Genomic DNA, 50,381 nt, shown 5'->3' on the forward strand with positions numbered 1-50,381 from the left:
AAAAATCACTACTCGCGTCAAGACGCTTAGTAGCTTCCTAAAGAAGCTAGAAGGGGATGGCTGGCCTCAATTTTATTATCCCACTGAGGTCATCAAAGACTTCATCGGTGCAAGAATGGTTTGTTGGTTTGTAGACGATGTGTATGGAATGCTAGCATCTATTAATTCATCTAGTCATTTTACAGTTGCAGATGAAACAAAATACCCCCTAAAGGACTTCATTAAAAATCCACAACCGGCTGGATACAGAGCTATTCATGTATTCGCAGACGTAGAATATGATAGCGTAAAAAAAGTGGACGACAAGGTAGTTGTCACTCCAAATAAAATTTTATGCGAAATACAAGTCAGATCAAAACTTCAAGATGCATGGGGAGATATTACTCATGAGTTTTTTTATAAGGCCAAAAATTACAATATAAAAAATGAGACACTTGAAAGCTTTCTTGCTGACATATCTGCACGACTTGCTATCGAGGATAAAACCTTAATGAAACTGAGGGATACTTACCAACAGCTTACAGACGAAAAACTTGCTGATGGCAATCGAGAAGGTCTACAGGATTAATAGCAAAGTTCAAATCTTCTATTCGCTCATTGGGGCCGGTTTAGCCAGCCCCTTTGCTTGATCATTAGGCCGCAGGATGGATCATGACCAACACTGAGAAAATGTTAGAAAAATTCATCCGCGGCTTAGGCGGGCATAGATACCGAGAAATGTTCGAAGTACTCGAATCCAGTGATCTTCGTCCCCTAGGAAAGTCAAACACCGAAACGCTGCTATTCCAGCTCCGAGCGACTAATAGTGAAACACTAGATATTTTTGCGTTTCGCTTGGGGCCGCCACCCGTAATTTCATTTCCGAAATCCTACTGGTTAGATAGGCCCAGTGAACTAAGCGGCCATCTATCTAACTTTACGTTTTCGGAAAAGCCGGCCATAACAACGCTGGTTTCTGACTCGCAATATTCAGCAGGCCAAGTAGAAATCACCCGCTCTACTCACAAGAGAATTATCGAGGTTTGCACCCGCGTCTGCGCCTCCCTGCGATAAGCACCTAGCAGTGGGGTAAATCCGTTCCCTTCGCTCTCTGGGACGTCCAAACTGGGCACTGGTATCTGAATGCTCAGAATGCTCGTCGCCGGATCGCGAAATTGGTCGCCAGAGGGATAGCTCTAGTGCATCAAACTCTGTACAGCAGCGAGAATGGCCGGCCAGCGCCTGCGACCGCGTGGCTCAATGGAAGCGCCCTAGAATGGCACAACGGAAAAGGGCTCTTTGTGGCACAGGCAGATGGAACAGAACAGGGAGCAAAGTTCATTGCCGGAAAGGAATGCCGCCAGCTTAGCCCAGTCTTCAGCACTACACACAGACAGGAGAAGTGCCTGATCTACACCATGTTGGATTGACCAACTATCCCGCATTGGATGGCATGGATTCTTTGATGGCGCTGGCAGCAGCTCGATTCGAACAAGGGATCTCAGACGTGCCGCTAGACGCGCAGACCTTGGCCATTTGTAAGGCCATTGGGGTATCCCCTCATGAGTATCTAGCTGCTCTGAGAACAGAGGTACCCCCCGAGACTTTTCCAGTTGATGGCGACACAATTGAAAGCCTAAGCACACAAACGCTGGCGATTTGCAAAGCTATGAACGTGTCACCAGCTGATTACCTAAGGACACTCCACGACTAGCTAATACCCTTGAACTGCTATAGTGGCGTAACGGGTGTGACACGGTGTAAATCTCCCGGCCGTACCACGCAGGCAACTGCGGAGGGCTATGTGGGGTTTCCGGCTTTAACCGGACTGGGAGGCCCCACCACCCGCCTATCCATATCAATCCGCGATCTATTGCCTGGTCCTTCCATAGGACTCAACGATACACGAAGGCCTCTTCGCAACTCCCACGACGCGGAAGCGGAAAGCCTGCACAGACTCCTTTACATACAGGCTTGTGCAAGAAGCCACTCAGGCACATACTGTATATATAGACAGTTAAGTGATTGTATTCCCTGCGAGCGTTTTGACCAGGACGCCAAAGAACGATAACGGCATGAGCAAAAAATCAGCGAACCTGAACGTGGCATTCCCCAAATGCAGGTACTGCAAACGCTACTGGCAGCCTGAAGAGGGGGTTATGGCGAGTAAATCGTATTGCTCGCTATGCTCAGAATCTCGACGGCTGCTTGCTGCGAGATATTTAGAGCTAAGACCCCTCAAGCACACAGATGGTAACCAGCGTTACATCCTTCCCCGCGCGCTTCGTTCCAATTAAGACTAGTCCCCGAAAAACCCTTCAAGCTCTCGTACGGCCTGGCCCTTACCGATAACACCGTCCGAAGATCCAAGGGTCATTTTTCTGCCCACATTACCAACCGGCTCACTCCAAGCTTTCCACTCGTGCTTCCGGGGGGAGTGTCTAGTCCATTCAACGACTTTTAATCGCCCTCCTGCCGGCAGCTCCCATCTCACCAGATCAGGCGTTACGACGACAGACCAGTTGGGAGTGGGGAGAGCCGAAAGCCCATTTAAAACCTGTCCAGCGGTCTGGTAACGCGCAGCAGGATCGTCATTCAGCATCTTTCGAATGGCTCTGCGCCAAGCTTTGGGGATGTGGGGAAGCCACCGAAGCGTGTCGGCGAACCCTCCCTCATGAACTATAGTTTGCGGTGAGGGCGACTCCTCATACCAACTCTTACCATGTAGTAGTCGATAGAGAGTCATTCCTAAAGCCCAGATATCTGTCTTGGCGCTAGTACCTTGCCCACACCAAACCTCATAGGCAATGTGGTCGCAATAACCTGCCTGGGAGCCATATCCCATGATCAAGTTATCAGTGACAAGCCCGAAGTCTCCCAATTGGGCAACTCCTGCCCCATCAAGCAAAATATTGCCTGGCTTAATATCTCGATGGAGCATGCCGCGAGCATGCAAAGCTTCCAGTCCGAGGCACACCTCGGTAGCCGCTTTACGAACATTTAACAGTTGCATCGGTGCCGTATCGAAAGCGCTTTGAAGCGAACCGCCTGGGCAGAGATCCATGCAAAAGCGGATGCTATTGCCATCGGGCAGCTCTTCGATGTGATAAACATGTACAACGTTTCGATGACGAGCTTTCGACAGATTTTGGGCCTCAGCCAAGAAGCCCGTCTTGAAAGCTAACCACTCAGCATCATCGTGCTCTGGCTTCCGGGCTAAAACCTTTACAGCTACCCTCCCGTGGACGCCATCTTCGCCGAGAAACACTTCTCCAAAATGGCCGTTTCCGAGCTTCGCACCAACACGCAGTTCAGGAACCACACCAGCCATCAACGATTCCTCGCCGCAATGATAAGCATGGCTGCCTCACGGCTGGTTTTTCTCAGCTTCCCACCCTCTACGTGCTCCCCCCAGAAGTCGTCATCCTTCAAGTACTCATCAACCTTGCGCTCGCCGTAGGTTCTGCTGATAACGGCTTTTGAAAGGATAGCGACACGAGATGCTGAAGCAGCCGCAGCGATGATTACACCCCGCACTTCGGCACTTTCTAGCAGAGCTAGTTTCGCGCTACCGGTGGGCAACGCACTGCTTTTCACCACAACCTGAGAAATCTCATTTTCTCGGAGATAATCGGCGCAACGCTGGTGGAGAACGGCAAGAGCTGGGCCTCGCTCCCCCTTCTGAAGACTCCAAGTCGAATCGGATAGAACCGTGACTGGCAAACTTTTGTCGTCCGGCACCTCGGTATCTACCACTGTGACCCCCTCCCCTACGACTACGATGCCAACGTAACGTCTTGTCATGCCAAAACTTCCTTGTGCGGTTGTAGGACAGTATTAAAACGCCAGTCTAGCAGTCCGAGAATGCGGATAGCACATTGCCAGGGTAAAGCTGTTTGGAGTGGGATATAAATCAGCCGTCGCCGGCACAGGTAGGGGACCAACCAAAGGAAAACCCAGCTATCCAGCTGAGTCGGGAGCTCAAGAAACGGGCGCATCTTTCGCGGACGCTTAGGATGCCAAATAACCTGCAAAAAGCAGGAAATCAGCTGTGCTAGCTCATGCCAGATAGGAAGCAAAACACTGCCAAATCGGGCGCGAACCTACAGAATCATGCAGTGCCAAATCCGGCGCGCTTACAACATAATTTCCGGTGGCACAAAAAGTGGCACAAAAACCGTCAACGGGAGAAAAATCTCTCCATAAAAAAATCCAGTCACCGCTAAGTGACTGGATTTCTTGGAGAATAATGGTCGGGACGGAGTGATTCGAACACTCGACCCCTAGCACCCCATGCTAGCCAGATAAGACATATAAGCCATTGATTTAAAATAGATATTGCCCTTCTATCACCGTGCAAACTACGCCGCGAATTGTGCTTTTGCAAACGAAAGTACGCGGCCTCCAGCGGTGGTTTTGCGCAAGTGCTTCCCATCCCGAAACATTGGCAAGACGATTTAGTTTTTGCCCTTTTTAGCGCTGCATAGGGTTGTGGCAAGACCGCGGTTTAAATCCCGACCTCCACTTTTTGCATAGCACTCCAAAGTGTTTCCAGCGTTCGTTGAGCCTGCGCAAAGTTCTACTGCAATGCCTCGCAAAATCTCTTCATCTATTTTTGAGGCGCCCTGATAGCAATTGACCGGTTCCGGCGACCATGAGCCAGAACAAAGCTCCGTCGCGAGCCCTATGGGCATTTCTGGATCGACGTTGGCGACATCGTCGAGACAGTCATAAGGATCGTAAGCGAGCGCTGAGTGGCCGAGACTCATCAACAAGGAGAAGAGGATGATCTGTATACGGATAGATTGCCTTGCTTGCTGCATGCGATTCCCCATCGAATTTGGGCCTGAACGCTCGTTTATATAGCACCTGCTAAGGAGATGCGCTTGAGCGCCATCCAGGGTTCCCCGCCCCGGGGCGCGACATTTCCTTATGATGCCCCTCGGGGGTCATAGGGGCCTGTAGGGCTCATTCCCCCGTTGGTACTCCCCCGCTTCACCCGCCAATTTCCCCTGCTTTCCCCATCCATTGGTACAGAAATTGGTACAAGACGCCCTCACCTCACCGTCCAAAGCTCATCCAGCCGAGTCGTAAAACTCGGGCTCTTGAGTTCCCTCCTCATGCCCCAGTCCGGCGTCGCCGGAACCCCACCAGGGCGAACCGTTCCCCTTCCCCACTTCGCGTTGATCATGTCCATTACGCTCATCACCCGCTCACTTGCCTCCGGCTGCACTAGGGCAAACATGTCGTCGGTAAACTCGCCGCGCTGACGGAGATCGATCAGCAGGATCTCCGCCTTGCTGTACTTGAAGCCCTCCCGAAACACTTCTTCCAGGCCGGCCATGGCCGCTTTGGTGATAATCCGGGTGTCATCTGTCGGGTACGGCAGCTCGCACACCACGCCCCGGGCGAACTTCGGTTCGTCGGGATTGAACATGCCCGTGCGGATGCTGACTCTCACCTTCTTGCATAGCGAACCCTGGCCACGAAGTTTCTCGCAGGCCCTGGCGGCGTAGGTGGCCACCGCTTCGCGGATAGGCTCAATGTTGGTCAGGCGCTTGCCGAACATCCGGCTGCAGCAAATTTCCTGCTTGGGTGGCGCCACCTCCTCCAGTTCCATGCAGGGCGTGCCGCGCAACTCCCTGGCTGTCTTCTCCACCACCACGCTGAACTGCTTACGCAAGGTCCAAGGATCGGCCTGGGCCAAGTCCCAGGCAGTTTTGATGCTCATGCTGGTCAGGTGCTCGGTCATCCGCCGGCCGATTCCCCACACGTCGCTGACTTCGCACGCCTTCAGCAGCTTGTCCCGACGCTCCGGGTTTGTGATGTCCACCACTCCGCCCGTTTGGCGCTGCCAGCGCTTCGCCGCGTGATTCGCCAACTTCGCCAGGGTCTTGGTGCCGGCGATGCCCACCCCAACGGGGATGCCCGTATAGCGCTGTACTTTCGAGCGGATTTGGCGGCCCAGGCTCTCCAGCGGCACGGTCATGCCGGTAAGGTCGCAAAAGGCTTCGTCGATGCTGTAGATCTCCACCGCCGGCACCAGGCTTTCGATGACGGTCATGACGCGCTGACTCAGATCGCCATACAGGGCGTAGTTGCTGGAGAAGGCGACAATGCCATTCGCCTCGAGCTTTTCCTTGATCTGGAAATACGGCTCGCCCATTTTCACGAACGGCTTGGCATCGGCGCTGCGGGCGATCACACAGCCATCGTTGTTGCTGAGCACCACGATCGGCACTCGGAGCAGGTCAGGTCGAAACACCCTTTCGCAGCTGGCGTAGAAGCTGTTGCAATCCACCAGGGCGAAGCACGGCCTATGCTCGGGCATGGGAATGGCTTCGGATGCTGTACAAGACCACTCCCCAGATCACCAGCTCGTCGGACTCGAACACGTATCGCGGTGCGAAAAGGGGATTCTCAGATTGCAGGATGAACTGATCGCCCTCTTTGCCCAGCGTCTTGATCAGCGGCTCGTTGTTGAGGGCAGCGATGACGATCAGGCCGGGCTTCGGCTCGACGGAGCGATCCACCACCACCAAGTCACCATCAAATATCCCGACACCGGTCATGCTGTCGCCGCCGACCCGGGCGAGAAAGGTTTGGGGCAGACGCAGACCCAGCAGCTCGTCGAGGGAAATTTCCCGCTCGATATGGTCCTGCGCCGGCGATGGGAACCCAGCCGGAACGGTGAATGAGTAGAGCGGCAGACGCCGCCCCTGAACATTTATGTGTCCAAGGTAGTCGATTGACATAGGAAGCAGCCGAAGATAACTGTGTATTTATACAGTAATGCGGCGAGATCAGTCCGACAAGGTGGACTGACGAACAGCAGGCGGGAGAAGACGATGTGCGGGCGCTATGCGAAAGAGCAGGATCTGGACCGCTGGCGGGACGTGCTGGCGATCATGCAGCCGATCGAGGACCGGACTGACCCGGCTGCCGGGCCGCGGTACAACATCGCCCCAACCCAGAAGGCGCCGATCATCTACGACACTGGGAATGGGCTGGCAGCCGAGGCCATACGCTGGGGATGGGCGCCGCATTGGGCGAAGGAAAGGAAGATGCCGCCGGCGATCAACGCCAGGGTGGAGACGGTGGCCACCGGTAATTTCTTCCGGGCTATCTGGAAGCACCGCGCGCTTGCGCTGGCCGATGGTTGGTTTGAATGGGTGAAGCACCCGGATGATCCTAAGATCAAACAGCCCTACTTCATCAAGGCCAAGGCCGGGGCGCCGCTGTTCTTCGCTTCCCTCTGCCAGGTCACCCAGGGCCTGGAACAAGCCGAAGACGACGGCTTCACCATCATCACCGCCGCAGCGGACTCGGGCCTGCTGGATATCCACGACCGGCGCCCGGTAGTGCTGCCGCCGGAACTGGCCGCCGAATGGATCGACCCCAGCACCGAGCCAGCCAGAGCGCTTGCGATCGCGACCGACCACGGCCTGGGTGCCGATGCCTTCACCTGGTACCCGGTGCCAAAAGCAGTAGGAAGCCCGCGCAACCAAGGGCCCGAGCTGATACAGCGGATCAACGACCCAGTGGTCAGCGTGCCCTCACAGCCTCAATAAGCCCTTTGTGGTTCCGCTGGCACTCGAGGTACTGGCCGGCCAGGGCCACATCCGCCAGCACCAACTCGCCCGGGTCGCCGGTGCCATCCTCTGCCGCCGGCACCGCCACCAGATCAGGGCACGGCTGCAGCAGGTTCTGATCGATCAGCACCGGCGCGGGCGGCGTTGATGTTGCGCATCCAGCCAGCAGGCAGACGGCAGCCAGGGTCCATAGGCTCTTTGATAATTTCATGGCGGGTCTTCTGGTAGATGGTGGTGTTGGTGATCTTGATGCTGGCCACGGCCTTGGCGGTGCTATCCGCTACGCTGGCGATTACCTGGCGCGCCAGATCCTGCTGGGCCTGCTGCACCTCCAGCCGCGAGGCTTCGTCACTGCCGGCTTTCCAGTCGCGGATCTGCCAGCCGATGCCAATGCCGACAACACCAACCACCAGGTAGGCCACAACCCTCAGTACCAGCTCGTTCATGCCAGCACCCGCTTCGCCGCTTCCCAAAGCGCCACCCGCTCGGCCTGGCCGTTCAACCCGCCGTTGATGCGCTTGGTGATCGCCTCGAAGTGGCCTGCGTCGGCCAGCTCGTTCAGGCCGTGCTCTTGCCAGAACCAAGCCGCCGATAGCGCGGCGTACACCGGCTGCTCCAGCAGTTGGGGCGTGGTTTCCAGGGCAGCCCCCAGAGCCATGCCCGCGGCGCGGTAGTTCGCTCGGCCGGTGGTCTGGATCAGGCCACGCCCACGGAAGCGCCAGCCATCGCCGGAATTTTCCGGACCATTCCCCAGCCGACCGCCGTACACCGAGTTGGCAATCGCCTGCGGGTTGCGCTGCAGCTGCAAGGCCTGCGCGTTGGGTTTGCCGTCGGCGCCTCGGAATCGGCCAGGCCAAGTGTTGGCCAGGCCCTGGGCGCTGTAGTTGAGGTTTTCCACCAGGTGAGCGAGCTGCCCGCTTTCGTGCCCGACCTGGGCCAGGAAGGCGGCGGCGCGCGCCGGCGTGTTGACTTCGAAGCGGGCCATGGCCGCGTTGAGCGCAGATGCAAAAACGCCCGCGACTGGGCGGGCGTTCGGCAGAATCTGCACCAGCTGCTGCTGGGTGAGTTGCATGGTTTTCTCCAGGCATGAAAAAGCCCGCGCTTGGCGGGCTTGTGGGTCTTATGCGGGGCGGACTGGCCTATCTCCGAAAGGAAAGGCGGTGTTGGTCTCTTTCCAGGCACTCACTTTGGTGCGATAGCTCAGCCACTTGTTTCGAGTGCCCGGCAGCAAATCGGCTGGTGGGTCCTCCCCTTCTTCAGCTGCCGCAGCGGCTTCCTCGATCGCCTCAAGCTGACGAGCGATCACCGTTAGCTCGCCGTCCCGCCACTCGGTTTCCAGGTTCACTGCAGCACTGCGACTCGGCCCATAGGGGCCATCAGGGAACTGCCAAACCTGGTCTGAGTTCTCAGGACCGTAAGGCACCTCGATCCATCCTTCAGGCGGTTCTTCGGTGGCGTCGGCAATCGAACCTAGGCAAACGCCATCGCCATTTACGTAAAACTTCTGCATCTGAGCCTCTCTTAGCTGTCGGCGATTGCCAGAACCCGAAGAACTAAACGCCAGCAAGCCGGGTTCATAACGAAACCAAGTCCTGTGGAGTTATTCATTCCGGCCAGCCCCGATGTGCCCGGACGGACGATCAAGCTCGTCGCGGTTTTTTTAATGCTCAAACCGTACGTCCCACTGGTGCTTGTGCTGGGGCTATCCGTCGCGGTTTGCATCACCACCACATCGTCGACTACGAACGCGCCATCAGCCGCAATACAGACGGCGTCCGCAGATACCGAAAACAAAGTGCCAGCCAACCCATGCACGACCGTAATAGGCGATCCGGCGGTGTATGCGAGTAGGCCGCTGGTGTACCTCTTGATCAGCTGCGGCGCCTGATACGAAGTGCAACGCCAGTTCCCAGAGCCCAGCGAAAGGAACGTTGCCGTGTCACCGGCCACCGTAGTGATGTTGGCGGCCCCCGGTAGGATGAGCGAAGTACCGCTATGGGTCAGCGTAAGAGCGGCGGCAAAGACCACGGTGCGCTCGGCGCCGGCGGCGATGCTGTCGAAAGCGGTGATGGTGGTGGTGCCGGTAATTGTGATGTTGTTGGACGCTGCGGCGCCGATATTCACGGTGCTGGCAGATGCAATGCTCACAGGGGCCGCGCCATTTACCGCACCCGCCAGGGTAAGCGCGTCGCCGTCGGCGAACTCGCGCAGTTCCCCCACCCCGCTTCCTGCATCGACCAGTTTCAACGCGCGACTAGCCATTGGTGGTCACCTGTACTTTCAATTCAGTACCCCCAGCCAGGTAGGCCGATACGGAAGAGCCGGCGTTCAACGCCAGCTTGAGGACGGTGCCGCCGGCTTTGTACACCGGCAGCGACTTCGGCACGTTCAACCGAGAAGCCACGATAGTCCCGGAGTGGTTGGTCACGTACTGGTCGTAGCCGTCGCCGGCCCGCACGAAGTAGATGGCATCCGCCTCCAGCGTGCCCGGCAGCGCCGCCACGTACTTGTGGAATTTGAGCTCTGCCATGGGGCTACCAGTTCGTGGAGTTCCATTCGGCCGGGATGGCGGCGCCGTTGAAGCGCGCCAGGCCGCCCGCCTCGCTGAACTTGTCCAGGGTCGCCTTGTTGGCGTGCGAGTGGCTGGCAGATACGGCCGCGTCGATCTGCGTCGGCGTCGATACCGGCTTGCCCGTGATCGCATCCCAGGTCAGTTCGATATCCATCGACTCGTATTCAGCCACCTTCAGCCAGCTGCTGGTGGCCGGGTTCCAGGCATAAAGCGCGGCGCCAGCCTCGACGGTTGGATCGCCGGTGGCGTCCTGCACCAAGACAAACACAGCCTGGGTCAGGTCATCCTCCAGCGCATCGCGGGCGGCGATATCGGCGGCGAACAGCACCGGGGCGCCAGAGCTTGGCAGGCTGCTCAGCGCGGCAGTGATCAGGGCGTTGATCATCGCGCTGTTGCCCAGAGACTTCGCCTCACCGGCCGCATTCGTCAGGTACGACTCTGCGTAGTCCCCGTTGAGCAGGTAGTAAAACGAATCCGGCTGCAGCGTGCTGGGCAGCGAAGTGACTTTGAAAAATTGAATCTGTGCCATTGGTTCACCTGCAAGGGTTGGGTTACCAGTCTTTTACTTGCCACTCGGCGGCGCCCTCTCCGGGCGGACCTGGTGGGCCTTGTTCTCCGGCCGTGATCACCAGCACGTCGACGCCGGCCTCAACGGTTACGGCGTATTCGATGGCGGCTTCGATCACCAGCGGCGGGCAGTCGCCCTCCACCGTCACCGCCCAGGGTTCACCGGTTTCAACCATCGCGTGTCACCTCCAGGCTCACCGTCACTGCCCCCTCGAAGTAGCGGTGCACTGTGCCGTCGGGATACTCGACCTCGAGGTCGTAGACACCCTTGGTCCAGGTGAACGCGGCGGTAGCGGCCGCGCTGACCTGGCGAACGATGGTGCCGGCACCGGTGATGGCCAGGCCGTCGTTTTCCGTGGTGAGCTCGAGCAGCACATTCCCACCAGGTGCATCGCGCACCTGCATGCGGGCCTTGGCGCCAGTCAGGGCCACCGGTGGCTGGTAGATCAACTGGCCGCCGGCAGGCACCCGGCCAACCGCCGAGATGGTGTTGATCGACAGGGTGTCGTCATCGATGACCTGAACCCGGTGCGGCACCGACGTGCGAGGCACCCGGTTCAGCTCGGACATTTGCTGCACGCCCTGAATCCACACCAGCCAGTCGCCTGGCAGGTCGTGGTCAACCGTCAACAGCACAGGGGCCGCCGGCGCGATCGAGGTGATCGGCCGGTACACGAAGAGCGGCTGCATGATTCGAAGCGTGTCGCGCAGGGTCGCGCCCTGAATGACGCGCAAGGGGACATTGGCCGGCTGCATGCGGCTACTCCATTGAGAAAGGTGGTGGGGTCAGACCCAGCTGAAAAGCTCGGTGTCCTGGTTGCGCAGAACCTGGCCGGTGATCGGGTTGTAGCTGCCAGCGCTGTTCCCGGCTTTTGTGGTTACGGCGGTGTGATAGGTGAACTGGCCAATATCTGCCCCGCCCGGGGTGAGGGCATCGGAATGCACCACTAGCCGGGTTGGGTTCACCAGGTCCGGGTTGTCCAGGTACTGCACGGGCATATCCACCACGTTGTTCGAAAGTCCCTGAAAAGACATCAGTGACTGGCGTCCGACGTAGACCTGCGCCGCAGGGGTGGTCGATGGGTAGAGCCAGCGCAAGGCCTGTTCAACGGGATCAATGTCAGTACGCAGCGCTTCCCAGTACCCAGTCATTCCAATGCTGCCGGACGAGTGCTGCGTAGAGGTCATGCTCAACACTTCCAAATCATCGACATGCATGCTGATGGTGCTTGTGATGTCGAGAGGCCCAGCCGATACAGCCGTCGCCGTAACCACCTCGCTTGACGTAACGTCGGTAGTTGCCGATCCAAGACTGGAGGTGAGCGTGCGCTTCTGGGACAACTGAAGATTCAAGCTGCCTGTCTGGCTCGCGGCATCCCCCGTCAGCGTGGTCACCTGCGTGGCGTAAACGTGGACTTGGTAGGAGATCAGGTCGGGCGTTCCGTCCGGTTTGTACCAAGCCCAAACCACCGCATCCATGTGCGAATCAGTAATCCACGTTCCAACTTTCGCTGAACTGGAGCCGATGGTGATGTTCCCGGTCGGCGGCGGCGGTGGCTCGGTGGTGACCGTCACGACACCGCGAGTAGTCGTCCCTCCAGCTAGCAGCACCAATGCCGCTTCATTCGCCGCGATTTCCCCCGAGACCTGCACCTCTATCAAAGCAAGCGTCTCCGCGCCGGAAATGCCGGAGGATCGGCTCCGGCTAACCCGGACAATGCATCGGGTGCCGTCCCTGCTACGGTCCAGAATTTGCGCCTGGGGGGGGAAACCACCGGGGACGGTTGCAGGGAACCCAGCTGCTTCCGCCGTCATGGATAACGCACTCTCGGACGCGAAAGGACCGTCTCCTAGATTGCCGGATGTGGAAACCAAGAAATTCATCACCCCAGAAACCCAGTCAAATCTTATTTCCAACCAACCAACGTGGTCGCCAAGCTTGATCGGCCCAGACCCATAGGGTCTCCCCCCATAGATGCGGCAGCTATCCATGTTCGCTGCGGCGCGGATAATCCCCTTGGTCAGCCATTGCTCGTCTGGGTCATCTGGCTCGAAATCCACCGGGGGCATATCGATGTCCCAAAGGTACGTCCAGTTGCCACCAAACACCGGGCAATCAATCACCCGGCCGCTGGGTAGCGGCAGCGTGCCGCCGGCACCGGTCTGCGTGATAAGCCCATGCCATGGCCAACCCCAGACGTGTGGGGCTGGGTCGAGAACGCTATTCGGGTAGCCCATGGATCAACCGTAGAAAGTGGTTTCAGGAATGCCGCTGACGCTCAGGACGCCTCCAACCCCTACGATCGTGTCGCCGTCTTTGACCAGCTCGATTGTGTCGAACGTGATCCGAACAGGCTGGGTAGCGACCACCGACAGAACACCCTCAGCGAAGGAGAAGGTGACACCCTCTTCCGGCTGCACAACGTTGAAGCCGACGGCCGTGGTACCAAAGACGGAAAAATCCAGGTCTACCGGAACCGACACTCCTACCCCTGCCCCATAGATCCAGACTTCCAAACCGTAGGGGTCGGCTTGCCATGCGGGAAAGACGAGGGTAGTGAGAGGGGCAGAAGGACCTTCAGTTTCATCGCCGCCAATCTCAACAAAGCGCACCATACGGCCGACGTTCAAGGTGTCGCCAAAGCTCACGCCATCAGGCTGCTTACCCCCTCGTAGCTGAACCCACTCTTCTGGCTCGTTTGCCCCTAGCGCAATAAACACCGCGCCAGAGCTAGCGGCATAGATGAAGGTTGCACCAGGTACTGGCGGGGCCGACGCGGGGTAATCATCTCCAACAATTGTTGGACTGCCGCCACGGCCGAACAGATCTGTGAGAACCCCGGCGGTGAGCGCGTTGTAGATGACGCTATCCACCGGCCAGTTCTGGGCGGTCGTTCCTTCCTGGCCCCGGGTGAGCGTGGCGGTGCCGGCTGTAACCTCAGCGTCGACGATTTCCCACCTGGTGGGAGTGATGACCGAATCCGCGATGGTCAGCCGGTAGTTGCCATCCGGCAATGCCAAGGCCAGCGAAGTGGCGGCCAGCGTCAGCGAGATCGACGCGCTGTAGTTGTTGATGAAGTTCATTGCTACTCCAGGGCGTTTTTGTATTCGAAGACCACTTCGGCGCCGTTGGCGTCAGTCATGTTCACCTTCTTCACGCTCTTGAACCTGGCCCAGGCCAAGCCATCGGTGGTGGGAATCATCGCCGACGGGAAGTACTCCCGCGTGGTGGCAGTGGGTTCAACCAGCGGACTGGCAATACCGCCGCCGGTGGCCGCGCTTTTCGGCGCAACGTAGGGCGCACTGCCCCGCTGCGCCGGCAGCGAACCGCGAGGCTCTACCGTGCGCAGCTGGGCGGCCTGTTTCTCCGGCCGGATAAGGCTGTTGAGGTCGTCCTGAATCGACGAGCCGCGGCGCTCGTTGGTGTTGTTGGTCTGAATCGCCCGGCGCTCGGCGGCGTTGTTCTTGCCAATGGCCTGGCGCTCAGCAGCATTTGTCCGGCCGCTGGCCCGGCGTTCATCTCCCAATGCCATGTCAAAGCTCCAGCCAGTCGTTCGGAATTGCCACGCGGTAGGTGACCGGCACCTCGGTTGCTTTCTCGTCGCGCAGCGCCTCGGCGATCTCCGGCGCTTCCAGATCAAGGCGGCGCGGGAACAGTTCGAGATCCGGGTTTATGTCCAGATCGTTCTCGGTGTAGTTGCCCGAAAACCCCAGCTTGTCCTCGTCGTACAGTGGGCTGGTGTTCCGGCCGCCCAGTTGCGTCGGCAGGATCTTGTCCTGGTCTTCGGGGTCGCCTGGCGAAGGCACGTAGCCGGCGAACGCCGGAGCGGTCAGCGGATCGGAAACCGCGCCGCCGCCGCGCATCACCGAGATACTCAGCGTGGTGATGGCAATGGCGCTGGCCATGTCGAAACTGTCGTTTACCCGGCTGCAGCGCGCCTGGGCGCCTACGTTCTGGTCGGCCAGGCGCAGGGTGTGCGTGAGATCCACGCCCATGACCATGCTGGTAGGAACATCCCAGCTCACTTCCGTCTGGGTGTGCGCGCCGATCACGGTGGTGGCGGCCTGGTGCAGGATGCACTCCAGCGCCGACACCCGGCGGGCTTCGTCGATCACATCGGTTTGGCCGGTGGTGCCACCGGTGAACTCGCCTGATTCCCAGGCCTCGCTGGTGTCGTTCTGCACCTCCAGCGCGACACGCTCCCGGCCGATCACCTCGCCGGCGGCGGCCACACTCGCCTCAGCCACCACGTTGATGCGGTACTGCATGGTCACCGGCTGATTCCATCGGCGCCCGCCCACCCAGCCAGCGGCCAGCAGCAGGTCGGTGAAGTTGTTGGTCCAGCCCTGGGGCGGATCGCAATAAACACCGGACGGCGGTAGCAGCTGGTAGCTGGCACCGGCGAGCAGGGTCTGGCCGCTCGACTCGGTGGCGGACTGCACCATATCGATGGTCGGCAGCTCGGTGTCATCTTGGCGCCAGTTGCAAAAACCAGCCTCGCCGGAACTACCACCCAACCCCGGGTGCACCCACCCATAGTGAATGTTCCACTGCCACAGCCGTGCGAAGCGATAGTCGGCCTCGATCTTCACCGTGTTGGTGAGGTTGGTCAGCTCGGCATAGGAAACCCGGATGGATTCGTAAACCGTGGTGTCCGGACCAAACACAAAGTCCGGCGTTGCCGCGGCGTACCAGCTGCTGACGCGCAGCGTGCCGTCGGCTGCGGAGTCCAGGCTGGCCGGTATGGTGCCCATGCGCTCAACCGCGTAATCCCACCGGCTGCGGCCGTCGACAGCCTCGAACACGTCGGGCGACCAGTAGCCGCCGGTGAGCGCATCAATGGCGGTGACCTCCAGGGCCTCCACCCGCTGCTGCAGCTGATCACTGCATTGGCAGCTGAGCGTGCGCGTCAGCGAATCCCAGTCAGTCTTCACGATGCGGCCGGTGAAGCGCAGGGACAGCGTGGTCTCGCCCAGGGCGGTGCTGACGTAGTGGATGGTCACAGTGCGGCCGATCCAGTCGGACGGCACCACGGCACCGGGCAGAAGCTGCAATACCAGGGTGGCCACGCCGGCGGCGCCGCGTTCACGGTCAACAGTGACGGTTCCGGTTAGGCGGCTGGACATGTCCATCCCACCGATCAACACCAGCAGCTTCCACCGGTAGGCGTACCCCTTCACGATCGGAACCGTCGCAGTGACGGCGGCGTCCAGGGCGTTCAGCGGCACCGCGTTTAATGGCGATCCGTTGATCTGCATCAGACTTCCTGCCAGTCGATTTGCCAGGTGAACACAGAGGTTGATGGATCCATCGACTTCTGCGGCTTGCTGGCGAACACGGTGTACATGGGCAACCACTGCACCATGTAAATGGTGGCGCCAGGCATCGCGACCACCGTCACCACGCCAGCGGCAACAGTGCACTCCGCGGTCTCCCACTCGCCATTGATCAGCGCCTGAGCCCAGGGCTCGACATCGTCGCGCGGGGTGCTGGTGAGCGGGTACACGAGTCCATCACCGACCACGCACTCCTGCGAGGTAAGACGGAGCTCAAGGGGCTGGCTGTAATCCAGCCCATCCAAACCAGGCGGCATCCACCCGGAACCACTGATACTCCCGCCGGCCTTGAAGAAGTGGGTCATCTTCACGCCGCCGCCCAGGCCCAACCGCACAAGCCCTTCGCCCAACACGGAGGCGTCAGACTGCGCCGGCGGGCCCGCGTGCAACACGATGGGCAGGCCGCCGAAAATGACATCGGGCATGCAAATACTCCGGGCAAGAAAAAGCCCACCGGAGTGGGCTTGTGTTTATCGTCTGGCCGGTCGGCCGAACTTCATGGCGAGTTTCGAAAAGTTGTCGTGGTCAGCGAACACTGAGTACGTATTTCCCCCAACGCCGATATCCAGCCTACCTAGATGCGGAAACTCCGGGGCCGGCAAAGCAGTCGCGGGCGGGCTAAATGCTGGCAGTTGCGGCCCCTGGCGTTGGCCAGCGAAACCGCCGGTTGCGAACTTCGGCAGACGCCGAGCGTTCAACTGCTCCAACACCTCAGGTCCGTAGTGGCGAGCTGCTGATGCAGTAACCACAAATTCGCCGTTCGACAACCTGGCCAGAATGCTGTCGCTCGTTCCAGAACCCGGGCCACTAATGTGGCCGCCTTCGGCAAAACCTGGGTAGTTGAGCTGTGTGTCCGGCTGGAGCGCAATCGCGTTCAGATCGGTCTGGGGGGCGAGCGTCGGTACAATGACTGCTGGTATCACCAGGGTCTTGCCCAAGTCGTTGGCCAATGACTGAATCCTGGTCTCCAGCTCGCTGACCGCCGCCTCGTCCATGGTTGGCGTAACCTTGATGTCCTTCAGCTCGTCAGCCTTGCTCTTGAGCACGGCGATGTTCGTGGCGATGGTCAGCAGCTTCTGGTCAGCTTCGGACTGCTCCAAATCGTTCGCAGCCAGTTCAATCTCTTGCAGGCCTTTAGCAAAGCCGCTGAGCCCGTAGGTGTTGCCCCCGGCAGACTGGATATCGAGCAGCATCTGGCGCGCCGCTTCGGCCTGCTTCTTGGCGCTCGCGATATCGCCCTGGCGCAGTGATTCTTGCGCGCTGAGCTTCAGGCTTTGAGCATTCGAATAGCTGGCAGTGGAGCCGCCGGCCCCGTTGTTGAGGGTCGCAATAGTCTCAGCATATTTTGCCTCGATCGCGACCCGCGCATCCTTCACCTTCTGGCTGTCAGCCAGAGCCTTTTTCTCGGCGGCGGCCTGGGCCTTTAACGCCTTCTCCGCATCCTTGAGTTGCTCAGCGCTCAGAGCCTTCAAGGCGCTCACCTGCTTACGCTTTGCAGCAGCTACAGCGTTGGCGTTGATCTCGGCAGCGGTCACCTCAACTCTGCCAATTGCCTTCAGCTGCTCGACCTGGCCCTCGAATGCCGCGATCTGCTGCTCAAAATCCGCAGCAGTCATATCGCCATAAATAAATCGGTTGGCGATGCCGAGTTTGCCATCCTCATCGAGCTCTTTTTTGGCTTCCTTCAGGTCATTCACGATGCCTTCGAGAAAAGCGATTTTCGCCTCACCGTTTAGGCCTTCAGCGTACTTCTCCAGGCCCTGAAGACCATCCTTGCTAAGCGCTTTCATCGATCCGTTCGCGACTTCAGCAGCCTTGGAGAGAATGTTCAGCCGGGTGATCAGCCCTTGGGTGAATCCTGTCGACTCATCGGCGGCAGATGCAAACAGCAGAACCGAGTTTTTCAGGCGAGTCAGTGCCCCGCCAACAGTGTCAGGCAACTGAGCTGCCTCGGCAGTCAATTGGGGCAACGCGTTCAAGGTAAGGTCGGCGATCACGTCCGCGGTGAGTTTGCCTTCGGCGGCCATGTCTCGAAGCGCACCCACCGGCACGCCAAGCCCTTCGGCAAATGCACGCAACAGTCGCGGCGCCGCTTCTGCGACGCTGTTGAACTCTTCACCCCGCAGAACACCAGAACCCAGCGCCTGGGAGAACTGGGTCAACGTTGAAGCCGTTTCCTCAGTAGTAGCCCCGCTGATCTTCAACGCCTTGGCCAACGCGTCAGTAACTCCAGTGACATCCCTTTGGCTGTAACCGATGTCGGTCAGAGCTGGGCTGAGCCGCGCGTATAGCCGAACCACGTCCTCGAGCGGTGCGCGGTTTTCCTGGGCAATTTTGTACGTATCGGTCTGAGCCTGGTTGAACTCTTCCTGGCTCTTGGTCGCCAGCTTTAGCTGAGCCTGCATGCTCTTCGCAGAGTCGGTGATATTTGCGATCGACCGGATAACTTCAATACCGGCATACGCTCCACCGACCTGACCAAGCAAACCGGCAATGCTACTGCCTGGACCTACTCGGTTCTGCTCGCCGGTGAGTTCGCGAAGCGCCTGTTGCGTCTCTCCGATTCGACGCGTTACTTCGCGCTGAGCGATTGCCAATTCTTTCGCGGTGAGTCCACCGGCGCGGCGCACAAGGCCGTACTGGGCTTGCAGACGCGTCAGCTCAGCATTCAGTTCGCGATACCGATTGACGCCAAGGGCGCTCCGGGACTCTTCGATATTGGCGAGCCGTTGTTCTCGGGTGACCTGTGCGAGCGCAGCGGCTTGAGCACGAATACCAACGACGGCTTGATCATTTCGGCCGCTAGAAACGCCCTTCGCCAACTCTGCCTGCAGTCGCTGCTGCTCTGTCGCCAAGTTGTGTACATCAACACCGGCGTTACGCAACTCTGATCGCTGAGAGCGCACGGCATCCTTTTGCCGCTCAAACTCCACCGTCGCTCTGGAAAGAGCCCGCTCTGCACTGCCAAGCTGCTGATTCAAGCCCTTGATAGGCGTGTCAGCACTGGCGGCAGCCTTTTTTAATTGGTCCACAGCACGCTGCGCGGAGTAAAACTCAGCAGCTGCCTTTTTTGCATTTTCCTGCGTCTGCTTCAGCGAATCGATCTGACCAAGCGGCTTGACGATAGCCTTTACGAGCTCGGCATATTCTTTCCGAAAGCCAGCAATTTGCTTCTGCGCCCCAGACGCATCGGCCGTCAGCCGGAGCTCGATGTCGGTCATGGAATTACCCTTTTAACGCGCGGAGAAAAAGTGACCACGGATACTGGAGCACCTGGTGATGCCCCAGCGCGGTCAACTGGCAGATGAGCCGATCGAGATGGCCTATACCCGAGCCGCCGGCTTGCTCAGCCGGTCCAGCATCGCGAAAAAATCCGGGTTCACTGCGCGGCAGCCCTCCACCACAAGGGCCAGCTCACTTGGGTACATGTCGCTGATATCGGCGGAGGTCAGATTGGTAAATAAAACCAGCTCATCAAGTCGAACATCCAGGAACAGGGCGTCCTTTACCAGGTCACCGGAGTTCTCGCTCTGGAGCAGGTTTCGAGCAGCTGCGACGGTAAGCTCGCGGCAGATAACTTCGCGAGCGCCAACCATCATCACTTTGCTTTTCCCCATGTCGCTCATGTTTTCTCCTGGCATAAAAAAACCCGCTTTCGCGGGTCCTTGTAAAATTGGTTGTTACTTGAAAAAGGCGCCGAATAAACCGCCACTAAATCCGATGACGGCAGCAAGAGCAGCAAGGATCAGGAACAAGATGATGAACGCCGGGATGGACGCCAGCACCCACTTCACCATGAACCAGACCATCGAGTTGAAGCTCATCTGCAGGTCAACAACTACTACCGCCTGAGCCCCCTCGTAACCTGCCAGGGCGTCTTTGACGGCAGGATTTACCTTGGTCCTGACAGGGCCGGCATGGATGGCGGCCGTGCGTTGCGCTGCAAGCCGCGCACAATTCGGACACTCAGAACTGCCCGACTGAATCTCCGCCATTGTGGGTTCATAACCGCATTTGCTGCACTTCATCGGATTCCCTCCCATGGTTAATGGTTGGGAATGTAGCCCATCCCTGGGCCACAGGTCACGCAGCAGCCAGTTCTTTGCGAACCTTGAAGTACTTCGAGGTCCCGGCGCCAACCTTGCTGTTATCACGCAGCACTTTGGCAGTGGCTTCGAAGCCACCGAAGTCTTCGGTGTTGATCCAGTCCATCTGGGTAGCGGGGTTCAAGCGGCACTGGAAGAAGCGCGCGTCCACACGCAACTGGGTGCCGGCGGCGTTTTCGCCCTCGAACAGGAGTTCGAAGGTCTTGCCGCTGTTGGTCAGAGCTTCGACCACGTCGAAGTTGGCCGAAGAGTAGTCGACCTCCACCAGGTACTCACCAGTGGCCGCCTTGATGGCGGTTTCCAGCGCACCGCCGGACACCACTTCAATACCGGCGCCGGTCATGACCCAGTCGTCGAACTCGTCGAATTCCGTGGTCACCGGGCTGCCGCCGGTGGTGGTGTGGCTCACGCCCGAAACGGTGAGCGGCATTTTGTCGAGCAGAATGGTGCCGTCCACAGCCGCCGGGTGGCTCTCGGCGGTGACAGTGGTCGCCGACACGCTGGAGAAGTCGCCCCACACCAGAGCAGCCAGCACCCAGGTGAAGATTTCGCGGAAGTTGATGGTCAGGGTCACGCTGTTGATGCGGTCCAGCGAATCGTACTCGCCACCCTGGGGGGTGGTGGTATCGGACAGGGTCAGCGAGTTGGTTTCGGTGGCGTGCTGAATGGTCGACACCAGACCGACCTTCTGGAACGGCACATTGGTACCGGCCAGACGAGCTTTCAGGTGGCCGCCAATGACGACCGTTTCTTTTTTGATAGCCATGGCTTATTTCGCCTCCTGTTTGGCCGGTGCAGCGACTTTCCCGTGTTCAACCAGGAAGGCCTTCTGTTTCGGGGTTACGTAGATTTTCTCGCCAACTTCGATGGCGATGCCCTTGTGGGTGTGGGAGCCGGTCAGCGTGACCTCCTCCTGGGCAGCAACATTCGCCGCTGCTTTCGCTTCGGTGCTCATCTGTTTTTTACCTCGATGACCGTTTTTACGTGGAGGGGGATCAGGACGCCGGCGTGGGACTGGCCTTTGCCTGGTGGAAACTGTTCAGGGGCACCGAGCTCGATTCCGGTCACGCCCTTAGGGAAGTTCTTAGGCAGAATGCCTGGGGACGGCATGAAGGCCTGGATCAGGTCCAGTTCCATGTCGTCCAACTGGTCTTCGTATTCGCTGAGGTTGGCCTTAGCGAGCCCCATCACGAAGAATCCAGCGGGGTTGATAACCCCCTCAGTTCCGCGCACTGGCACCTTCCCTGGAGCCTTCTGGAGTAATGCAAAGAGCGGCGGCACCTTGGTCTGATCCAGCACCTCATTAAGCCAGCCCGTTTTCACGTTCAGACCCAGGTCGGTGCGGTAGCCGTTGGCAATCGTGATGGTTTCCAAGCGGCGAATGACGGCCTTCCGCACTTCGGTGAGCACGTTGGTCATACGTCCTCCGTGCAGGCCGCTGTGAGCATGTGGCCGTCGTCCATCACGACCTCTTCGACAATCAGCCGCTGGCCGGCGCAATCCACACCGACCAGGAACACCCCACCCCGCTCTACTTCCGCCAAGTCCCTGCGCCAAAAGCTGACAGCGATCGGCACACCGATGACAGAGCCATTCGGCCCTGCCAGTTCGACGTCGCGCGCCACCTGCAGCGGGATGGTGTTAGAGGCTGCTCCCTGGAGCGGTTGATAGGAGCCGATCGAGTCCGCCAGCCGGCTCGAACCAACCCGGTGCAGACGCTCCAGGCTGCGCGCGAACCGGGCTTCCATCAGTTGGAAATCCGCACTTCTGCGAAGCCGCCAACTTCGTCGCTGAGCAGCTTGCCGAAAGGAAAGGACGAGGCAGTGCCGTCCGCAACCATAGCGCCGGTCTTGAGGCTGACCTTGGCGCCGGCCAGCAGGCCGGCAGTGGTTGGCAGACTGGCAACGCCGGTCAGACGAGCCACGAATGGTTGGCCGGCATCGGCGGTATCCAGGGCGACGAGCGCTACGGTACCGATGACATAGGCCGTGCCCGAAACCACGCCACCAGCCGGCGCGATCATGGTGTGAGAGTTGCCGTCCGCAACGTAATTTTTCATGTTTGGAATCTCCAAATCGCAGAAATGAAAAACCCCGCACTTGGCGGGGTTTGGTATGGCTGTGAGCTGTTAGGCGCCGTTCGCCTTGCCCAGGCCACGGAAGTCCAGCGGCGCAACGCCAGCGTCGATGCGAACCTTGGTGGCCACGCCGTCGACGGTGAAGCCTTGCTGCTGCTCCATGTACGGGGTCTCAACGCCATTGAGGTACGCCACCTCGATGGTGTCCTTGCCCTGCGCAGCAGCCAGATACCAGGCCGTGGACGACACGTCATCCAGGCGGGCATCGGAGATCACCTTGGCCATGCCCTGAATGGGGTTGGCTACTCCTTGGTTAACCTGAGCGGTCGGAACCGAGGTGGAGTTGATCAGTTGCAACGCCTTGGATTCCAGGGCAACTGGGGTCAGCACGAAGGCCGGGCGAATGTTGAGCGGACGCTCTTTGCCTGCATCCTTGCTGGTCTTCTGAGTGCGCATCATCGTCCGCCCCTTGTCGAGACTATCCACACTCAGCGCAGAACCGGCACCGGTTTGCAGGTTTTTGTGGTCAGCAGCCTGGAAAAGAGGTTTTCCATCAGACAGGTTCGGGTTACTGGTCAGGATGCCGTAAACCAAATCGCCGATGGTGCCCTTTGCCGCTTCGCCCATCTTTTTAGGGATGTCGGTCAGCAGGTTCATGTCGTCGTTGATGATGGCCTGGCGGGTGATGCTGAACAGCTCACCATAGGTAGCCAGGGCGATCTGTTGGCTGTTTTCGCCCACAGTCACGTACTTGTACTCGGCGCCTTCGCGCACCTGACGCAGCGACGGGAACTCGCCCAGGCCAATGCGGTGCGAGACCTTGAAGTCGCTCAACTGACCTTTCTTGGTCCACAGCTGGAAGGTCTCCTCCGCCAGGTCCCAGCCCGCCAGCATCGAACGGTTGGCTACATCCATCAGGATGATGCCGAAGTCGCTAGTAGTGTGAGTGAAGGCCAGGCCGACCATTCGCATCGGATCCAGGGTGGCGACCCCGATACCACGATCATGCAGCGAAGCACGGGCCAGCTCGCGCAGACTCATGTGGTTGTAGACGTTATCCGGCTGATTCTGCTCGTGACCCGCTCGGGCCATAAGCGACGCGCGCACAGAGTCGCCCACCAGGTTGCCGTTACCGGCGTAGATGTGAGCATTGGCGCCGCTACGCCCAGGAGCAGCCGCGGAGGGCTCGGTGCCGGTGGCCAGGGTGGCCAGCAGCTTGGCCTGTACCGCTTCCACGGTTTGGTTGCGATCCAGCAACGCTTCAGTCATCAGCGCGGCGTGGGATTCGCCGAACGGAGTGAAGATGGCGCGGATGCCGGCACGACGAGTGTCCTCAGCGGCGTTAGCCTGGGCTACCACTTCAGCAGCAGAGGGGACAACAGCGACTGGCGCGGGAGCGGCAGGTGCCGCCGGTTGAGCAACAGGCGGCACGTGAGTGGACGCGCGCGGCTGCAGCAGAGCTTTCAGTGCTTCGGGCATGTGGTTGAACTCCTGCATGCGTTTCGAGTTGAGGTGAGCTGCCGCGGCGAGCGGCTCAGTCAGTTGGTCGGCAAATCCGGCCTCAATGGCCTCCTTACCGGTCATCCAGGTCTCTTCCTTCAGAAGGGCCTTGATGTCTTCTGCGGACTTCCCGGTCTTGCTGGCGTAAGCCATGACCATGGTGTCCTCGATCTTGTCGAGCAGCTCGACGTAGCGGCGCATGTCGTCGGCATCACCGCCGGTGATACCCCATGGCTTGTGAACCATCATCAGCCCGTTCTCGGGGATGTAGACGACGTCGCAGGCCATGAGAATTACGGTGGCCATCGAAGCGGCCAGGCCATCGACGTAGCCATCGACGCGGGCCGGATGGTGCTTGAGCAGGTTGTAGATGGCCGTGCCTTCGAACACGTCGCCGCCCGGGGAGTGGACGCGCAGATCAATGCGGCTCAAATCGCCCAGTGCCTTAAGGTCCTTGGCAAACTGCCGGGCGGTGATGCCCCAGGCGCCGATCTCGTCATAGAGCAGAATTTCGGCTGTGCCGCGCGACAGGGACTTGATGCTGTACCAGCTGTTTTTAGGAGCGGTCTCTTCACTCAGCGCCGGCTGAGCGGCGGCGGCCATTGCCATCGGCGCCATCAGGTTTTTCAGTTTGAGATGGCTGCCCATTGGCGCCTCCATTTTTCCCGTAGAACTGGTGGTAGGCGTCCGAGCTGAAAACCAGCCCCTCTTCCCGGTTGTGCTTGATCTCGGAAGCCCGAGATTTCTTGAGCTCCTGCGGGTTACGACCCCTCGCCCGTGCAACCTCAGCCTCATCGGCGAAGCCGCCTTCAACCAAGGCTTCCCAGGCGTTCGCCTCATGAACCGGGTTAATCCACGGCATCACCGGCCCCTGGTACACGGCCGACAAAATGGTTTGCTGGTCCACGTCAGGCGGCACCCGAATGACCCCGGCGGCGATGGCGATTTGTACAAATGTCCGGTAGGTGGGCCGGCACCAGTAATCGATGAACTGGTGTTGAAGCAGGTCATAGCCGAGTTGCGCCTCGACCAGCTCCTGGCGCTGGGCCGAGTAGGTGCCGTCGTAGGAACGAGCGATGGTGGAGTAGGCACTTCGGCCGGCAGCGGCAACGCAGCGCAGCATTCCGTTGCGGAAGCTTTCTAGAAACGGGTTCGGCCGGTTGCTCTCGAACATGCCGATGTCTTCGCCTGGAGCCAGGTCATCGAAGACCATGCCCGGCGCGATCGGGAAAGTACCGCGGCGCTCGCCGGCGTTCTCGGCGTTGTAGTCCTGCGGTTCGCCCTTCTTGATGTAGAAGGCCATGGCAGCAGAAATACGGGCCGCGACGCGCTCGCTTTCCTCGTAATCTTTGATGTCTGCAAGGCGGATCAGCGCCGAGTGCAGCAACGGCACACCTCGGTTCTGACCAATCCGCTTGCGGTAGGCAATGTGGATGATTCGGTCTGCTTCCACCCGTTTGGTCTGCTGATAGAAGCCGTTCATGAGGTCGCCGGGGTGCGACTTCAGCAAGTGAAAGGCCTTCACCCGGCGCCAGGCGTCTCGCTCGATGCCCTGGGTGATGCCCTTGGACTGGTCGTTTGCTTCCATGGGCAAGTAGTCAGGCTCGAGCAATTCGAGAGCGAATGGGACCTGGGTTAGGTGCGTGTAATTGGCGACCGGCCCCATGATCTTTTGGGCCAGGCCTTCGCCGTCGCGCAACCAGGTGCGCACCATCAGCTGTTCCATCTGCGGCCGTGTCAGCTCACCTGCCGTTTCCGGGCGCAGGGACCATTCAGCCCAGGCCGCCTTGAGCTGTGCACAAAATGCCAGGTGCACGTCGCCCGCAAGGTCCAGCACCAGGGGTTCAACAGCGATACCCGCGCCGCCGACCACCCGCTCTTCCAGGCGGTCGAATATGCCGGTGACCACGTCGTGGTTGTTGTCGAGCCAGCGGCATTGATCACGCAGCGACTTCCCGGCCTGCTGCAGCGCCACGTCGGCGCTGCGGGGATCACCCTTGGCCTTGTGTGTGCGGGTGGGCCGGGCGGCCTCGTAAGCCTGGATGACGGCGCGGGCGCGCATGCGCTCTGCCACAAACCCAGGCGCCAGTGGGGCGAGCAGACGATCAATCACATTCATTGCTGAAGCTCGCTAGTTTGTAGGGCTTACGGCCACGCGCGGCGCCTTGCAGCGTTGCAACCTTGCGCTCCCACTCCAACCGGCCCTTTTGGATGTCTGCCAGGTCGACCATGGTCAGGGTGCGACCGCTGAAGGTGACGGACTTCCCGTCGAGAATTTCCAACTCGGCGTCGAGGTAGCGCTGCAGCATGCCGCGCGCTTGCACCAGGGTCAGAGCCATGGACCATTTCCTTCCGTTTGCAGCCAGTCACTGGTAACCGCAGCAGCAGCCTCTTCAGGCTTCACTGGCGGGGTTTTGGCTTGTGGTTGTTTATCAGTGGCCGCGAGGCGCTGACGCTCTAACGCGTCGAGGTCGAAGCCGAACCGGGTTTGGCTGATACGCAGGGCGGCCAGCGCGTACACGAGGCAGTCGAGTGCTTCGTTTCGACGGCCTGCGGCGTCCCAGCGCATTTCGCGCTTGCCCTTCACCATCACCGGTTTCTTTCGTTCGGCGGTGATCTGCTTCAGTTCGTCTTCATCACACCAGTCGATCAGCGGGAAGTGGATGCAGCCCGGCGTCGAAACCCAAGGCTGAGGCACGACGATGTTCAGGCGCCCGTAGATCAGCTCTTTAGCGTTATCGGTGCCCACCTCGGTCTTGTAGATCTTGTTCTTGCGGCGCCGTGGGAAGTTGGCTATCGGTTTACCGTAGGTGCTGGCACCGAACACCGGAACCACCCAGCGCACCCCGTGCTTGATGCTTTCCTCGGCCACCTCGTCTGAGTAGTGACCGCCAGCATCCCAGCAGGCGCGCACGACGCGCATTGGCGTACCGTCTGGCCGCTTGAACTCCCTGTTGAGCTCGAGCCCTACCTTGCGCCGCAGTTCGCCGCTGGCAGGGTCGCCAGTGAGGATCGATGTTCGCAGCAGCCACGCTTCCTCACCGACGCCGAAGCCCCAGTGACGGATTTCGTAGCGGTCGTCCTGAGTGTCGATGCCAACGAAAATGCCCAGCACGCACTCGGGAACATAGTCGGTGTGCGGGTATATCTCGCGGCGGCCATAGAGGGTTTCCCACTCCATCCGCTCTGACTGATCCTCGATCCATACTTCTCCGAGAATCGTGTTGGTGAAGGTTTTGAGTTTTTCGCGGTCGCCTTTGACTTTCAGCCACTCGTCCACCAGTTCGAGCCAGCCCGTCCAAGTGCTGTAAATCGCCCAGCAGTAAAAACTTACAGAGCGCGGCGTCTTTATTGGCTGGTCGTCTGGTCCGAACCAGGTCATTGCATCGCGAGTCCAGATGCCGGTCACTTCGCAAATCCAACGACCCTGCTGCGAAGCTTTGACCATTTCGTGGTGCTCAAAGGTGGCCCCGCAGTGCTCGCTCTCGCATGCGTACCAGGCGGCGGTGGCCTCGTTCAACTCGTTACTGAGCCACTTCAAACCGTGCGCGCAATCCTTCCCGCCCCACTTAAGCACCTGCTCGTGATGACAGTGCGGGCACGGGATGTGATACCGCATACGCCTCGGCGATTCATCCGCCGCCTTCGTGACCTGGCAACTACCTTCGGTTCCCGGGGTAGATCCCCTGGTTGACTTCGGATAAACCGCACCGCGTAGGCGCTGATCACCCAAGAAAGTCGGCGAGCCTTCGCCCTCAATGTCAGCGTCGAACTTCGACAGTTCGTCGTAGATCACCTCGTCGGCGGACTTCTCTCGGTAGTTGCGAGCGGCCTTGCCGCCGAGCGTCCAAAGGGTTCGGCGATTGGCGAACACCTTGGTATCCAGCGTGTTATGGCTGTGCTTGCGGCCATACCAAGGAGCCAGGGCGAATAGGCTCGGCACATCCCGAATCAAACCGTTTACATGGCTTTTGCTTATCGCCTCGGCGTCCGGATCAGTCGGGCTCCACATCAGCACGTTCCTACGCTTGTGCTGAATCTTGTAACCCACGTTCGCCATGAGCATCTTGGTGTAACCAATACGCGCCGACTTCACGAAGTTAACGACCCTAATCAGGTCATTGCCCATAGCGTTCAAGATCGCTATCTGAAATGGGGCTGTTTTCCACTTGCCTTCGTTGTATGAGGATTCGGCCGACATGTAGAAGCCATCTTCTTCATCCTCAGCCCACTCCACTGCTGTCATTGGCGGCGACTTGTACATGCCCTGCAACCCCAGAGCGACGGCCTTACTCAGCTCAGTCGTCCAGGGTTGCAGCGTACTCATCTAGGATTTCCGGTATGTCGTCGGCGAACTCCACGGCCATGTTTCTTGCCAGCGCTATTTCACGCTCGAACGCCTCCAGCACCAAGGGCGGGACGTCGGGTATTCGGCTTCGAACTGTTTTACAAACCGTCTCCAGCTTGGAGCCGATCTTGGCGGCGATTTTTGCGAGGGCGAAAGTAGCGAATGGAGCCGGTACTAACGTTCGGGCGGCTACCTGGTTCTTCTGCTCCTGAGCATCAGCCTGTGCTGAAGTCAGGCGGAGTTTTTCCTGGGCCAGTTTGTACTCAATGAGCGGATCGAGAACCTGCCCACCATCAGCATCAAGTTGTTGTTTCCGGCCGGCGTGTTCAACGCGGTTTTGCACCACATCTTGCACCCGATAAAACGCCTCTCGGCCAATACGCGAAACCGGCTCCACGCCCCATTTATCAAAGGCTTGCGGAGAAATCCCCAGGCTCGAAGCCATGTCGGATTTGTTCAACCATCCGCGCTGCTTGGTTGTTTCGTTTTTGGCCATGATTAAACAACAACCAACCTCTGAATTTAGGTCATACATAGTTGGCGCGCGGGGCTCGAATTACCCCCTAGGGGCCACCCCCTCGGGAGGACCCATGACGCACCACCCTGGTACAGGCTAGCGACGTGTGGCCATAGCCCTTGCCAGGGCCAGCTCGAACTGAATCGGCAGCTGGTCCTCGGCAACGCGGTCTGCGATGGCGAAGAAGTCGAACTCTTTGCGGTAGCCAGGCCGAGCAACGAAGGCCATGACCAGCTTGATCTTGTCCTTGCCCTTCCCTGTTCGCTCGCCTATGCCGATGGCGCGGCGGGCTGTGCCCTTGCCTGCGTACATCACGAAGTAGCGCTTGAGGTTGGCAATGCTGCGCTTGCTGTCGGTGCTGTTGGCGTACTTATCCTGCTGTGCACCAAGGCCTGAGATGATCCGTTGTATCTGGCCCTTGCCCAGGTTGCCAAAGGCATCCAGCTTGGCGTCCTTGCCTGGCACCATATAGCGACCCTCGGGGAGGATGCCCTTGGCACGCAGTAGGCGCTCGCTGCCCTTGTCCTGACGTGATCCGCCGTAGACCTGAGGCGTGAGCCATCTGGTAGCAGGTGCTGCCTTGTCGGCCTCGTTCTTCATCCAGACTCGGGCGACTGGCTTCTCCTTGGTGGCAGGGAACAGACGCAGGCTGTTGAGCGTCCATCGCGTGGGCCTATCGAAGACCGTGCGCATTTCCAGCTCCAGGCGCTCCTTCACCTGCTGCCCTGTCTGCGTCAGCGCCAGGGCCACCACATAGGGCAGCTGCCGCTGCTCAAGGTCAGTCAGCTCGTCGAGCCTATCTTGCAGGCCCTTGGCTTCGATCTTGATCACGGCGTGTCTGAAACGCGCCGATCAGTCCACTTAAGCAGGGCTTCGCGAATGGTGGTCACACCGAGAAAGCCAATGGCACCGCCACAGGCGACCGCCATGCTGGATGGCCAACCCAGCCACTCGATCAGTCCAGACGCTGCCAGCGAAAGGCAGCCACAGATCAATGCTTCCAGCACAATCCGGGTCCACCGTTTTTCCTTCCCGTCATACAGGATGCGGAGTACGGAGATAAACGTGGCCATTATTGCCCCCTTCCAGGTGGATGAGGTGGTGAGAGCGAGCCACAGCGATAGCCACAACGTCGGGTCTTTTTCCGGCATCGGTGTGTACTCGTTCTGGTGGGTTGTAAAAACGCCCAGTCAGTGGCTGGGCAAAGGCGCTGGGGAAGCGCGTGCGTGTGTTCAGACATAACAGAAACGAAAAAGCCCCGGCTCAATGGCCAGGGCTTTTCTGTCGTTCGCTGCGTTGCAATGGTTACATGAAAACAGGTGTTTATCCGCGCGGAAAGAACTTTTTACGCAGCCGCGCGAAATTCTTCGAGAGCACAATCGATCCATGCCACCCCTGTTTTGATTAGCTCTCGCGCCTTCGCCTCGCTCACGTCGAACTGACGGCCAACCCGCAGAGCTGGCCACTTCGCCCCGAAGTACAGCCAGATGAAATCGCCCATCTGCTGGTTCCGTCGAGTGAGGCGCGCCACCGCGCTGTCCACTACCAAGGCCAGGTCGTCGACGATGACATAGCTCTTTACCCCACCCACGCAGTTGGTGTTATCCCGCATCAACGCATGCAGCGGCGACACATAGCGTGGCACCCCCATACCATCCATGCGCCACCAGCCCCACTGCTCCAGCAAGTACTCGGTGTCACCCAGCGCTTTCCCCACATACGCACGCTTCTTCATGCTGCTGTCCTCAGTCCCCAGTCCAGTTACCACCGCCAGTGCCTCGGCGGTTTCGGTCTTGCGCGTAATCCTGTGCAGCACCATCGACCTTGGGCCGCTGGCTTTCGAGGTGTTGAATCTGCCGATTCGCGTGGTTCAGCCTCAGCCTCAACTGGGTGACCATCGCTTCAGCGGCCAGTGCCTCGCCGGTCTCTCTGTGCACCAGGCCCGACCCGTTGCACCCGGCACAGGCCATTTCGTGAAATATCCCCTTCAACACGCCGGCGCCCCGGCAGATCTCGCAACGCCCCAATGGGACGACCTCTATCGTTCTGGATGGCCCATGCCGCTTCGGTATCGCCATCAGAATTCCTCGAAATGCCAGCCTGACTTGCTCTTGGTCACACCCAGAAACCGGAACGGGTACTCTGCGGCGGCCACCTTGGTCTTCACGCGAGCATCGTCGGTCCAGAAGCCCTTAACCTCGTGGACCTCAAGCACGCCGCTGGCAGCCATGACGAAGAAGTCGGCGGTGTAGAACGTGTTCTTGGCCAGGCGCAACTTCACACCTTCGAAGCGGTACCAAAGAATCTCACCGGCCATCTGCCGCATCTTCAGCACCAGGTCATAAGCCTGCTCGGTTTTGTTCATCTCCCCGGCAGGCAACCGGCCGAGCGCCTGGAGGCGCCGCTTAGCCTGCACGGAAGGCCGCCCGAATATCACGATCAATCCAGAGTGCAGCGCCAGCAACTGAAGGGTACGTGCCCAGGGTGCCGCCGGCAGGTGTGGTCGTGCGGTACTTCCAGCAGGGGAAGCCATCAACCGAACCGAACTCCGCAGTGATGCTGTAGCCCGCCGGGTGCTCGAGCAGATGCAGCCCTTTCGGCACCCAGCCGGCAATGGTCATGCTCTCGAAGGTCATGTACAGATTCAGGCTCCAGCCGTCAGGGTGGTGGCGATGCTTTCGCAGGGTTGTTTTCACGCTTCTATCTCCGTTCCATCAAGCCAGGCCATAAAGCCGGCGGGGATATCTTGGCCGCCGCGCGCCAGCAATTCGCAGCAGCGCTGCAGCAGCTCCTCCTGGGTGCCGTAACGCTGTTCAAACCGGAATTTGTTGTGGTGGAAGGCGACGCCCTCCCCGCCGTGCTGGTGGTGCAACTCGCAGAGCGGCAGCACGTACCAGTGCGCGTGCGGCTTGGTGCGGCCGTCGCAGTGGTGGATGGAGCAGTGGTTGTTGACCCGCCCATGCCAGATGCAGGCAATGCAGCCCACTTCGTTGACCAGCATGTCGTGCCAGCGCTTCTGCTCCTTGGTGACCGATCGCCCCTTCATCATGCCGGCACCTTCGACGCCGCACGGTCAGCCAGGATCAGGCGAAATACCTCTTGCTCGTCGCCGGTATAGGCGAACGGCGCACGTCCACCGGGACGAGTCACTGTCCATCTGTCCCTGGGCAAGTGGCACAGGGCAACGGTGTATCGGTCCGTGGTCACCCAGCAGTCACGAATCGGCGTGCTGTCGGCATTCAACTTTGGGGTCAGCGCCAGGCTATTGGACATGGCGACCACCTACCTGGCAGCGCAGGGCATTGAGAGCAGCGCGGGCCACTTCTGGCGTTCGCCGAGCCGCAACCTCCGTTGGGAGACCTTTCGGCATGGCCTGGAGAGGCTGACCCGACACCAAGCGGCGGACGGCAATCGTGTAATTCCGTTCGAAGAGCTTCAGCCCCAAAGTACCGTCGAGCCTGTTGAGGTTGTCGAAACCTGATTCCTTGGCGGCGTGATAAATCGCGTTATGGCTCCAACGCCCACGCCCTGCCATCGACGGGTGCACCAGGCGGCAAGCCTCACGGTATGCAACCGAAACATCAGGCAGGCCCAGCATTTCGGCTGTGGGCTCGCACGACTTGATGAAGTCGCCAGGCGCTGGGATGAATGGCGACCCGCCCTGGCGGGAACGCATGAGGCCAAAGCGAAGCTGGTCAATGTCGCTGACCGAGGCCTCCATCAAAGCCTTCGTCCAAGTCCGCTTAGCGTCCTTGTACGACTCCATGTCCGGCCATGACGTTTTCCATGCGGAGTGGATCGAGCGCAGCTCGCGGAACAGCCGGTTAACCACCATGGCGGTTTCTTTGCTGAGCACTGCATCGGCCGCCAAAGCGTCTAGACTGGCCGGCGCCGGCATGGCTGGCACGGGGCCTTTCCACAGGTTTGCAGTGAGCTCGGTTGTGGTTTTCATACCTGCCCCTCGCCGTTAAGCCAGCTGGTGTCGTCGTCATCGGTCACCGGTTCTCCAGCGCCAGCAACGCGCTCACGTTTCGCCCAGGTCGCCAATCGGTTTGCCCATCCACCCTGGCTGTCGAACACGGCAGGCCGAGCGCAGTGGTAAGCCAGGAAGCTGCGGAACACGTCGTCCTGGATTTCGTAGCCGACAGGGAACGCCATCAGGGTCAGCTGGGCTTTCAGGTGGCGGGATGTTGGTGTCCACTCGGGGAACATGGCGAAACGCTGAGATTCGTCGATGACTTCCTCGGGCGTTTTGGCGGGCAGCGGCTGCTCTTCGGTTACTTGATGGTTAATTGACGTATTGGGTGCAGCGGCTGCACCCCGTTCTGTCGAAATCTGCACCCCGTCCTGTTGTAGGTTGCACCCCGTGCCGTCATTTGCACCCCGTTCTGATCGGGGTGCAGATTCTGCACCCCGCTTAAGTAGGAGGTCGTAAACCACCGGGCGACGGTCATGGCGGTCGATATGAACGGCCGCGATCGCCTGGTTACCGCGAACGATCAAGCCGGCCTTCTCCAGGTCGTCGAGCTTGTAACGGACGGTGCGTTCGGAAAGGCCTGTGTCAGCACTCAGCGTGGTCGCCGAGGGAAAGGCACCGCGGCCATCCGATCCGGCGTAGTTAGCGAGGCAGAGCAGAACGTGCCGCGCACTGGAGTCTTTTAGATCGCGCTGTGCGAGCGCCCAGGACATTGCTTGAACGCTCACTGCGCAGTTCCTGCCACACGGAGAGGAGTTTTCCCTCTGTTTGCCGCGAGCACGACCTGGGCACGCTGGCGAACCTCGCAAGCGCGGGCCTCCACCGAAAGCAGGTGCTCGATAAACACTGGCAGGTTTGGTACGTCGGATTCGTCGATAACGCCGTCGGCGAGCACATCGCTGCCCTTCGCCACCGCCTGGCCCATGTGGGCGACGAACAGGCCGAAGGCAGTCACAGGATGCTCGTCGACGCCGGAAGCTCGAGCGCCGATCAGGCCGTGGCGGCTGGCCAACTCGTTGATGCAGCGCTCCCGGTGCTCTTCGTCCAGCGCCAACACCCAGGCCTCTTCGATCCAGCTGGCCAACTCAACCTCTCCACTCAGCCAGCGATTAACGCGGCGCAGCCAGCTGCCCGACGCCTTCACGAAGGCCGAGGTGTCGTTGGTCCCGGCCAGGGCCTGGAAGTCGGGCACATCCTTGGCACGGGCCTTGTCAGGAATCGAAAGGTGAATCTGGCGGCTCAGCTCTTCGGCGAAGTCGTCCTGGCTGAGGCTGGTGCGCGCGATCATCTCGGCGGCGTGCGCCACCAGCACCTGGTCACGGCTGAGGGAGTGTCTGAGGTTGGACGTATTCATGGTTAGCACCTGCTTTTATCGTGGAGCCATGAACAACACGGCCCTACCAAATTTTCTAAACCACCGAGACGCCGGCGCCGCCGGAGCGGCTAAGCAGCGTTTTTTTGCGAAGGAAACGGGCGCAGCTCTTTCGCCTCAAAGCCACCAGCAGGTAGCTGAAGCACGCGGATATCGCGTTTCGCAGATAGCGCCTTGTGGATTGCGGGGGCGGTTACGCCAAGGAGCCTGGCTGCTTCCGACTGCCCTTTCTCAGCCACAAATGCAGCGAGGGAGGTTTCATTCATGGTCGTGCCTCGGGGGTGTTCTTTGGCACGATATTAACCATCTGTTAACTTTCAATCAATACCGATGGTTTCTTCTTATTTTTAACCATTGGTTTAAATTCGCGCGATGACAAAGAAACGCATCCTCCCCGCCGACCGCATCGCCGAGTGCACAGCTGCTCATGAGCTTTTTTTGGCCAAGAAAAATGAGCTGAAGCTCAGCCAAAAGAAAATCGCCGACGAAGCGAACATGACACCGGCTGCTGTGAACCTTTATTTCAAAGGCATCAACCCCTTGAACGCTCAGTTCGCGGCCGTGCTTTCTCGAGTGCTGCAAGTCCCTGTGGAAGCGTTCAGCCCTCGCCTGGCGGACGAAATTAAGGGATTGTCTCGAGTACAGGCCGTCGCCGCGCCTTCGAGTGCGGCGGACCAGGTGAAGAAGATGCTGGCGAAGCACGGGAAAGGGCTTCCAGAGGAAACTCGGCAGAAGATCGCCGACGCCGTTACCGAGTCGCTGGCCGAACAGGCGCTCGCGCCGGCAGACCAGAGCAACGTAATCGTTGCCGACTTCTCGCGGCGTGCGCCGGTGGGCGACGAGATCCGTATTGCCCACTACGACGTCCAGGGCGCCATGGGTAACGGCAAACAAGTGCACGACTTCCCGGAGCTCTTCAAAGACGTCACGGTGAGCCAGCAGCACCTGCGTGAGCTCGGCGTGAAGTACGAAGATCCGCGACACCTGAAAATGATCACCGGCGACGGTCAGTCGATGGCGCCGACGATCCAGGACAAAGACCCCATGATCGTGGATGCCAGCATCCGCGAGTTCACCGGTGACGGAATTTACGCCTTCACCTGGCAGGGCCTTTTCTACATCAAGCGCCTGCAGCTGAAGGGCGGCGAGCACTTCAAAATGATTTCGGATAACGCTCTCCACTCCCCAGAAGAGATTCGGGTGGATGAGACCTATATTCAAGCCAGGGTTTTACTGGTGTGGAACGCAAAGCGCGTGTAGTGCACGACTGACTATGATGTAACTGAGACGACCCGCCAAATCGCGGGGCAAGGAATGATCGATGCTGAATGGACTCCGCACATATGGCCAAGCCTGACTTTCCGGCTTTACTGCCACCTGGCATGCATCCGATGTCATTGCCAGAGCTTCATGCACTGGCAGTTGAACCGTATCCGGCCGATGCAAAACGAGCGGATCTTTTCGCTAAATTCACGATCTGGTCAAACGCCCTTCAGGCTGCTGGCGTATCGGGCCAGCTCTGGCTAGACGGATCTTTTTTGACGGAAAAGCCTGAACCCAGCGATATCGACTGCGTCTTTTGGTCACCAACGTGGGCCAATGGCGCCCAGGCACCCGCAGCAATTCAACATCAGGTCCAGCAGCTTTTAGATCGCGCCAACGCCGAGGCGCTGTATAACCTAGACTTTTACCTCGAAATCCCGGAGGCCCATCAGATATTCCATCGTGAGGCGTACTGGAGGGGTATTCTTGGGTTTTGCCACGACAGAGTTACGGCCAAAGGATTCGCGGAGATCACATTATGAGCAGCTCGTTTCTACGTGATCACGCCAATTCCCTGAAGGGTTTTGCCGAGGACACTCAACGCCGTGCTAAGGAAAATCCGAACGATTTCTTCCTGCAACTGGCAGCAAAAAACCAAGAAGCTGCGGCTCAGGCAGTGTCAAAGAAGGTGGCGTTGGTAGAGGCTGATGAGCTGGGTGAGCTGCTAGACGTAAGGCTTATAGGGCCTCAAGCAAATGGCAGCATCTCCCTAGACACCTTCATGGACACCATCGGCCCGCTATCTCGGTCGTGGAAATATGCGGCGCATCGATTGCGCTACGGGCGAGATGCTGTCCGGGGGGCCGCCGCTGACGTGGTGAGCGCACTTAATTTTAAGTTGGCAGGAATTGCACCTGGCTCAACACACGTGTTGATTACTGGAAATGCTATGCCTGACCTGACTGGTAACAGTCTGCTTCAAGCCACACTGGTCCAGACCTTTCGCCTTCTCAACTCGAACCAAGCTGACTTTTACGACGCAGTAGATGCCGTAGGCGGAAAGTCGGCTCATCAACTGGGCGAGTTCATGAGGGGGTTGGATAAGGCTGGATTAGCGGTGCAGTTCTCTTGGAACGCTACTGATGGACCACGGCGATGGGAAGGGCGGCCTGACGAGATCACTCGGGTCAGGGCCCTGCTTGACACTGTCAATGAGCCCGAACGATACAACGAAAGCGTTGAAGGAACGGTCGCAGGGATTACTGATACCGGCCGCCTGGCAATCAGAACAGCAGAAGGCAAAATGCTTGTGCGCTTCCCCCTCAAGCTCACGGAAGAGGTACAAAAGCTGAAGATTGCGTCTCACGCCCGAATCCAAGTGGAAACACTTAAATACTGGGACTCAGTGGACAAAAGAGATGTCTTCAAACGCCATCTGCTAAGCGTTGAGTGACATCCAGCAGTACGACGACGCTCTAAGGGTACTTCCGACGATCTGGCCGTTGCCCTCAAATCAAAAGCCCCGCATTTGGCGGGGCTTTTTCGTGTCTGGTCAGAAAGGAATCTCGGCCTCAGTGATCGGTTCTGCTTCGCGCTCGGGCGGCGAATCACCACCCTCCTCCTTCTCCCAGCTCACCATCACGTTGCCGTCGTCATCGAATAGCAGATGAAGCCCGTCGGTTTCGGCCAGCAGCCCCATCACCCCATCCCACGCTTCATCCTCATCCGTGTCCAGGCGGTGGATCAACACGCTTCGGTTCAGCTGCGATATAGGCGACTGGATCATTGCTGACACCCTGAGCCCGAGGCGCTCAAGGCCTGTCAGTTCCTTCTTACTACCCACTTCTCCCTTCCTTTGCTTGGCCATGCCTTTTCCCCTTACTACTGGATACCCATACAGTATTGGCGAAAGGATAACGCACACCCCATAAAAATAAATTAACCATCGGTATTGACGTTGAAATATACCGATGGTTAACTTGATTCCAACACGGCAGCGATGCCTCGGGGCAACCCGGAACGTTCTTTAACAGCTTGAGACCTTCGCGGCGTGATCCGGGCAACCGTAAAGCGCGAACCATAAATTTCACGCCCCATGCCAGCTCTGGAACTGGCCGGACTCCCAAATGGAGGACGCGAAGTTACACAGCCACCCGCAAGAGCATCGACCACGAAATGTGCAACGGCGGGCAGTGGTGGGGAAACCCGGCAGACGTGTAGCGAGATAGCCGGAAGGCACCCAAGGCCACCGTGGGAAACGGAGCTAGAAACACGGAATGCATCACTGAAGCACCTGGGCAACCGGGTGCTTTGGGATGACCACCGGAGAGCACTATGGAAACCTTGAATCTTGGCAACAACGAGTCACTGCTCCGCGGCGTAGTACCGGAGCCGGACGGCACTTTCACCGCCCTCGCCTTCACCGCGTACAAGAACTTTAAAACCCGCGCAGGCGCCGAGAAGTGGCTGGCTCGTCGGGTTCGCTGAGTTGCAGAGCCTGCGGCAACGCGGGCGTCTCCTGCCTGGGTCGGGACGGCATTCACCTCTTCTGCCCAAAGTGCGGTGCACATCGTTACGAAGGTCAATGGATCGGCCGCAGCGCCTGGGAGGGCTGAATAAATGGCGATACCGAGCGACCAGATGGAAATGCTCAGCATCACCGGCAGGCGGCCTTGCCTCTGGTGCAAGAGCGTGAAGTTGAGCCGGATAACCCACGTGGCGCCAGACGGAACGAAAACGCCGATATCGCTCATTGGCGATGACTGTGGAGCAACCGGCCCTGTAGCCGCGACACACGAGGAAATGGCCGCGTTGTGGGACTCCAGAGCCTGATTGGCCATTCACTGATGCACCTGCTCACCCGGGTGCATCGGGAAGCAACCAACCAAGGAGAAGGACCATGCTGATTCTCACCCGCCGAGTAGGCGAAACCCTGCAGATAGGCGACGACATCACCGTCACGGTGGTGGAAGTGAATGGCAACCAGGTGCGTATCGGCATCGCGGCGCCGAAGCACGTGAAAGTGATGCGCCCTGAAGCGAAATTGAAGCAACCCAAGCTGGCCAGCGCCTGCTGAGCACCGGAGACAAGCCATGAACGAACAACAAACCCTCCAGCAGCTGCTGACCGATCGTGTCAGTGTCTTTGCACTGGGCGAGCGACCAGCCCAGATCATCGACGAGCACGTCGAGAAGATGTTTTCGGAAGTCATCAAAGATGCATTCCGCTCCTACGGCGACATGGGCAAAGCTGTGCAGCAAGCAGTCAAAGCGGCGCTGCCATCCAACCTTTCCGAAGTGTTCGAGCTCACCCGTTACAACCACATGATCGCCAAGGCGCTGCAGGAGACCTGGGAGAACAGTGGCGTGGAAGGCGACATGGTTAGGCGTGCCAAAGAAGCGATCAACGAAGTCCTCAAAAAGGACGAGCTGCCCGGAGAAATCAGCCTACGCAAGCTCATCGAAACTTTCCTCGCTGACCACAAAGAAGATGCTGCAAGTGAGGGCTGGGAGCGGCCAGACATTCGCTTCCAAGAATCTGGATATGGCCCGGGGGTCGGAATCTTTTTCAGCGAAAAGCCGAAAGATCGAGACAACTACAGCAGCTACTCAAGTCGCAACGAAGAGTTGAGCGCCTACAGCCTGAAAAACAGAATTCACGTCAGCTTCGAGAAGGGCGGCACAGGGCGAAACGCAGACGGGCATGAGGTTGGCAGCGTCTACTCGGTACAGATCGACGACACCAACATCGGCAAGCAGCTCAACTTCAGGTCCGACTGGGAAAAGATGCTCGCAGCGCTCTACTTCGGCTCGGCAAAACTGATCGTCGATTGCGAAGAAGACGACTTCAGCTACGACCTCTACGACTGAGTTGTAAACCGGCAGCTTACAACTGCCCCGATCACCTGCTTCGGCAGGCTGCATCGGGGTGTGATCTGAATCCCGCCGCCACGCGACAGCCTCCATGCAGCAGAGTCGAGCAATGAACAGGCTCCGTGTAGGGATTGGCTCCTACCAGATCACACCCCGATGCAGACGCATCAACACCCAACGAGCTATGGCAGCTACCGAGGCACGGACGCCTGGTAGCGATTTCCTAAATTTCCCCCTAAATTTGGGAAGTCGGTTCATTTTGCGAAGCGGGGAAAATTATGTGGAATGAGGTTCTCGTCAGGGGCGACACCATCAGAGTCGGTGACAACATCAAAATCACCATTGTTGGATTTATCGACGGCGAAGTGCGTATCGGAATCGAAGCACCAAAACACGTCCGGATAATCAGAGACGACGCCCGCAACCAAACGCCCAAGCATATCAAGCGCTAGCCCCCTCCCCGCTTCACCCCCGCCTACATACGCCGCCACCTTACCGGTTGGACCTTGCGGAAGACTCTTCCGGACAGGGTGGCGACCTATGCACGCAATTCCACCCAGGAGCTGCACCGTGACCAAAAACGAATCTGGTACCGAGCCGCTAAACGTTTACACCGTCGTCCTCTTCACCCTCGTCGTTCAGAAGTTGTTCGGGGCCATAGCCTGGTCCTGGTGGTGGGTGTCTGCACCGATCTGGGTGGCGATCCTGATTTACCTCGCGGTGCGCATGTACCGCCTCATCCCGCGCAGCAATCGCATCACCCCTCCCACTCCAAGCGAGCACAACCTATGAACTTGCTGAAACGCGCTGCAACCAGCATTGCCGACTTGCGCGGCATCATGGCCGACACCCAGCTGGCCCGCCTGGCCTTCGAGCACAAAGTCACAGCTCCGCGCATCTCACCGCCGCGCGCCACCCAGGTGTTTATCAAGGGGCCTGCCATGGTGCAGGTCAAAGACCTCGACTCCGGCCGCGTGCTGGGCTTCCGTAGCTCCTACAGCGAAGCGTGCACCCTGGCAGACCAGCTGGAGCGCGGGGAGCTCTGCGCATGATCGGCCGCAATGACCATCTTCTGAAGGCTGACGACTCGGCAATGCTGCAACGAGCGATGGAGCGGTTCCTTGCCGCCGGCGGCGCCGTGAATGAACTGCCGTCTGGCCTGAGCAACCCGAACCCCATCGCGTTTATTCAGCCCCGCATCGCATCGGCTAAGGCCCGCAAGAGCCGAGCAAAGCCGCCTGAAGAGAAGAAGCCAAGGCGCCTCAGCCTCTCCGACCTGGCCCGCCAAGAGCGAGACACCAAGATCGCCGAAATGGCGAAGACCATGACGGCGCCCGAGATCGGCGCTGAACTGGGGCTGAGCCGGGGAACGGTCGTCGACATCGGCCGGCGCCGCGGCTTCACCTTCGTGCCCACCCCGGCAATCGACGATGGAGAAGACGCCCAGTACATCGAGCGCATCCAGGCCATGAAAGGCCTCGGCGTTACCAAAACGCAGTGCGCGCGAAAGCTCGATATCTCCCTGACGAAGCTTGACCGCCTCCTGGCAGTCGGAAAGATCGACTACCCCACAGCAGGACCAGGCCGCCCAAGATGAAGCGAGCACCACACCACCGGCGGCGGATGCATATCACCCTGCCGCCAAGCGGAATAGAAACCCATGGCAATGACCACACAGCAGCGGTCAGCGAAAGCGGCCGAGAAGCGCCGAGCGAAAGAAGTAGAGATTCTGCGGTTGCCGGCGCCACCAGGCACCAAGGCACAGCTGGCTGACCTGATGGTTTGGCATGACTTGGAGGTGGCGGCCGAGGCTATGAGCCTGGCGATTATGAACCTCCATGCTCTGGGCCCAGCCGGCTCCGCCCATGCCTTCATCGTGCCGCGCCACGAAATCACAATCAGTGAAACCGTAGCGCGGGCCTTACATGATTCCTATCGTCGCGAACAGGAACGGGAAACCGAGGAATAGCAGCAGTATCAAAACGGGCAACCGTCGGCAGGATAGCCATGCTCAGCGACATGTTTTTCTACAACTCTCAATTCACGCGAGTGGCTTACGAAGTTTGATAGGTGCGGGTACAGCACAGAATAGGAGATGCCCTTCTGGGGGTTAGTGAGCTTCAGTAGCTCGACGACTTCATATTCAGTTTTGTCGAGTCGGTGCCATGCGATAAGCAACTCAACCGAAGCTCGAAGCTCCTCAGCGTCTGGAAGACTTTTCGCTCCTAGGTCCTTTGAGTGGTCGAGAAAATACTGCAATCGCTCGATGGTTAGATCTGCGTCTTGTCCAGTCACCATTCAAAACCTCCTTGTACCGGCCCCATGCCGGGAACACCACCAATACCCCAGACACAGCGCCTCGTCTATGTCGCCAACCGAGCTGAGTAAAAATTGGAGTTACTCTTCAATCAAAGCCAGCAGACAGTGAGGATCCTCACCGGCCTTCCCAGCGTCCCAAGCTTGGATAAGGACATCTCTATTTTTCTCGATCCAACGAGCAATTTCCCTGTCGTACTTTGTTGGCATTCGGCCAACTAGCCGCTCGCCCGTATCGACCGCAAAACTAGCTGCGTGCCTTTGGCGCCCATAATCGATATGCACGTGAGCGCGGGCATGGTGATCAACCTCCATGCGAATAGCCAGATGGCGAAGTCGGAGCACTAATAGCTCAAAAAGTCCTGCCGCCCCCGTCGACCTTGTCATCAAGTCGACTTCCGCCAATCTACGCTGCAGCTCTAATGCTTGCTCAAGCATGACGATTTGACCTCTCCTTAAACCGGCCTCATGCCGGACCCACCACAGATACCCGTATCGCCGCTGATTGCCAAGTACATGGCAGGGCAGCGCTTTGCCTGGAGCAACCCATGTTCACCAAGACATTCAGCGACCAGGGGGACTTCGAGGCCTGGCGCGCTGCTCAGCGATGGCTGATGGAAAACGGCTACAGCTACGGCTCGACGTGCGTTATGCACCCTGTCGCAGTGCTCAAGGGTGAATGGTGCATCGCCAAGTGGCGGAACCTCACCAGGAAGGAAATCGACGAGCTAGACGGCAAGGTAAGCGGAAACTTTCGGGAAGGCCCAGTCACCGTCTACCTGAAGGTCGCCCCATGAACCCTTTGGCAGCCGCGGCGCTCAGCCGAGCTCGGGCAAAGATATCCAGGGCGCAGTGGTCGAGCGAAGAAGACGCCACCCTGCGCGAGCTATACCCGGCCATGCCCATGCGCGAGCTCACCGTGAAGCTTCGGCGAACCTCGAGCAGCATCTACCAGCGTGCACGGGCGCTTGGCCTCTATCGCTCTCCGGAGTACATGGCCAGTGAGCACGCGTGCCGCCTCCGGCGTGGCGATAGCACCGGCGAGGCCTTCCGTTTCAAAAAGGGTCAGCAGCCATGGAACGCGGGCATGAAGGGGCTGCAACTCGGCGGCCGATGCCAGGAAACGCAATTCAAGCCAGGCAAGAACCCGCACAACTGGAATCCCATCGGGCATGAGCGGGTTACGAAAGACGGCTATCTGCAGCGCAAGATGACCGATACCAAATGCACCCCGAAGGACTATCGAATGGTGCACCACCTAGTGTGGGAAGAAGCCAACGGCCCGGTGCCGCCCGGTCATGCGGTCGTATTCATAGACCGCGACAAAAACAACCTCGAGCTGGCCAACCTGGAGCTCGTAACCCGTGCGGAGCTATGCCGCCGAAACAGCATCCACCGCTACCCGCCAGAGCTGAAGGAACTCATCCGCCTTCAGAAAAAGCTCGAGCGCACCATCAGGAAACGTCGCGATGAAGAATCAAATGATCGATCTGCGTAACCACCTGTTCGCCACCCTGGAGGCACTTCAGGACCCGGACAAGCCAATGGACATCGAGCGTGCTCGAGCAGTTGCCCAAGTCGGCGGGGTGCTGGTGGAAACAGCGAAGGTTGAGGTGGCGTTCCTGAATGCCGTCGGCGGCAAGGGGACGGGCTTCATTGAGTCAGCCAAAGCGCTGCCTGGGGTCCGGGAATGAGCAATTCACATCCGTTCTACGCCGGGACCTACAACGGAAACGACTGCTACTGCATGACCGCTGACGACAGGGTCAAGCGAGTGGCCGAGTTCAACCTGGAGCAGTGCCAGGCCGTGCTGAATCTGCCAGGCCTCCAGACCACCGTCCGAGCAGCGGCTGAGCGGCGCATCCGGAAACTGAGCCGCGCTTCACAGTAAACCAACCAGCCCCGACCGTTTTCAAACATTTCATGGGGGATTCTAGCTAAGAGGACGACTCTGCAAACGACTGAATCGAAATATTGTTATCCATGGCAACCCGTAAAATATAGTCAGGCTGAAACTTTTCATCAGCGTAAAAGCTTCCCTGAAGAGCTTGATTTGCAGCCTTTGGATTACCTGGAATTGTCGGGCCAAAATTAAACTTTATTACTCCCGGCAGCGCGCTTACCGCGTGAGCAAATTTTTCGAAATCGTACCATGATCCAAGAGCGAAAATTTCATACCTAGTTTTGACCCGCGGCGAGGCCGGATAGTATCTTCTACTTGTCTTTCTTAGTTCATTTAGAGAGGCTTCGATCCCATCCAGCCTATCAATCAATATAGAAGTTGCGTCTTTCTGATCTAACGAATCCAGCAAAACTTTATTCTGCCGGACTCGCAGGACTGGGTTATCTGTTTCCCCTCTATCAAGCACAGCGGAAATAGCGGCCGACAAAGCCGGAGCTAGCTCTACGACACCACGCATATCATTCGTGTAAAACACAGTGCGCTCATCTGAAATATCAAAGGGAAGCTTGGTTCCGGCTTCAGCCAAGGCAACCACGGGCAACCCGGTGCAGTGCCTTACTGCCAACTCATACATCACATTAGGATTGAGTTCCGAAAGGTTCGCAACAACTAAGTCCGCGGTGAGAATATGTTGGATAACTTGGCGAGAAATCGAGCCTGTTATGGATATTTCATGGGCTACGTGAACATCGAAATCCAGTTCATTTAATAATGGCTTTATTACCGAACTGATTAAGCCGTCCGCAGCCCTTCTAGTAGATGTTTCTGCGCCACCGATTGGGGTAACCACGAAGCAAGACTTTCGGGTTGGTTCTTGACCTTCAGGCGCATCTGGGGACGAGTCTTTCGTTTTTTTCATGGTTCTTCCTTGATAGATAATAAAAATCCCGGGGTCGCACATTTCAGTAAACCAGGAGAGTGAGCGATATTCCCAAGAAAAACCTGGCGCGTGCAAGTTGTTATCGGGCTCCGAACGGAAATAGTAGGCGCTTCCACAGGGGCGGCTTTGGCGGCGCGGTTACCTGGCGGAACACCTTCAGCACCGCATCGGCGCCCTTTTCCAAATCCTTCAGGCTGCGCCGGTTCTTATCCATCTCACGGATTACCAGCACCGCCAGCTTCTTCTCGGTATCAGTCAACTCAGGCATCGCCTCACCCTCTCTGCACTCGTGTCCCGTAAAGCTATCAGGTGATCCGGGGTTCCGCCTGTAGGGAAACACCGCTTTTGAATTCCTTCCAACCACTCACGCCACCCTGGCGAGGTACCCGCATGAAGCGCATTTACCTGAGCGGCCCCATGACCGGCCTGCCCGACTTCAACTACCCAGCATTCAACGCCGAAGCCGCACGACTGCGCGCCCTGGGCTACGAAGTGGTAAACCCTGCCGAAAACCCGCCGCAAGCATCCTGGGCCGACTACATGCGCCAGGACATTCCGCAGCTGCTCACCTGCGACACCCTCGCCCTGCTGCCGGGCTGGCACAACTCCCGCGGCGCCCGGATGGAGCATTACATCGCCGCAGGCTTGGGTATGTTCAAAGTCAGCGCCCAACAAATCCAGCATTCGAACGCGAAGGCGGTACCAGCATGAATAGCACCTTTCCCAACGTGATGGATTGCCCCCACTGCAAGCGCGACGAGTTCAACGATGAAGACGACTGGTTCGAACACGTCTCCTGCTGCCAGTGGGAACAGGAGCAGGCTGAGGTTGGCGTTGAACGAGTTGTCACTCACGGGCTAATGACACGCGAAGAGGCCGAGGCGAAATACGTTCTTCCCACCAAGGCAGGTGAGTAATGGCCCTGCCCTACGAGAACGCCACCAGCGGCGATAAGTCCTTCGCCGAAATCCAGAAGATTCTCGGGCGGTTCGGCTGCGACAACTACGGGATCATGCACAAGGCAAAGGAGCAGGTGACCTTAGTGCAGTTCGAGCACCGCGGCCGCACCGTTTCCCTGCCGGGCCATTGGGGCGGTTATGCCACCGCCTGGCTGAAGGAGCACCCGCACAGCAGCCGCATGCGCTCGACGGCAGCGGAACACCGGCAGAAGGCGGCAGATATCGCGCAGATCGCGGTCTGCTCGCTCCTACGGGATTGGGTAAAGGCTCAGGTCACCGCGGTGGAATGCCAGCTGATGACCTTTGAAGAGGTGTTCATGCCTCACATGCTGCTGCCCGATGGCAGTCGGCTCGTCGAGCACGCCACCAAACTCCTACCGCCAGCAAGATGATCAGCGCTTGCCGCCTTCAAAGGAGCCCGAAAGGACCGGTGACCACCGTTTTTTGGATTTGCCGCTCTTCGCCCTTCGCTCCACCTCGAGTTGGGCGTAAAGCTTTGCCTGGTATTCAGCGGGCACCGCCTCCAACTGTTTCGCGATGTCGGATAGCTCCTGTCGTGGCTTCTTACGCTTATCCACGCGTTGGATGCTCTTTCATCGCGCGCTTCACCATGTCCTGAATTTCTTGAGCATGCGAGCGGCGCTTCTGCTCGGCGGCCTGCTCCAGCGGATGAGGCTTTGGCTCAGGAGTAGGCGCGTATTCCGGATGGTCTTCGAAGAAATCTGACCAGTCACCCATTTCACTTTCCTTGTTTTGGAGGTTGGAGCTCAGAAGTAGAGCGCAGCCTTTCGAAAAACGAAACCCCCATTTATCCAATCAACTGCCGGCACTGGCCGGCGGTAAGGACGAAGTCATGTCTCAAACTCAGCAAATCGCACTGATCGATACGCCAGCAGTTCAGCCAGTAATTCTGATCGAAGCCACGCCGGTGGTTCGCGGGGTGCATGGCGAGTGGATTCATCCAGACATGCCCAACTTCGAAGACGAGGACATGGCGCCGGTCTATCAGTGGCTGGCCGAACAGCATCTCATCGTCACGCAGGTTGCCTTGGATGGCGACGCTCTGCCGGAAGTCTCCGAGCGCTTCTTCAAATCCGGAGACCCTGACTTCAGCTACTGGGAGCCCAGCAAGCCAACCGGAGACGGCTGGTTCATGCTCTCTATCCACGATACCGAAGATGGCCCGTGCTGCTGGTGGGCGCGGCGATTCAGCCTGCTCGCCCACCTCGAGCGGCAGATGGTATGGTCGGAAAAAACCTTTGGCCCAGGCGCGCGCACTGCTGGAGTGTGCGACCACATCCGCAAAGAGCTGAAGGAAATCGAGGCGGCGCCACACGACATTAGCGAATGGATCGACGTTGCCATTCTGGCCCTGGACGGCGCCTGGCGTGCGGGCGCAACACCGCAGCAGATCGTCAGCGCGCTGGTGGCGAAGCAGTTGAAGAACGAATCCCGCACCTGGCCGGACTGGCGCACCGCGGATCCAAGCAAGGCCATTGAGCACGACCGCTCTAAGGATGCGCCGGCGGTGATGCCATGAGCCGTAGCGGATACAGCGACGATTGCGAAAACTGGAGCTTGATCTGCTGGCGTGGCGCGGTTAACTCGGCGCTGAAGGGAAAGCGGGGGCAGGCATTTCTTCGCGAACTGGCCGAGGCACTGGATGCGATGCCAGTGAAACGCCTGATCACCGAAGAGCTAAAAGCCGACGGCGAATTCTGCACCCTCGGCGCTCTCGGTAACGCTCGCGGCTTGGACATGTCCGTGATCGACCCTGACGACACCGAGACGGTTGCATTCAAATTCGGTATCGCACGCGCCATGGCCTGCGAAATCGTTTTTGAAAACGACGACTCCTCAAGCGTTCGCATCATCAACGATGACGGGAGTATTGGCTGGCGCCGAGAAAGGCCGGAGGAACGCTGGGTTCGCATGCGCAAGTGGGTCGAACGGAACATCAAGCAGGTGGCAGCATGACCCATCAACCTAAAGGCGGCATGTGCTGCGCCTGCCAGCACGCCTACCGCAATTGCAGCAGCCTCCCCTTTAAACAGATGCCGCCCCTGGCCCGCGATGGTGACTGGGTGATTGTTCGCTGTACCGACTTTAAACGGGTGACGCCTTGAGCAAAGCGCCAATAGAGCCGCAGGACTATCTCTACGGCCCGAAGATCGTGACGATCGAAGACCTTCGGGTCGCCCGCGGAAAGACGCGGCGACCAGCATCATCTTGCCGCCATCGCCAATTGGTTTACGACGACAACGAGCGCCGTGTCTGGTGCAAAGACTGCGAGCAGGAGGTAGAGCCATTCGACGCCTTTCTGAGCGTCGTCGGCGTGTTCCAGGGAGCGAAGGCCGACATTGACCAGCGTCGCCGCAAGCTGGCGGAGGTTGAAAGTTTCCAGATCATCAGCCGCGCAGCCAAGGTAATGGATCAGGCGTGGCGCCGGAAAGACATGGCGCCGCTGTGCCCTCACTGCATGGTCGCAATTTTCCCTGAAGACGTAGCCGGTGGTGTTGCCCTCGCTGGCAAGCAGTTCGCCCGAGCCGCACGCGCAAAACCACCGAAGCCCTAACCCACTCCCCTACAGCCTGCCGGTGATCGGCGGGAGGAGAACCCCTATGCGTAAAGAACTGATAAAAATCAGTGAGTTTCGCCGGCGCCGGTGGGGCCAGAACGGCACCCCGCCCTGCTCCCAGGCCATCCGGAACTACATCCGAAACGGCCAGATCCCCGGCGAGCAAATTGGCAAACTCTGGTATATCGACTGGGCCGCCTTCCAACAGGCCGGCGGCAATGACTTGGTCGCGATGGTATTGAAAGGAGCTGCATGATGTCCCCACGGCCGCGCAACAAGTCGAACAAGGGGCTGCCACAGAACCTCTACTTCGACGACCGCCGGAGCACTTACCGTTATCGGCGGCCCACGGATGGCAAGTGGTTTCAGTTCGGCGTCGACCGCCTGAAAGCCATCGACGCGGCCAAGCAGCTGAACCTGGCATTTATGAAAGGCGCTGACCTGGTTGGCGCAGTGTTGGGCGAGTCTTCCGAATCGTTCGGGTCATTCCTCGACGACTACGAAAAGGACGTCTTGCCGCCGCGCGAACTGTCGAAAGGCACGCTGGCCTTGTACGGCGTGCACTACCGGCGGTTTCGCCGTGAGTTCGCCGGCAAGGCCATGGACCAGATCACCATTCGCATGGTCGCAGCGATGCTAGACCCGCTCACCCCGCGCACGGCCAACCAGTGTCGGGCGCTGCTTGTGGACATTTTCAACCACGCCGTGGCCAAAGGCCTATGTCCGGACAACCCGGCGTCCAGCACCATCGGACGCATCGAGAAGAAAAAGCGGAAGCGCCACACCGTCGAGGGACTGAAAGCCATCCGCGAACACTCGCCGGCCTGGCTGCAGAACGCCATCGACCTGGCGCTGATCACCGCGCAGCGGCGCACCGACATCCTGGACATGAAGTTCGAAGGTGTTCGGGACGGCCACCTCTACGTGGTCCAGAAGAAAACGGCCAAGGCCAGCGACGCGGCGTGGATTCGCTTCAAGGTCACCCCCGAGCTGCAGGCCGTCATCAGCCGCTGCCGCGACGACACGGTGTCGCCGTACCTGGTGCACCGGAAACCCGATCGCAGAAAGCAGAAACAGGCGGAAGCCAAGGAGCATTGGACCAAAGTGGAAGAGCGGTACCTGACTCGGGCATTCAAAGACGCGCGGGAGGCTGCCGATTGCTACAAGGGATGGGCTGACGAGGAGATGCCGGGCTTCCACGAAGTGCGTGCACTGTCGCTGCACCTGTACAAGAAAGCCGGTAAGGATGGGCAGAAGATCGCCGGGCATGCCAGCGAGGAGATGACCAGAAACTACCAACGCGATCACGCGGAGGTGGTGTGGTCTGAGGCGGTTCCGGACTTGGATATCAGCGAAATCGTCAGTCTTTAAGACTTCCGGGGAATATCTCGGAAATCTTCGCCTGCATTATGCGTGACCCCGATTTGCAAGATCGCGCTGAACGTCGCCAGGATGAAAGACAAACAGCCTGCAAGGTTCACGTGTTCATACTTGCTTAGGACTTTAATCGTAGAAATCACGGACTCCTGCAAGCCCTCTAGCTTTTGGGAGTCGGGCTCGAGGGCATGCGCCATTAGGTTTCTAAGGCGATTAATTTTCCCCGTGATAGCCCAAAGCTCTGAGTACCGCCCAAGCTTTATGTCGGCAGGATACAGCGCGTGGGAAAGATCCAAAATCTGGGCAAAGGTAAATCGACAGTCGGACAAATGCTTGGGCTGCGGAACGATCGCCGAACAAAAATCCCTAAGCATTTCTTCGAGCAGCAAGTGGCCTTTGAGGATGAGACTGATGTCATCCATCTCGGACGCAAAATGCTTGTTGTAGCGCGCGTCAGCTTTTTGGCTGAACTCAATGTTGACCATTGCTCTGTCCGTAGAACATTTATTTTGCGCGCATTTTGCGCCAGTTTTGCGCAAGCCGGAAACGAAAAAGGGGACCAGCACTGTAAGTGACTGATCCCCTTTAGAAAATATGGTCGGGACGGAGTGATTCGAACACTCGACCCCTAGCACCCCATGCTAGTGCGCTACCGGACTGCGCTACGCCCCGACGGTACATCTGAAACGCTTCCCAACAGCTCGAAAGCGGATCGGACTATACATTAAGCTTTTGAAAAGTGGAAGTTTTTCGAAAGCGAAGTGTTACTTGCGCAACACCAGTAGAACCTCTTCCAGCTCGGCAATCATCTGCCGAATGAGCTGTTTGTATTGCGTGGTGTCGTCTTTGGCTTCGTCCCCCGACAGGCGCTGGCGAGCGCCGCCGATGGTGAAGCCTTGATCGTAAAGGAGGGCTCGGATCTGCCGAATCATCAGCACATCCTGACGTTGGTAGTACCGACGGTTGCCGCGCCGTTTTACCGGGTTCAGCTGGGTAAATTCCTGCTCCCAATAACGCAGCACGTGCGGCTTCACCGCACACAGCTCGCTTACTTCACCGATGGTGAAGTAACGCTTACCGGGTATGGGCGGTAACTCGTCGTTATGACTTGGTTCCAGCATAAGCCTCAACTCTGGCTTTTAGTTTTTGCCCGGGGCGGAAGGTAACCACGCGTCGTGCCGTGATTGGAATTTCTTCCCCTGTCTTGGGGTTTCTGCCAGGCCGCTGACG

General features: G+C 58.8%; 77 protein-coding genes, 1 tRNA gene and 1 pseudogene (2 of these 79 cut by a window edge). 27 read left to right on the plus strand and 52 right to left on the minus strand.

Annotation, left to right across the window (positions count from 1 at the left end; translation table 11 throughout):
• The 3 genes and pseudogenes from C8K61_RS12645 to C8K61_RS27230 form a co-directional block, all read left to right on the plus strand.
• Window positions 1-568 carry the 3' portion of a GTP pyrophosphokinase family protein gene (locus C8K61_RS12645; RefSeq protein WP_108096611.1) on the plus strand. It extends 167 nt beyond the left edge of the window, so the window shows 568 of its 735 coding nt (coding positions 168-735); the start codon falls outside the window, past its left edge; the stop codon is at window positions 566-568.
• An 83-nt stretch (window positions 569-651) separates the two neighbouring features.
• On the plus strand, window positions 652-1,053 hold the full coding sequence (locus tag C8K61_RS26610) for a hypothetical protein (RefSeq protein ID WP_146174279.1): 402 nt from the start codon (window positions 652-654) through the stop codon (window positions 1,051-1,053).
• 62 nt (window positions 1,054-1,115) lie between these two features.
• Window positions 1,116-1,693 (plus strand): annotated as a pseudogene (locus C8K61_RS27230) (phage protease); the annotation flags it as partial.
• A gap of 585 nt (window positions 1,694-2,278) precedes the next feature.
• Here C8K61_RS27230 and C8K61_RS12660 read toward each other — a convergent pair.
• From C8K61_RS12660 to C8K61_RS12675, 5 genes are all read right to left on the minus strand, one after another.
• Window positions 2,279-3,310 carry a serine/threonine-protein kinase gene (locus C8K61_RS12660; protein WP_108096613.1) on the minus strand — a complete coding sequence of 344 codons (1,032 nt, stop codon included), beginning with the start codon at window positions 3,308-3,310 and terminating at the stop codon, window positions 2,279-2,281.
• Window positions 3,310-3,783 carry a hypothetical protein gene (locus tag C8K61_RS12665; RefSeq protein WP_108096614.1) on the minus strand — a complete coding sequence of 158 codons (474 nt, stop codon included), beginning with the start codon at window positions 3,781-3,783 and terminating at the stop codon, window positions 3,310-3,312. The genes C8K61_RS12660 and C8K61_RS12665 overlap by 1 nt, the downstream gene beginning before the upstream one ends.
• Window positions 3,784-4,436: 653 nt before the next feature.
• A complete protein-coding gene (locus tag C8K61_RS26615) occupies window positions 4,437-4,802 on the minus strand; it encodes a hypothetical protein (protein WP_146174280.1) in 366 nt (121 codons plus the stop codon).
• Between the two features lie 233 nt (window positions 4,803-5,035).
• Complete coding sequence (gene umuC / locus C8K61_RS12670; RefSeq protein ID WP_108096615.1) at window positions 5,036-6,310, minus strand: translesion error-prone DNA polymerase V subunit UmuC; 1,275 nt, start codon at window positions 6,308-6,310, stop codon at window positions 5,036-5,038.
• Window positions 6,297-6,734 (minus strand): LexA family transcriptional regulator, encoded by a 438-nt coding sequence (locus C8K61_RS12675; protein WP_108096616.1) that lies wholly within the window; start codon window positions 6,732-6,734, stop codon window positions 6,297-6,299. The genes umuC and C8K61_RS12675 overlap by 14 nt, the downstream gene beginning before the upstream one ends.
• A gap of 93 nt (window positions 6,735-6,827) precedes the next feature.
• Here C8K61_RS12675 and C8K61_RS12680 point away from each other — a divergent pair, with 93 nt between their 5' ends.
• On the plus strand, window positions 6,828-7,550 hold the full coding sequence (locus tag C8K61_RS12680) for an SOS response-associated peptidase (protein WP_108096617.1): 723 nt from the start codon (window positions 6,828-6,830) through the stop codon (window positions 7,548-7,550).
• Window positions 7,551-7,663: 113 nt separating this feature from the next.
• Here the strand turns inward: C8K61_RS12680 and C8K61_RS12685 are convergent, their stop codons facing one another.
• The 36 genes from C8K61_RS12685 to C8K61_RS12865 form a co-directional block, all read right to left on the minus strand.
• Window positions 7,664-8,017: a hypothetical protein gene (locus C8K61_RS12685; RefSeq protein WP_108096618.1), complete on the minus strand. Its 354-nt coding sequence runs from the start codon at window positions 8,015-8,017 to the stop codon at window positions 7,664-7,666.
• Window positions 8,014-8,643 carry a glycoside hydrolase family 19 protein gene (locus C8K61_RS12690; RefSeq protein WP_108096619.1) on the minus strand — a complete coding sequence of 210 codons (630 nt, stop codon included), beginning with the start codon at window positions 8,641-8,643 and terminating at the stop codon, window positions 8,014-8,016. Before C8K61_RS12690 ends, C8K61_RS12685 begins: the two co-directional genes overlap by 4 nt.
• A 48-nt stretch (window positions 8,644-8,691) precedes the next feature.
• Window positions 8,692-9,081, minus strand: a complete 390-nt coding sequence (locus C8K61_RS12695; protein WP_108096620.1) for a hypothetical protein — start codon at window positions 9,079-9,081, stop codon at window positions 8,692-8,694.
• An 11-nt stretch (window positions 9,082-9,092) separates the two neighbouring features.
• Complete coding sequence (locus C8K61_RS12700; RefSeq protein ID WP_108096621.1) at window positions 9,093-9,833, minus strand: hypothetical protein; 741 nt, start codon at window positions 9,831-9,833, stop codon at window positions 9,093-9,095.
• Entirely contained in the window at window positions 9,826-10,101 is a 276-nt protein-coding gene (locus C8K61_RS12705) for a hypothetical protein (protein WP_108096622.1), read from the minus strand. Before C8K61_RS12705 ends, C8K61_RS12700 begins: the two co-directional genes overlap by 8 nt.
• 4 nt (window positions 10,102-10,105) lie before the next feature.
• Window positions 10,106-10,672: a hypothetical protein gene (locus C8K61_RS12710; RefSeq protein ID WP_108096623.1), complete on the minus strand. Its 567-nt coding sequence runs from the start codon at window positions 10,670-10,672 to the stop codon at window positions 10,106-10,108.
• Between the two features lie 22 nt (window positions 10,673-10,694).
• Window positions 10,695-10,886: a hypothetical protein gene (locus tag C8K61_RS12715; RefSeq protein WP_108096624.1), complete on the minus strand. Its 192-nt coding sequence runs from the start codon at window positions 10,884-10,886 to the stop codon at window positions 10,695-10,697.
• Complete coding sequence (locus C8K61_RS12720) at window positions 10,879-11,400, minus strand: hypothetical protein (protein ID WP_371919991.1); 522 nt, start codon at window positions 11,398-11,400, stop codon at window positions 10,879-10,881. Before C8K61_RS12720 ends, C8K61_RS12715 begins: the two co-directional genes overlap by 8 nt.
• Before the next feature lie 96 nt (window positions 11,401-11,496).
• Complete coding sequence (locus tag C8K61_RS12725; protein WP_146174281.1) at window positions 11,497-12,948, minus strand: hypothetical protein; 1,452 nt, start codon at window positions 12,946-12,948, stop codon at window positions 11,497-11,499.
• A 3-nt stretch (window positions 12,949-12,951) separates the two neighbouring features.
• Window positions 12,952-13,794, minus strand: coding sequence for a hypothetical protein (locus C8K61_RS12730; protein ID WP_108096627.1), 843 nt, complete (start codon window positions 13,792-13,794; stop codon window positions 12,952-12,954).
• A gap of 2 nt (window positions 13,795-13,796) precedes the next feature.
• On the minus strand, window positions 13,797-14,243 hold the full coding sequence (locus C8K61_RS12735; protein WP_108096628.1) for a hypothetical protein: 447 nt from the start codon (window positions 14,241-14,243) through the stop codon (window positions 13,797-13,799).
• A gap of 1 nt (window position 14,244) precedes the next feature.
• The gene (locus tag C8K61_RS12740) at window positions 14,245-15,969 is read right to left on the minus strand and encodes a hypothetical protein (RefSeq protein ID WP_108096629.1); all 1,725 of its coding nucleotides are present in this window, start codon (window positions 15,967-15,969) and stop codon (window positions 14,245-14,247) included.
• Complete coding sequence (locus tag C8K61_RS12745; protein WP_108096630.1) at window positions 15,969-16,472, minus strand: hypothetical protein; 504 nt, start codon at window positions 16,470-16,472, stop codon at window positions 15,969-15,971. The genes C8K61_RS12740 and C8K61_RS12745 overlap by 1 nt, the downstream gene beginning before the upstream one ends.
• Window positions 16,473-16,517: 45 nt before the next feature.
• The gene (locus C8K61_RS12750; protein WP_108096631.1) at window positions 16,518-19,268 is read right to left on the minus strand and encodes a tape measure protein; all 2,751 of its coding nucleotides are present in this window, start codon (window positions 19,266-19,268) and stop codon (window positions 16,518-16,520) included.
• Between the two features lie 102 nt (window positions 19,269-19,370).
• Window positions 19,371-19,673: a hypothetical protein gene (locus C8K61_RS12755; RefSeq protein ID WP_108096632.1), complete on the minus strand. Its 303-nt coding sequence runs from the start codon at window positions 19,671-19,673 to the stop codon at window positions 19,371-19,373.
• Between the two features lie 54 nt (window positions 19,674-19,727).
• Window positions 19,728-20,075: a hypothetical protein gene (locus C8K61_RS12760; RefSeq protein ID WP_146174282.1), complete on the minus strand. Its 348-nt coding sequence runs from the start codon at window positions 20,073-20,075 to the stop codon at window positions 19,728-19,730.
• Between the two features lie 55 nt (window positions 20,076-20,130).
• Window positions 20,131-20,919 carry a hypothetical protein gene (locus C8K61_RS12765; RefSeq protein ID WP_108096634.1) on the minus strand — a complete coding sequence of 263 codons (789 nt, stop codon included), beginning with the start codon at window positions 20,917-20,919 and terminating at the stop codon, window positions 20,131-20,133.
• A 3-nt stretch (window positions 20,920-20,922) separates the two neighbouring features.
• Complete coding sequence (locus tag C8K61_RS12770; RefSeq protein WP_108096635.1) at window positions 20,923-21,108, minus strand: hypothetical protein; 186 nt, start codon at window positions 21,106-21,108, stop codon at window positions 20,923-20,925.
• Complete coding sequence (locus C8K61_RS12775) at window positions 21,105-21,572, minus strand: hypothetical protein (protein WP_108096636.1); 468 nt, start codon at window positions 21,570-21,572, stop codon at window positions 21,105-21,107. The genes C8K61_RS12770 and C8K61_RS12775 overlap by 4 nt, the downstream gene beginning before the upstream one ends.
• Window positions 21,569-21,901 (minus strand): hypothetical protein, encoded by a 333-nt coding sequence (locus C8K61_RS12780; protein WP_108096637.1) that lies wholly within the window; start codon window positions 21,899-21,901, stop codon window positions 21,569-21,571. Before C8K61_RS12780 ends, C8K61_RS12775 begins: the two co-directional genes overlap by 4 nt.
• Window positions 21,901-22,212 (minus strand): DUF2190 family protein, encoded by a 312-nt coding sequence (locus C8K61_RS12785; protein ID WP_108096638.1) that lies wholly within the window; start codon window positions 22,210-22,212, stop codon window positions 21,901-21,903. Before C8K61_RS12785 ends, C8K61_RS12780 begins: the two co-directional genes overlap by 1 nt.
• 69 nt (window positions 22,213-22,281) lie before the next feature.
• Complete coding sequence (locus C8K61_RS12790) at window positions 22,282-24,378, minus strand: ClpP-like prohead protease/major capsid protein fusion protein (protein ID WP_108096639.1); 2,097 nt, start codon at window positions 24,376-24,378, stop codon at window positions 22,282-22,284.
• Window positions 24,302-25,849 (minus strand): phage portal protein, encoded by a 1,548-nt coding sequence (locus tag C8K61_RS12795; RefSeq protein WP_108096640.1) that lies wholly within the window; start codon window positions 25,847-25,849, stop codon window positions 24,302-24,304. The genes C8K61_RS12790 and C8K61_RS12795 overlap by 77 nt, the downstream gene beginning before the upstream one ends.
• A complete protein-coding gene (locus C8K61_RS12800; protein ID WP_108096641.1) occupies window positions 25,836-26,069 on the minus strand; it encodes a hypothetical protein in 234 nt (77 codons plus the stop codon). Before C8K61_RS12800 ends, C8K61_RS12795 begins: the two co-directional genes overlap by 14 nt.
• Window positions 26,060-28,057, minus strand: coding sequence for a phage terminase large subunit family protein (locus tag C8K61_RS12805; RefSeq protein WP_108096642.1), 1,998 nt, complete (start codon window positions 28,055-28,057; stop codon window positions 26,060-26,062). Before C8K61_RS12805 ends, C8K61_RS12800 begins: the two co-directional genes overlap by 10 nt.
• A complete protein-coding gene (locus C8K61_RS12810; RefSeq protein ID WP_108096643.1) occupies window positions 28,029-28,574 on the minus strand; it encodes a terminase small subunit in 546 nt (181 codons plus the stop codon). The genes C8K61_RS12805 and C8K61_RS12810 overlap by 29 nt, the downstream gene beginning before the upstream one ends.
• A 117-nt stretch (window positions 28,575-28,691) precedes the next feature.
• Window positions 28,692-29,426, minus strand: a complete 735-nt coding sequence (locus C8K61_RS12815) for a hypothetical protein (protein WP_108096644.1) — start codon at window positions 29,424-29,426, stop codon at window positions 28,692-28,694.
• Entirely contained in the window at window positions 29,423-29,746 is a 324-nt protein-coding gene (locus C8K61_RS12820; protein ID WP_108096645.1) for a phage holin, lambda family, read from the minus strand. The genes C8K61_RS12815 and C8K61_RS12820 overlap by 4 nt, the downstream gene beginning before the upstream one ends.
• Before the next feature lie 194 nt (window positions 29,747-29,940).
• Window positions 29,941-30,330, minus strand: a complete 390-nt coding sequence (locus C8K61_RS12825; protein WP_108096646.1) for an antiterminator Q family protein — start codon at window positions 30,328-30,330, stop codon at window positions 29,941-29,943.
• A 342-nt stretch (window positions 30,331-30,672) separates the two neighbouring features.
• Window positions 30,673-31,032 (minus strand): DUF1064 domain-containing protein, encoded by a 360-nt coding sequence (locus tag C8K61_RS12835; RefSeq protein ID WP_256589437.1) that lies wholly within the window; start codon window positions 31,030-31,032, stop codon window positions 30,673-30,675.
• The gene (locus tag C8K61_RS26990) at window positions 31,001-31,291 is read right to left on the minus strand and encodes a hypothetical protein (protein WP_256589420.1); all 291 of its coding nucleotides are present in this window, start codon (window positions 31,289-31,291) and stop codon (window positions 31,001-31,003) included. Before C8K61_RS26990 ends, C8K61_RS12835 begins: the two co-directional genes overlap by 32 nt.
• Window positions 31,288-31,644 carry a Ref family recombination enhancement nuclease gene (locus C8K61_RS12840; RefSeq protein WP_256589421.1) on the minus strand — a complete coding sequence of 119 codons (357 nt, stop codon included), beginning with the start codon at window positions 31,642-31,644 and terminating at the stop codon, window positions 31,288-31,290. The genes C8K61_RS26990 and C8K61_RS12840 overlap by 4 nt, the downstream gene beginning before the upstream one ends.
• A 213-nt stretch (window positions 31,645-31,857) precedes the next feature.
• Window positions 31,858-32,547: a replication protein P gene (locus C8K61_RS12850; protein ID WP_108096651.1), complete on the minus strand. Its 690-nt coding sequence runs from the start codon at window positions 32,545-32,547 to the stop codon at window positions 31,858-31,860.
• Window positions 32,544-33,284, minus strand: coding sequence for a helix-turn-helix domain-containing protein (locus C8K61_RS12855; RefSeq protein WP_108096940.1), 741 nt, complete (start codon window positions 33,282-33,284; stop codon window positions 32,544-32,546). Before C8K61_RS12855 ends, C8K61_RS12850 begins: the two co-directional genes overlap by 4 nt.
• 11 nt (window positions 33,285-33,295) lie before the next feature.
• The gene (locus tag C8K61_RS12860) at window positions 33,296-33,925 is read right to left on the minus strand and encodes a hypothetical protein (RefSeq protein ID WP_108096652.1); all 630 of its coding nucleotides are present in this window, start codon (window positions 33,923-33,925) and stop codon (window positions 33,296-33,298) included.
• An 89-nt stretch (window positions 33,926-34,014) separates the two neighbouring features.
• Window positions 34,015-34,209, minus strand: a complete 195-nt coding sequence (locus C8K61_RS12865) for a Cro/CI family transcriptional regulator (RefSeq protein WP_108096653.1) — start codon at window positions 34,207-34,209, stop codon at window positions 34,015-34,017.
• Between the two features lie 106 nt (window positions 34,210-34,315).
• Between C8K61_RS12865 and C8K61_RS12870 the strand changes: the two genes are divergently transcribed.
• The 3 genes from C8K61_RS12870 (at window position 34,316) to C8K61_RS12880 (ending at window position 36,659) form a co-directional block, all read left to right on the plus strand.
• The gene (locus C8K61_RS12870; RefSeq protein WP_108096654.1) at window positions 34,316-35,203 is read left to right on the plus strand and encodes a LexA family transcriptional regulator; all 888 of its coding nucleotides are present in this window, start codon (window positions 34,316-34,318) and stop codon (window positions 35,201-35,203) included.
• An 83-nt stretch (window positions 35,204-35,286) separates the two neighbouring features.
• Window positions 35,287-35,748: a hypothetical protein gene (locus tag C8K61_RS12875; RefSeq protein WP_146174283.1), complete on the plus strand. Its 462-nt coding sequence runs from the start codon at window positions 35,287-35,289 to the stop codon at window positions 35,746-35,748.
• Window positions 35,745-36,659 carry a hypothetical protein gene (locus C8K61_RS12880; protein WP_108096656.1) on the plus strand — a complete coding sequence of 305 codons (915 nt, stop codon included), beginning with the start codon at window positions 35,745-35,747 and terminating at the stop codon, window positions 36,657-36,659. The genes C8K61_RS12875 and C8K61_RS12880 overlap by 4 nt, the downstream gene beginning before the upstream one ends.
• Window positions 36,660-36,758: 99 nt before the next feature.
• Here C8K61_RS12880 and C8K61_RS12885 read toward each other — a convergent pair whose 3' ends face one another.
• Window positions 36,759-37,073, minus strand: a complete 315-nt coding sequence (locus C8K61_RS12885; protein WP_108096657.1) for a DUF1654 domain-containing protein — start codon at window positions 37,071-37,073, stop codon at window positions 36,759-36,761.
• 467 nt (window positions 37,074-37,540) lie between these two features.
• Here C8K61_RS12885 and C8K61_RS12890 point away from each other — a divergent pair, with 467 nt between their 5' ends.
• The 8 genes from C8K61_RS12890 to C8K61_RS12930 all read left to right on the plus strand — a co-directional run bounded on the left by C8K61_RS12890 (window position 37,541) and on the right by C8K61_RS12930 (window position 41,047).
• Window positions 37,541-37,693, plus strand: a complete 153-nt coding sequence (locus C8K61_RS12890) for a DUF1391 family protein (RefSeq protein ID WP_108096658.1) — start codon at window positions 37,541-37,543, stop codon at window positions 37,691-37,693.
• A 412-nt stretch (window positions 37,694-38,105) separates the two neighbouring features.
• A complete protein-coding gene (csrA, locus tag C8K61_RS12900) occupies window positions 38,106-38,282 on the plus strand; it encodes a carbon storage regulator CsrA (RefSeq protein WP_108096660.1) in 177 nt (58 codons plus the stop codon).
• Between the two features lie 16 nt (window positions 38,283-38,298).
• Window positions 38,299-39,075: a hypothetical protein gene (locus tag C8K61_RS12905; protein WP_108096661.1), complete on the plus strand. Its 777-nt coding sequence runs from the start codon at window positions 38,299-38,301 to the stop codon at window positions 39,073-39,075.
• A 281-nt stretch (window positions 39,076-39,356) separates the two neighbouring features.
• A complete protein-coding gene (locus tag C8K61_RS12910; RefSeq protein WP_108096662.1) occupies window positions 39,357-39,530 on the plus strand; it encodes a carbon storage regulator in 174 nt (57 codons plus the stop codon).
• Between the two features lie 118 nt (window positions 39,531-39,648).
• On the plus strand, window positions 39,649-39,870 hold the full coding sequence (locus C8K61_RS12915) for a hypothetical protein (RefSeq protein WP_108096663.1): 222 nt from the start codon (window positions 39,649-39,651) through the stop codon (window positions 39,868-39,870).
• The gene (locus tag C8K61_RS12920; protein WP_108096664.1) at window positions 39,867-40,130 is read left to right on the plus strand and encodes a hypothetical protein; all 264 of its coding nucleotides are present in this window, start codon (window positions 39,867-39,869) and stop codon (window positions 40,128-40,130) included. Before C8K61_RS12915 ends, C8K61_RS12920 begins: the two co-directional genes overlap by 4 nt.
• Entirely contained in the window at window positions 40,127-40,675 is a 549-nt protein-coding gene (locus tag C8K61_RS12925) for a hypothetical protein (protein ID WP_108096665.1), read from the plus strand. Before C8K61_RS12920 ends, C8K61_RS12925 begins: the two co-directional genes overlap by 4 nt.
• A gap of 63 nt (window positions 40,676-40,738) precedes the next feature.
• A complete protein-coding gene (locus C8K61_RS12930) occupies window positions 40,739-41,047 on the plus strand; it encodes a hypothetical protein (RefSeq protein ID WP_108096666.1) in 309 nt (102 codons plus the stop codon).
• Window positions 41,048-41,055: 8 nt separating this feature from the next.
• Here the strand turns inward: C8K61_RS12930 and C8K61_RS12935 are convergent, their stop codons facing one another.
• A complete protein-coding gene (locus C8K61_RS12935; protein WP_108096667.1) occupies window positions 41,056-41,376 on the minus strand; it encodes a hypothetical protein in 321 nt (106 codons plus the stop codon).
• Window positions 41,377-41,475: 99 nt separating this feature from the next.
• Window positions 41,476-41,832 (minus strand): DUF4160 domain-containing protein, encoded by a 357-nt coding sequence (locus C8K61_RS12940; RefSeq protein WP_108096668.1) that lies wholly within the window; start codon window positions 41,830-41,832, stop codon window positions 41,476-41,478.
• A 110-nt stretch (window positions 41,833-41,942) separates the two neighbouring features.
• Between C8K61_RS12940 and C8K61_RS12945 the strand changes: the two genes are divergently transcribed.
• Genes C8K61_RS12945 through C8K61_RS12960 form a run of 4 tightly spaced genes read left to right on the plus strand, consistent with a single transcriptional unit; the run spans window position 41,943 to window position 43,285 of the window.
• Window positions 41,943-42,191 (plus strand): hypothetical protein, encoded by a 249-nt coding sequence (locus C8K61_RS12945; protein ID WP_108096669.1) that lies wholly within the window; start codon window positions 41,943-41,945, stop codon window positions 42,189-42,191.
• A complete protein-coding gene (locus C8K61_RS12950; RefSeq protein WP_108096670.1) occupies window positions 42,188-42,892 on the plus strand; it encodes an HNH endonuclease signature motif containing protein in 705 nt (234 codons plus the stop codon). Before C8K61_RS12945 ends, C8K61_RS12950 begins: the two co-directional genes overlap by 4 nt.
• Entirely contained in the window at window positions 42,864-43,088 is a 225-nt protein-coding gene (locus tag C8K61_RS12955) for a hypothetical protein (protein ID WP_108096671.1), read from the plus strand. Before C8K61_RS12950 ends, C8K61_RS12955 begins: the two co-directional genes overlap by 29 nt.
• Window positions 43,085-43,285: a hypothetical protein gene (locus C8K61_RS12960; protein ID WP_108096672.1), complete on the plus strand. Its 201-nt coding sequence runs from the start codon at window positions 43,085-43,087 to the stop codon at window positions 43,283-43,285. Before C8K61_RS12955 ends, C8K61_RS12960 begins: the two co-directional genes overlap by 4 nt.
• A 46-nt stretch (window positions 43,286-43,331) precedes the next feature.
• Here the strand turns inward: C8K61_RS12960 and C8K61_RS12965 are convergent, their stop codons facing one another.
• Both C8K61_RS12965 and C8K61_RS12970 read right to left on the minus strand, forming a co-directional pair.
• Window positions 43,332-44,216 carry a hypothetical protein gene (locus C8K61_RS12965; RefSeq protein ID WP_108096673.1) on the minus strand — a complete coding sequence of 295 codons (885 nt, stop codon included), beginning with the start codon at window positions 44,214-44,216 and terminating at the stop codon, window positions 43,332-43,334.
• A gap of 100 nt (window positions 44,217-44,316) precedes the next feature.
• Entirely contained in the window at window positions 44,317-44,505 is a 189-nt protein-coding gene (locus C8K61_RS12970; RefSeq protein ID WP_108096674.1) for a hypothetical protein, read from the minus strand.
• 122 nt (window positions 44,506-44,627) lie between these two features.
• Here C8K61_RS12970 and C8K61_RS12975 point away from each other — a divergent pair, with 122 nt between their 5' ends.
• The 3 genes from C8K61_RS12975 to C8K61_RS12985 are packed head-to-tail and all read left to right on the plus strand — an operon-like array spanning window position 44,628 to window position 45,588.
• Window positions 44,628-44,948 (plus strand): DUF4406 domain-containing protein, encoded by a 321-nt coding sequence (locus C8K61_RS12975; RefSeq protein ID WP_108096675.1) that lies wholly within the window; start codon window positions 44,628-44,630, stop codon window positions 44,946-44,948.
• A complete protein-coding gene (locus C8K61_RS12980; RefSeq protein ID WP_108096676.1) occupies window positions 44,945-45,154 on the plus strand; it encodes a hypothetical protein in 210 nt (69 codons plus the stop codon). The genes C8K61_RS12975 and C8K61_RS12980 overlap by 4 nt, the downstream gene beginning before the upstream one ends.
• Window positions 45,154-45,588, plus strand: a complete 435-nt coding sequence (locus C8K61_RS12985) for a hypothetical protein (RefSeq protein WP_108096677.1) — start codon at window positions 45,154-45,156, stop codon at window positions 45,586-45,588. Before C8K61_RS12980 ends, C8K61_RS12985 begins: the two co-directional genes overlap by 1 nt.
• Here the strand turns inward: C8K61_RS12985 and C8K61_RS12990 are convergent, their stop codons facing one another.
• Window positions 45,589-45,774 carry a hypothetical protein gene (locus C8K61_RS12990; RefSeq protein ID WP_108096678.1) on the minus strand — a complete coding sequence of 62 codons (186 nt, stop codon included), beginning with the start codon at window positions 45,772-45,774 and terminating at the stop codon, window positions 45,589-45,591.
• Complete coding sequence (locus C8K61_RS26740; protein WP_156684109.1) at window positions 45,767-45,934, minus strand: hypothetical protein; 168 nt, start codon at window positions 45,932-45,934, stop codon at window positions 45,767-45,769. Before C8K61_RS26740 ends, C8K61_RS12990 begins: the two co-directional genes overlap by 8 nt.
• A 115-nt stretch (window positions 45,935-46,049) precedes the next feature.
• On the opposite strand from C8K61_RS26740, the gene C8K61_RS26995 reads away from it, so the two are divergent.
• The 5 genes from C8K61_RS26995 (at window position 46,050) to C8K61_RS13015 (ending at window position 49,145) form a co-directional block, all read left to right on the plus strand.
• Window positions 46,050-46,736 (plus strand): dATP/dGTP pyrophosphohydrolase domain-containing protein, encoded by a 687-nt coding sequence (locus C8K61_RS26995; RefSeq protein WP_256589423.1) that lies wholly within the window; start codon window positions 46,050-46,052, stop codon window positions 46,734-46,736.
• Complete coding sequence (locus tag C8K61_RS13000) at window positions 46,733-47,173, plus strand: hypothetical protein (protein WP_108096679.1); 441 nt, start codon at window positions 46,733-46,735, stop codon at window positions 47,171-47,173. Before C8K61_RS26995 ends, C8K61_RS13000 begins: the two co-directional genes overlap by 4 nt.
• Before the next feature lie 145 nt (window positions 47,174-47,318).
• Complete coding sequence (locus tag C8K61_RS13005) at window positions 47,319-47,771, plus strand: hypothetical protein (protein ID WP_108096680.1); 453 nt, start codon at window positions 47,319-47,321, stop codon at window positions 47,769-47,771.
• Between the two features lie 46 nt (window positions 47,772-47,817).
• A complete protein-coding gene (locus C8K61_RS13010) occupies window positions 47,818-48,030 on the plus strand; it encodes a hypothetical protein (protein ID WP_108096681.1) in 213 nt (70 codons plus the stop codon).
• Window positions 48,030-49,145 (plus strand): tyrosine-type recombinase/integrase, encoded by a 1,116-nt coding sequence (locus C8K61_RS13015; RefSeq protein WP_108096682.1) that lies wholly within the window; start codon window positions 48,030-48,032, stop codon window positions 49,143-49,145. Before C8K61_RS13010 ends, C8K61_RS13015 begins: the two co-directional genes overlap by 1 nt.
• Here the strand turns inward: C8K61_RS13015 and C8K61_RS13020 are convergent.
• The 4 genes from C8K61_RS13020 to ihfA form a co-directional block, all read right to left on the minus strand.
• Window positions 49,142-49,636: a hypothetical protein gene (locus C8K61_RS13020; RefSeq protein WP_108096683.1), complete on the minus strand. Its 495-nt coding sequence runs from the start codon at window positions 49,634-49,636 to the stop codon at window positions 49,142-49,144. The genes C8K61_RS13015 and C8K61_RS13020 overlap by 4 nt on opposite strands.
• Window positions 49,637-49,746: 110 nt before the next feature.
• Window positions 49,747-49,823 (minus strand) — tRNA-Pro (locus C8K61_RS13025).
• 92 nt (window positions 49,824-49,915) lie between these two features.
• A complete protein-coding gene (locus C8K61_RS13030) occupies window positions 49,916-50,272 on the minus strand; it encodes a MerR family transcriptional regulator (protein WP_108096684.1) in 357 nt (118 codons plus the stop codon).
• On the minus strand, window positions 50,253-50,381 hold the end of the coding sequence (ihfA, locus tag C8K61_RS13035) for an integration host factor subunit alpha (RefSeq protein WP_003243414.1). It continues 174 nt past the right edge of the window; only the last 129 of its 303 coding nucleotides appear in the window; its start codon lies off the right edge, out of view — the gene reads right to left on this strand; the stop codon is at window positions 50,253-50,255. Before ihfA ends, C8K61_RS13030 begins: the two co-directional genes overlap by 20 nt.

This window comes from Pseudomonas sp. GV071, assembly GCF_003050835.1.
GTDB lineage: Bacteria > Pseudomonadota > Gammaproteobacteria > Pseudomonadales > Pseudomonadaceae > Aquipseudomonas.

Bases quoted from the DNA above. Each gene is read 5' to 3' on its own strand.
- C8K61_RS26610 (WP_146174279.1), top strand. From the start codon at position 652: ATGACCAACACTGAGAAAATGTTAGAAAAATTCATCCGCGGCTTAGGC.
- C8K61_RS12660 (WP_108096613.1), bottom strand. From the start codon at position 3,310: ATGGCTGGTGTGGTTCCTGAACTGCGTGTTGGTGCGAAGCTCGGAAAC.
- C8K61_RS12665 (WP_108096614.1), bottom strand. From the start codon at position 3,783: ATGACAAGACGTTACGTTGGCATCGTAGTCGTAGGGGAGGGGGTCACA.
- C8K61_RS26615 (WP_146174280.1), bottom strand. From the start codon at position 4,802: ATGCAGCAAGCAAGGCAATCTATCCGTATACAGATCATCCTCTTCTCC.
- umuC (WP_108096615.1), bottom strand. From the start codon at position 6,310: ATGCCCGAGCATAGGCCGTGCTTCGCCCTGGTGGATTGCAACAGCTTC.
- C8K61_RS12675 (WP_108096616.1), bottom strand. From the start codon at position 6,734: ATGTCAATCGACTACCTTGGACACATAAATGTTCAGGGGCGGCGTCTG.
- C8K61_RS12680 (WP_108096617.1), top strand. From the start codon at position 6,828: ATGTGCGGGCGCTATGCGAAAGAGCAGGATCTGGACCGCTGGCGGGAC.
- C8K61_RS12685 (WP_108096618.1), bottom strand. From the start codon at position 8,017: ATGAACGAGCTGGTACTGAGGGTTGTGGCCTACCTGGTGGTTGGTGTT.
- C8K61_RS12690 (WP_108096619.1), bottom strand. From the start codon at position 8,643: ATGCAACTCACCCAGCAGCAGCTGGTGCAGATTCTGCCGAACGCCCGC.
- C8K61_RS12695 (WP_108096620.1), bottom strand. From the start codon at position 9,081: ATGCAGAAGTTTTACGTAAATGGCGATGGCGTTTGCCTAGGTTCGATT.
- C8K61_RS12700 (WP_108096621.1), bottom strand. From the start codon at position 9,833: ATGGCTAGTCGCGCGTTGAAACTGGTCGATGCAGGAAGCGGGGTGGGG.
- C8K61_RS12705 (WP_108096622.1), bottom strand. From the start codon at position 10,101: ATGGCAGAGCTCAAATTCCACAAGTACGTGGCGGCGCTGCCGGGCACG.
- C8K61_RS12710 (WP_108096623.1), bottom strand. From the start codon at position 10,672: ATGGCACAGATTCAATTTTTCAAAGTCACTTCGCTGCCCAGCACGCTG.
- C8K61_RS12715 (WP_108096624.1), bottom strand. From the start codon at position 10,886: ATGGTTGAAACCGGTGAACCCTGGGCGGTGACGGTGGAGGGCGACTGC.
- C8K61_RS12720 (WP_371919991.1), bottom strand. From the start codon at position 11,400: ATGCAGCCGCTCTTCGTGTACCGGCCGATCACCTCGATCGCGCCGGCG.
- C8K61_RS12725 (WP_146174281.1), bottom strand. From the start codon at position 12,948: ATGGGCTACCCGAATAGCGTTCTCGACCCAGCCCCACACGTCTGGGGT.
- C8K61_RS12730 (WP_108096627.1), bottom strand. From the start codon at position 13,794: ATGAACTTCATCAACAACTACAGCGCGTCGATCTCGCTGACGCTGGCC.
- C8K61_RS12735 (WP_108096628.1), bottom strand. From the start codon at position 14,243: ATGGCATTGGGAGATGAACGCCGGGCCAGCGGCCGGACAAATGCTGCT.
- C8K61_RS12740 (WP_108096629.1), bottom strand. From the start codon at position 15,969: ATGCAGATCAACGGATCGCCATTAAACGCGGTGCCGCTGAACGCCCTG.
- C8K61_RS12745 (WP_108096630.1), bottom strand. From the start codon at position 16,472: ATGCCCGATGTCATTTTCGGCGGCCTGCCCATCGTGTTGCACGCGGGC.
- C8K61_RS12750 (WP_108096631.1), bottom strand. From the start codon at position 19,268: ATGACCGACATCGAGCTCCGGCTGACGGCCGATGCGTCTGGGGCGCAG.
- C8K61_RS12755 (WP_108096632.1), bottom strand. From the start codon at position 19,673: ATGAGCGACATGGGGAAAAGCAAAGTGATGATGGTTGGCGCTCGCGAA.
- C8K61_RS12760 (WP_146174282.1), bottom strand. From the start codon at position 20,075: ATGAAGTGCAGCAAATGCGGTTATGAACCCACAATGGCGGAGATTCAG.
- C8K61_RS12765 (WP_108096634.1), bottom strand. From the start codon at position 20,919: ATGGCTATCAAAAAAGAAACGGTCGTCATTGGCGGCCACCTGAAAGCT.
- C8K61_RS12770 (WP_108096635.1), bottom strand. From the start codon at position 21,108: ATGAGCACCGAAGCGAAAGCAGCGGCGAATGTTGCTGCCCAGGAGGAG.
- C8K61_RS12775 (WP_108096636.1), bottom strand. From the start codon at position 21,572: ATGACCAACGTGCTCACCGAAGTGCGGAAGGCCGTCATTCGCCGCTTG.
- C8K61_RS12780 (WP_108096637.1), bottom strand. From the start codon at position 21,901: ATGGAAGCCCGGTTCGCGCGCAGCCTGGAGCGTCTGCACCGGGTTGGT.
- C8K61_RS12785 (WP_108096638.1), bottom strand. From the start codon at position 22,212: ATGAAAAATTACGTTGCGGACGGCAACTCTCACACCATGATCGCGCCG.
- C8K61_RS12790 (WP_108096639.1), bottom strand. From the start codon at position 24,378: ATGGGCAGCCATCTCAAACTGAAAAACCTGATGGCGCCGATGGCAATG.
- C8K61_RS12795 (WP_108096640.1), bottom strand. From the start codon at position 25,849: ATGAATGTGATTGATCGTCTGCTCGCCCCACTGGCGCCTGGGTTTGTG.
- C8K61_RS12800 (WP_108096641.1), bottom strand. From the start codon at position 26,069: ATGGCTCTGACCCTGGTGCAAGCGCGCGGCATGCTGCAGCGCTACCTC.
- C8K61_RS12805 (WP_108096642.1), bottom strand. From the start codon at position 28,057: ATGAGTACGCTGCAACCCTGGACGACTGAGCTGAGTAAGGCCGTCGCT.
- C8K61_RS12810 (WP_108096643.1), bottom strand. From the start codon at position 28,574: ATGGCCAAAAACGAAACAACCAAGCAGCGCGGATGGTTGAACAAATCC.
- C8K61_RS12820 (WP_108096645.1), bottom strand. From the start codon at position 29,746: ATGCCGGAAAAAGACCCGACGTTGTGGCTATCGCTGTGGCTCGCTCTC.
- C8K61_RS12825 (WP_108096646.1), bottom strand. From the start codon at position 30,330: ATGAAGAAGCGTGCGTATGTGGGGAAAGCGCTGGGTGACACCGAGTAC.
- C8K61_RS12840 (WP_256589421.1), bottom strand. From the start codon at position 31,644: ATGATGAAGGGGCGATCGGTCACCAAGGAGCAGAAGCGCTGGCACGAC.
- C8K61_RS12850 (WP_108096651.1), bottom strand. From the start codon at position 32,547: ATGAAAACCACAACCGAGCTCACTGCAAACCTGTGGAAAGGCCCCGTG.
- C8K61_RS12855 (WP_108096940.1), bottom strand. From the start codon at position 33,284: ATGTCCTGGGCGCTCGCACAGCGCGATCTAAAAGACTCCAGTGCGCGG.
- C8K61_RS12860 (WP_108096652.1), bottom strand. From the start codon at position 33,925: ATGAATACGTCCAACCTCAGACACTCCCTCAGCCGTGACCAGGTGCTG.
- C8K61_RS12865 (WP_108096653.1), bottom strand. From the start codon at position 34,209: ATGAATGAAACCTCCCTCGCTGCATTTGTGGCTGAGAAAGGGCAGTCG.
- C8K61_RS12870 (WP_108096654.1), top strand. From the start codon at position 34,316: ATGACAAAGAAACGCATCCTCCCCGCCGACCGCATCGCCGAGTGCACA.
- C8K61_RS12875 (WP_146174283.1), top strand. From the start codon at position 35,287: ATGGCCAAGCCTGACTTTCCGGCTTTACTGCCACCTGGCATGCATCCG.
- C8K61_RS12880 (WP_108096656.1), top strand. From the start codon at position 35,745: ATGAGCAGCTCGTTTCTACGTGATCACGCCAATTCCCTGAAGGGTTTT.
- C8K61_RS12885 (WP_108096657.1), bottom strand. From the start codon at position 37,073: ATGGCCAAGCAAAGGAAGGGAGAAGTGGGTAGTAAGAAGGAACTGACA.
- C8K61_RS12890 (WP_108096658.1), top strand. From the start codon at position 37,541: ATGGAAACCTTGAATCTTGGCAACAACGAGTCACTGCTCCGCGGCGTA.
- csrA (WP_108096660.1), top strand. From the start codon at position 38,106: ATGCTGATTCTCACCCGCCGAGTAGGCGAAACCCTGCAGATAGGCGAC.
- C8K61_RS12905 (WP_108096661.1), top strand. From the start codon at position 38,299: ATGAACGAACAACAAACCCTCCAGCAGCTGCTGACCGATCGTGTCAGT.
- C8K61_RS12910 (WP_108096662.1), top strand. From the start codon at position 39,357: ATGTGGAATGAGGTTCTCGTCAGGGGCGACACCATCAGAGTCGGTGAC.
- C8K61_RS12920 (WP_108096664.1), top strand. From the start codon at position 39,867: ATGAACTTGCTGAAACGCGCTGCAACCAGCATTGCCGACTTGCGCGGC.
- C8K61_RS12925 (WP_108096665.1), top strand. From the start codon at position 40,127: ATGATCGGCCGCAATGACCATCTTCTGAAGGCTGACGACTCGGCAATG.
- C8K61_RS12930 (WP_108096666.1), top strand. From the start codon at position 40,739: ATGGCAATGACCACACAGCAGCGGTCAGCGAAAGCGGCCGAGAAGCGC.
- C8K61_RS12935 (WP_108096667.1), bottom strand. From the start codon at position 41,376: ATGGTGACTGGACAAGACGCAGATCTAACCATCGAGCGATTGCAGTAT.
- C8K61_RS12940 (WP_108096668.1), bottom strand. From the start codon at position 41,832: ATGCTTGAGCAAGCATTAGAGCTGCAGCGTAGATTGGCGGAAGTCGAC.
- C8K61_RS12945 (WP_108096669.1), top strand. From the start codon at position 41,943: ATGTTCACCAAGACATTCAGCGACCAGGGGGACTTCGAGGCCTGGCGC.
- C8K61_RS12950 (WP_108096670.1), top strand. From the start codon at position 42,188: ATGAACCCTTTGGCAGCCGCGGCGCTCAGCCGAGCTCGGGCAAAGATA.
- C8K61_RS12955 (WP_108096671.1), top strand. From the start codon at position 42,864: ATGAAGAATCAAATGATCGATCTGCGTAACCACCTGTTCGCCACCCTG.
- C8K61_RS12960 (WP_108096672.1), top strand. From the start codon at position 43,085: ATGAGCAATTCACATCCGTTCTACGCCGGGACCTACAACGGAAACGAC.
- C8K61_RS12965 (WP_108096673.1), bottom strand. From the start codon at position 44,216: ATGAAAAAAACGAAAGACTCGTCCCCAGATGCGCCTGAAGGTCAAGAA.
- C8K61_RS12970 (WP_108096674.1), bottom strand. From the start codon at position 44,505: ATGCCTGAGTTGACTGATACCGAGAAGAAGCTGGCGGTGCTGGTAATC.
- C8K61_RS12975 (WP_108096675.1), top strand. From the start codon at position 44,628: ATGAAGCGCATTTACCTGAGCGGCCCCATGACCGGCCTGCCCGACTTC.
- C8K61_RS12980 (WP_108096676.1), top strand. From the start codon at position 44,945: ATGAATAGCACCTTTCCCAACGTGATGGATTGCCCCCACTGCAAGCGC.
- C8K61_RS12985 (WP_108096677.1), top strand. From the start codon at position 45,154: ATGGCCCTGCCCTACGAGAACGCCACCAGCGGCGATAAGTCCTTCGCC.
- C8K61_RS26740 (WP_156684109.1), bottom strand. From the start codon at position 45,934: ATGGGTGACTGGTCAGATTTCTTCGAAGACCATCCGGAATACGCGCCT.
- C8K61_RS26995 (WP_256589423.1), top strand. From the start codon at position 46,050: ATGTCTCAAACTCAGCAAATCGCACTGATCGATACGCCAGCAGTTCAG.
- C8K61_RS13000 (WP_108096679.1), top strand. From the start codon at position 46,733: ATGAGCCGTAGCGGATACAGCGACGATTGCGAAAACTGGAGCTTGATC.
- C8K61_RS13010 (WP_108096681.1), top strand. From the start codon at position 47,818: ATGCGTAAAGAACTGATAAAAATCAGTGAGTTTCGCCGGCGCCGGTGG.
- C8K61_RS13015 (WP_108096682.1), top strand. From the start codon at position 48,030: ATGTCCCCACGGCCGCGCAACAAGTCGAACAAGGGGCTGCCACAGAAC.
- C8K61_RS13020 (WP_108096683.1), bottom strand. From the start codon at position 49,636: ATGGTCAACATTGAGTTCAGCCAAAAAGCTGACGCGCGCTACAACAAG.
- C8K61_RS13030 (WP_108096684.1), bottom strand. From the start codon at position 50,272: ATGCTGGAACCAAGTCATAACGACGAGTTACCGCCCATACCCGGTAAG.